Annotated in this window: 41 protein-coding genes and 1 pseudogene; 28 read left to right on the top strand and 14 right to left on the bottom strand. The window is 43.2% G+C overall.

Annotation, left to right across the window (positions count from 1 at the left end; genetic code table 11):
- From EO92_RS06970 to EO92_RS06960, 4 genes are all read left to right on the top strand, one after another.
- On the top strand, positions 1 to 537 hold a 537-nt coding region (locus tag EO92_RS06970), incomplete at its 5' end, for an RNA-guided endonuclease TnpB family protein (RefSeq protein WP_048170347.1).
- Between the two features lie 494 nt (positions 538 to 1031).
- Positions 1032 to 1193 (top strand): hypothetical protein, encoded by a 162-nt coding sequence (locus EO92_RS17610; protein ID WP_156165752.1) that lies wholly within the window; start codon positions 1032 to 1034, stop codon positions 1191 to 1193.
- 91 nt (positions 1194 to 1284) lie between these two features.
- The gene (locus EO92_RS06965; RefSeq protein ID WP_048170332.1) at positions 1285 to 1920 is read left to right on the top strand and encodes a DUF2284 domain-containing protein; all 636 of its coding nucleotides are present in this window, start codon (positions 1285 to 1287) and stop codon (positions 1918 to 1920) included.
- 59 nt (positions 1921 to 1979) lie between these two features.
- Positions 1980 to 2312 carry a hypothetical protein gene (locus tag EO92_RS06960; protein ID WP_048170330.1) on the top strand — a complete coding sequence of 111 codons (333 nt, stop codon included), beginning with the start codon at positions 1980 to 1982 and terminating at the stop codon, positions 2310 to 2312.
- A gap of 100 nt (positions 2313 to 2412) precedes the next feature.
- Here the strand turns inward: EO92_RS06960 and EO92_RS06955 are convergent, their stop codons facing one another.
- The 3 genes from EO92_RS06955 to EO92_RS06945 all read right to left on the bottom strand — a co-directional run bounded on the left by EO92_RS06955 (position 2413) and on the right by EO92_RS06945 (position 6463).
- Entirely contained in the window at positions 2413 to 3384 is a 972-nt protein-coding gene (locus EO92_RS06955; RefSeq protein WP_048170328.1) for an MBL fold metallo-hydrolase, read from the bottom strand.
- A 278-nt stretch (positions 3385 to 3662) separates the two neighbouring features.
- Entirely contained in the window at positions 3663 to 4961 is a 1299-nt protein-coding gene (locus EO92_RS06950; protein ID WP_048170326.1) for a TIGR00341 family protein, read from the bottom strand.
- Between the two features lie 365 nt (positions 4962 to 5326).
- Entirely contained in the window at positions 5327 to 6463 is a 1137-nt protein-coding gene (locus EO92_RS06945) for a TIGR00341 family protein (protein WP_235283229.1), read from the bottom strand.
- Between EO92_RS06945 and EO92_RS18790 the strand changes: the two genes are divergently transcribed.
- From EO92_RS18790 to EO92_RS06935, 3 genes are all read left to right on the top strand, one after another.
- Positions 6420 to 6548 carry a hypothetical protein gene (locus tag EO92_RS18790; RefSeq protein ID WP_255350333.1) on the top strand — a complete coding sequence of 43 codons (129 nt, stop codon included), beginning with the start codon at positions 6420 to 6422 and terminating at the stop codon, positions 6546 to 6548. The two genes, EO92_RS06945 and EO92_RS18790, sit on opposite strands and share 44 nt — an antisense overlap.
- 342 nt (positions 6549 to 6890) lie before the next feature.
- On the top strand, positions 6891 to 7709 hold the full coding sequence (locus tag EO92_RS06940) for a hypothetical protein (RefSeq protein ID WP_048170322.1): 819 nt from the start codon (positions 6891 to 6893) through the stop codon (positions 7707 to 7709).
- A gap of 181 nt (positions 7710 to 7890) precedes the next feature.
- Positions 7891 to 8259 carry a metal-dependent hydrolase gene (locus EO92_RS06935; RefSeq protein WP_052734293.1) on the top strand — a complete coding sequence of 123 codons (369 nt, stop codon included), beginning with the start codon at positions 7891 to 7893 and terminating at the stop codon, positions 8257 to 8259.
- A gap of 752 nt (positions 8260 to 9011) precedes the next feature.
- Here the strand turns inward: EO92_RS06935 and EO92_RS06930 are convergent.
- The 5 genes from EO92_RS06930 to EO92_RS06910 all read right to left on the bottom strand — a co-directional run bounded on the left by EO92_RS06930 (position 9012) and on the right by EO92_RS06910 (position 15239).
- Positions 9012 to 9470 carry a pyridoxamine 5'-phosphate oxidase family protein gene (locus tag EO92_RS06930; protein ID WP_048170320.1) on the bottom strand — a complete coding sequence of 153 codons (459 nt, stop codon included), beginning with the start codon at positions 9468 to 9470 and terminating at the stop codon, positions 9012 to 9014.
- 360 nt (positions 9471 to 9830) lie between these two features.
- Positions 9831 to 11192 carry a phage tail sheath subtilisin-like domain-containing protein gene (locus tag EO92_RS06925; protein WP_048170318.1) on the bottom strand — a complete coding sequence of 454 codons (1362 nt, stop codon included), beginning with the start codon at positions 11190 to 11192 and terminating at the stop codon, positions 9831 to 9833.
- Positions 11193 to 11218: 26 nt separating this feature from the next.
- Positions 11219 to 11839: a phage baseplate assembly protein V gene (locus EO92_RS06920; protein WP_200896748.1), complete on the bottom strand. Its 621-nt coding sequence runs from the start codon at positions 11837 to 11839 to the stop codon at positions 11219 to 11221.
- Between the two features lie 161 nt (positions 11840 to 12000).
- On the bottom strand, positions 12001 to 13632 hold the full coding sequence (locus EO92_RS06915; protein WP_048170315.1) for a VWA domain-containing protein: 1632 nt from the start codon (positions 13630 to 13632) through the stop codon (positions 12001 to 12003).
- 38 nt (positions 13633 to 13670) lie between these two features.
- A complete protein-coding gene (locus tag EO92_RS06910) occupies positions 13671 to 15239 on the bottom strand; it encodes an AAA family ATPase (RefSeq protein WP_369793128.1) in 1569 nt (522 codons plus the stop codon).
- Positions 15240 to 15522: 283 nt separating this feature from the next.
- Between EO92_RS06910 and EO92_RS06905 the strand changes: the two genes are divergently transcribed.
- The 16 genes from EO92_RS06905 to EO92_RS06835 all read left to right on the top strand — a co-directional run bounded on the left by EO92_RS06905 (position 15523) and on the right by EO92_RS06835 (position 31776).
- The gene (locus EO92_RS06905) at positions 15523 to 17022 is read left to right on the top strand and encodes a TrkH family potassium uptake protein (RefSeq protein WP_048170311.1); all 1500 of its coding nucleotides are present in this window, start codon (positions 15523 to 15525) and stop codon (positions 17020 to 17022) included.
- A gap of 146 nt (positions 17023 to 17168) precedes the next feature.
- Entirely contained in the window at positions 17169 to 17819 is a 651-nt protein-coding gene (locus EO92_RS06900; protein WP_048170308.1) for a TrkA family potassium uptake protein, read from the top strand.
- 502 nt (positions 17820 to 18321) lie between these two features.
- A complete protein-coding gene (locus tag EO92_RS06895; RefSeq protein ID WP_048170306.1) occupies positions 18322 to 18789 on the top strand; it encodes a MarR family winged helix-turn-helix transcriptional regulator in 468 nt (155 codons plus the stop codon).
- Positions 18790 to 18928: 139 nt separating this feature from the next.
- Positions 18929 to 19288, top strand: coding sequence for a TrmB family transcriptional regulator (locus EO92_RS06890; protein ID WP_048170304.1), 360 nt, complete (start codon positions 18929 to 18931; stop codon positions 19286 to 19288).
- A 187-nt stretch (positions 19289 to 19475) separates the two neighbouring features.
- Positions 19476 to 20528: an AI-2E family transporter gene (locus EO92_RS06885; protein ID WP_048170302.1), complete on the top strand. Its 1053-nt coding sequence runs from the start codon at positions 19476 to 19478 to the stop codon at positions 20526 to 20528.
- 237 nt (positions 20529 to 20765) lie between these two features.
- Complete coding sequence (locus tag EO92_RS06880) at positions 20766 to 21530, top strand: ABC transporter ATP-binding protein (RefSeq protein ID WP_048170300.1); 765 nt, start codon at positions 20766 to 20768, stop codon at positions 21528 to 21530.
- Between the two features lie 273 nt (positions 21531 to 21803).
- Entirely contained in the window at positions 21804 to 23219 is a 1416-nt protein-coding gene (locus EO92_RS06875) for a hypothetical protein (protein WP_048170299.1), read from the top strand.
- Positions 23220 to 23504: 285 nt separating this feature from the next.
- Entirely contained in the window at positions 23505 to 23867 is a 363-nt protein-coding gene (locus EO92_RS06870) for a potassium channel family protein (protein ID WP_048170296.1), read from the top strand.
- 292 nt (positions 23868 to 24159) lie between these two features.
- Positions 24160 to 24918 carry a hypothetical protein gene (locus tag EO92_RS06865; RefSeq protein WP_162197453.1) on the top strand — a complete coding sequence of 253 codons (759 nt, stop codon included), beginning with the start codon at positions 24160 to 24162 and terminating at the stop codon, positions 24916 to 24918.
- Between the two features lie 474 nt (positions 24919 to 25392).
- Positions 25393 to 25530, top strand: a complete 138-nt coding sequence (locus tag EO92_RS17605) for a hypothetical protein (protein WP_156161208.1) — start codon at positions 25393 to 25395, stop codon at positions 25528 to 25530.
- A 377-nt stretch (positions 25531 to 25907) separates the two neighbouring features.
- Positions 25908 to 26033, top strand: coding sequence for a hypothetical protein (locus EO92_RS18785; protein ID WP_255350332.1), 126 nt, complete (start codon positions 25908 to 25910; stop codon positions 26031 to 26033).
- Between the two features lie 319 nt (positions 26034 to 26352).
- Positions 26353 to 26490, top strand: coding sequence for a hypothetical protein (locus EO92_RS17600; RefSeq protein ID WP_156165750.1), 138 nt, complete (start codon positions 26353 to 26355; stop codon positions 26488 to 26490).
- Positions 26491 to 27040: 550 nt separating this feature from the next.
- Positions 27041 to 27631, top strand: coding sequence for a GNAT family N-acetyltransferase (locus EO92_RS06860; RefSeq protein ID WP_048170294.1), 591 nt, complete (start codon positions 27041 to 27043; stop codon positions 27629 to 27631).
- Positions 27632 to 27968: 337 nt separating this feature from the next.
- The gene (locus EO92_RS06855; protein WP_235283227.1) at positions 27969 to 29414 is read left to right on the top strand and encodes a S9 family peptidase; all 1446 of its coding nucleotides are present in this window, start codon (positions 27969 to 27971) and stop codon (positions 29412 to 29414) included.
- 837 nt (positions 29415 to 30251) lie between these two features.
- On the top strand, positions 30252 to 30728 hold the full coding sequence (locus tag EO92_RS06840; protein ID WP_156165749.1) for a hypothetical protein: 477 nt from the start codon (positions 30252 to 30254) through the stop codon (positions 30726 to 30728).
- A gap of 286 nt (positions 30729 to 31014) precedes the next feature.
- Positions 31015 to 31776 carry a hypothetical protein gene (locus EO92_RS06835; RefSeq protein ID WP_048170282.1) on the top strand — a complete coding sequence of 254 codons (762 nt, stop codon included), beginning with the start codon at positions 31015 to 31017 and terminating at the stop codon, positions 31774 to 31776.
- A 32-nt stretch (positions 31777 to 31808) separates the two neighbouring features.
- Here EO92_RS06835 and EO92_RS06830 read toward each other — a convergent pair whose 3' ends face one another.
- Positions 31809 to 33392 carry a serine hydrolase gene (locus EO92_RS06830; protein ID WP_048170280.1) on the bottom strand — a complete coding sequence of 528 codons (1584 nt, stop codon included), beginning with the start codon at positions 33390 to 33392 and terminating at the stop codon, positions 31809 to 31811.
- Between the two features lie 188 nt (positions 33393 to 33580).
- On the opposite strand from EO92_RS06830, the gene EO92_RS06825 reads away from it, so the two are divergent.
- Both EO92_RS06825 and EO92_RS06820 read left to right on the top strand, forming a co-directional pair.
- Positions 33581 to 34435: a MerR family transcriptional regulator gene (locus EO92_RS06825; protein ID WP_048170278.1), complete on the top strand. Its 855-nt coding sequence runs from the start codon at positions 33581 to 33583 to the stop codon at positions 34433 to 34435.
- Between the two features lie 747 nt (positions 34436 to 35182).
- A complete protein-coding gene (locus tag EO92_RS06820) occupies positions 35183 to 36733 on the top strand; it encodes a PKD domain-containing protein (protein ID WP_235283226.1) in 1551 nt (516 codons plus the stop codon).
- 145 nt (positions 36734 to 36878) lie between these two features.
- Here EO92_RS06820 and EO92_RS17595 read toward each other — a convergent pair whose 3' ends face one another.
- Complete coding sequence (locus tag EO92_RS17595) at positions 36879 to 37028, bottom strand: hypothetical protein (RefSeq protein ID WP_156165748.1); 150 nt, start codon at positions 37026 to 37028, stop codon at positions 36879 to 36881.
- A 78-nt stretch (positions 37029 to 37106) separates the two neighbouring features.
- Between EO92_RS17595 and EO92_RS06815 the strand changes: the two genes are divergently transcribed.
- Both EO92_RS06815 and EO92_RS17040 read left to right on the top strand, forming a co-directional pair.
- A complete protein-coding gene (locus EO92_RS06815; RefSeq protein WP_048170276.1) occupies positions 37107 to 38057 on the top strand; it encodes a cache domain-containing protein in 951 nt (316 codons plus the stop codon).
- 85 nt (positions 38058 to 38142) lie between these two features.
- Positions 38143 to 38379, top strand: a pseudogene (locus tag EO92_RS17040) (nucleoside deaminase); the annotation flags it as partial.
- 125 nt (positions 38380 to 38504) lie between these two features.
- On the opposite strand, the gene EO92_RS06810 reads toward EO92_RS17040, so the two are convergent.
- The 4 genes from EO92_RS06810 to EO92_RS06795 all read right to left on the bottom strand — a co-directional run bounded on the left by EO92_RS06810 (position 38505) and on the right by EO92_RS06795 (position 40750).
- On the bottom strand, positions 38505 to 38804 hold the full coding sequence (locus EO92_RS06810) for an ArsR family transcriptional regulator (RefSeq protein ID WP_048170337.1): 300 nt from the start codon (positions 38802 to 38804) through the stop codon (positions 38505 to 38507).
- A 75-nt stretch (positions 38805 to 38879) separates the two neighbouring features.
- The gene (locus EO92_RS06805) at positions 38880 to 39095 is read right to left on the bottom strand and encodes a hypothetical protein (protein WP_048135583.1); all 216 of its coding nucleotides are present in this window, start codon (positions 39093 to 39095) and stop codon (positions 38880 to 38882) included.
- Positions 39096 to 39380: 285 nt separating this feature from the next.
- On the bottom strand, positions 39381 to 39857 hold the full coding sequence (locus tag EO92_RS06800) for a PepSY domain-containing protein (protein ID WP_048170335.1): 477 nt from the start codon (positions 39855 to 39857) through the stop codon (positions 39381 to 39383).
- 140 nt (positions 39858 to 39997) lie between these two features.
- Positions 39998 to 40750: a hypothetical protein gene (locus EO92_RS06795; RefSeq protein WP_235283225.1), complete on the bottom strand. Its 753-nt coding sequence runs from the start codon at positions 40748 to 40750 to the stop codon at positions 39998 to 40000.
- Positions 40751 to 40971: 221 nt separating this feature from the next.
- On the opposite strand from EO92_RS06795, the gene EO92_RS06790 reads away from it, so the two are divergent.
- Positions 40972 to 41787 (top strand): alkaline phosphatase family protein, encoded by an 816-nt coding sequence (locus EO92_RS06790; protein WP_048170274.1) that lies wholly within the window; start codon positions 40972 to 40974, stop codon positions 41785 to 41787.
- Positions 41788 to 41868 lie beyond the last annotated feature (81 nt).

Here is a 41868-nt window from a genome sequence, read left to right as displayed (position 1 = left end):
AGGAGAAATGTCTACAAAAACATGAGAGCAAGATTACAATCTAAGGGAACTTTGTCAGCTAAACGTGTACTGGAACGGTTAGCAGGGAAAGAGAAACGTCTAATGACAGATGTTAATCATTGCATCTCTAAAGCAATTGTAAAATTTGCAGTTGAAAATAGTGTTTCTGTTATCGGTTTAGAGGACTTGGCCGGAATAAGAAGTCGTACTAATAACAAGCTGAGAAAGAAACAAAAATATCTCCATAACAGTTGGGCTTTCTATCAGTTGCAGCAGTTTATTGAATATAAAGCCAAAAACGCTGGAATAATAACAGAGTACATAAACCCTGAATATACTTCTCAGACTTGTTGCCGATGTAATCACATCTCTAAAAACAATAGAAACGGGTTAAAGTTTCGGTGTAAAGCTTGTGGTTTTGAGCTTAACGCTGATCTAAATGGTGCTCGAAACATCGAACACAGAACACGAGACTATAGGTATATCTTAGAGTCTCAGGGGTGTCTGTCAACCACCCACACGAATAATATGATCTGAGAAATCAGAGATATCCATGCTTGCCACTTCAGTGGCGAGTAGTTGACTCATTAACTTGTTATCAAGACCCCGTTTTTTTGGCTGAAACACCTGATTTGTTCGTCATTTTGTATTTTTGACGAAGCATGCTAAATCGAAGTAATATTTCTATATCCTTAACTAGAGACTATTGATTCTTCCTGGAAATTTGAAAACCGAAAATACAGAAAAAAACTCTGCTGCCGGAATGCTTTTCTATATTATTGTTCCCTTAGTTTTGCACCCTTGACCCCTACCAGTTTATTCTCAGGCAGGGGCAAAAAAGGAGTTTCAGGTGCTTTCGACGATTTAGGAGGCAATTTCAGATTTGCGTCTGTCGGGTAGAGACACTTATCTATACGACTAACTAATATTTAATACTTTTGTTTACTTTGTTGCTACTTGATATTAATTATATATACTATTGTTATACGGGTATTGAAACATGAATTTTCGGGAAAGTTTGCGGATACAGGTTGAGAAAAAAATTAGAAGTAAGTCCATTAATAAAAAATCGCATAACATCTGAAAAATTAAAAATAGGGAAAACAGAGCAGATCTTCGGTGAATCAAAAATCAGTGAATCAAAAATCAGTGAATCAAAAATCAGTGAATCAAAAATATTTGAAAAAAGTTAAGTAGTATCCAATCTTCGGGTAAAATGGCGAAGAGATGAATAACTCATATGTCTGCCTTTGAGTGAAAAATAGGTTTTGAGAAGGGAAAGTAATGCCGTTTCGAGATATAAACCCCGAAGAACTTGAGTTCCTTGTGAAAAAAGCCCTTGAACTGGAGGCTGTTGACGCAAAGATAATTCCCACCTATCAGGTCTTTGTAGAGAAAAGAGTGGTCTTAAAATGCAGAGGGTGTATAGGGTACGGGAAAAAACTGACCTGCCCACCACACGTCCCTACTGTTGACGAGTTTCGGGAGATACTTAAGGAGTACAGGTATGCCCTGCTTGTCAAGTTCCGGTCTCCTGCAGTTGCAGATGAAGAAATAGCAAAAGCCCCTTATAAGACCTGGCTTGACCCTGCCGAAACTGACGAAACAAGGGAAAAAGCAGGAAAATTCTGGTCCGATTATTTCGACTACAGCAAAAAAATGCTACTCTCAATGCTTGAGCTTGAAAAAGCAGCTTTTAACGAAGGTTTTACCTTTGCAGTTGCCTTTGTTAACGGTTCGTGCAGGCTCTGTGAGAAGTGCAACGTGGAAAAGGGAACCTGCCTCCACTCAAATATGGCAAGGATCCCGGAACACGCTGTTGGAATCAATATGAAAAAGACGGCGGCAGAAGCAGAAATGCCCATAGTGTTTCCTATCAAAGGGCAGCCTGAACCGATGTCCATCCTCCTGATCGACTGAAACCGGGAAAGAAACAGTTTTAAACTCAGGTCCTTATATTAAATTAGGGTGTTGCACAGTTGACAGGTCCGAAAACTCAGAACCAATACCGCAGCAGTAGCTCTAAATTTATTTCTGTGAAAAAGAAAACAGTCATCAGAATTTATATCACCATAGGCTGGTTGATGATTGCATTAACCATGATGACTGCAACTGAGGTGGTATCTTATGATGAGATCAAGTACTTCTTCTGGGTAGTGCCAGTCTCAACAGCTGTGCTCTACCTAATATATGTGAATGGAAAGCCTTACCGGATGCCAAAAGAAGAAGAGATAAAGTCAATCCTTGCTCTCGTCTTTACTTTCTTATGTCTGATAATGGCATTTTTTGCGGCTATTTTATTGGGACACTGAAGGTCGTTAAAGAGCCGGAGCTTTTTTCCTTCGCCGGCTTCTCAACTTAAAATTCGGTATCAACTTAAAATTCGGTATCAACTTAAAATTCGGAATCAACTTAAAGATCTCCGCCAAATAAATAGGTAGTGCCGACCGTATTGAGCAGAAATTTCCCCGGCATCTCTTCGGCAAATCGGTTTATTGCTTTCCAGCCTGTGCAGTGCATGGGCACGACGTAATCGGGGTTGATGCGTTTCATTTCGTCAATGGTGGGCTGGATGATGGGGTCAAAGAGCTGCCCTGTCAGGTGAAAACCTCCCAGGACTGCATGGACCTTATCTGTGCCTGTTATTTTTTTTGCATGTTCTACGGTATTGATAATCCCTGCATGGGCACAGCCGCTGATGACAACAAGCCCTTTTCCCTTCAATTTTATCACAAGTCCCTGGTCATCCCGGAAGGGATCAGTTATCCAGTTTCCGTCAACCTTTGCCTCAGCCCAGGGGAATCCTTTTTCGAATGGGATTTTGCGCTCAATCTCTCCGGTTGTGTGGATTAGGCCATTAGCAATCGAAAAAGCTTTTTCGGACTTTACGGGAACAGCTCCGGCTTCTTTCATAACATCTTCATTGAGTACAGGTATTGGAACCGGGCGTCCGATTGCAGGAATATTCAGGCGGCGTTCAAGAAAGGCATCGGGATGAAGAATCAGCGGAATTCCAGGTGTGGCTCCTTTATCCCTTTTCTCATTTATTAGCTTCAAGAACCCGGCAAGCCCGAGAAAATGGTCAGGGTGCCCGTGGCTCAGGACAACGGATTCGATGCTGCCAGGGTCAGCCTTCAAAAGTTCTATATTATTTAAAAGGCAGGCAGGAGTTACGGCTGCATCCATCAGCACGGTATGTCCCTCAGCCCCTGCATAAACTTTGATTAAACAGGAAAGCCCGTGTTCGGCGAGAAGGATTTGCGGGAAAGGTATCTGCGGTCGTTTGTATACGCCTGTGCTTTCTACTAACAGCATATCCGTATAATTGTCCATAAAAACTGTTATTTCCAGCCGGTCGGCTTCCCGAATATTCAGTTCATTCATATATACACCCAGCAGTTTAGTCTTTCTGGCCGTTTTTAGTCAATTATATCCAGGTTTATACAGGGCTGAAGGGCGTGAATCGTTATAAGTTTTTCAAAATTATTTGTATTGGTATCGGCAATATTTTAACCGCCTGAGCAGGATTCCCCTTCCTCACGCAGCTGTTTTCAGGAGATTTTCATTTTTTCGGCAGGTAAGGTGTTCCGGTTTTCGGATACAGGAGATATAGAGGGCAGGCAAAAAAAGGAAACTTCCGGGGAGAGGGTGCCCCGTAAAGCTTAGGTGGCAGTCTGCTGAGCTACGACGAAGCCGATAGTGACTTCAACGTCTTTGCCGGTGGCCTCTTTCAATCTTTCGCTAGCTACTGTGGCGATATCCGGAGGAATTTCTCCCCCGGCTTGATACCCCACTAAAAAACCTACTTTTACCGGTTCATCCAGCAGGAGGTCTGAGGGTGTATATTTGACGTTTATAACCTCACTCCGTCCAATCCCAGCTTCTACATACTCAGGTTCTTCGAACATATCCCACAGCTCCTGGTCAACCTGCTGTTTAACCAGAGAGGCCTGGAAGGAGGTGTAAGTGACAAGGGCGAGAACTACGGAGAGGAGGGCGATTAAAATTACGAGGACTGCTGCGCGTGAGATCACCGCGGAGCGGGCACTACCAACCGCCTTTTCCTCAGCAGGACGAAAGCCGGAAAGCCAGAACAGGATGAGGGCAGATACGTTGATGGTCAGCAGGTTCACGAGCACCAGTACAGCCGCTGTTATCGCCACGCCGTAGAATCCCCAGGCAAGCCCGAGCCCCGATGTTGCGGCCGGGGGGACGAGGGCCACGGCAATTGCCACTCCCACAAGGGTAGACCCGGAGCCCCGCATAATGCTTATGGCACCGGCAAGTCCTGAGCCCAGTGCAAGGAAGAGGGACAGGAAGTTCGGGCTGGTACGTTCGGCAATCTGGCCTATTTCACGGATATCGAGTGCCGGCGGCAAAAGCAGCGTTCCCTTCATGATTGCACCTATCACGGCAGCAACTGCGATTGCAAGCAGAAGCCCTCCCACCTGTAGTTTTACCCCACGGGAGGCAAGTTCCCGCTCATTGATGACTGTCCCGACGCTGGCGGAGATTGCCGGTCCCATGAGCGGAGCAACTACCATTGCCCCTATGATTGTTGCAGCAGAGTCAAGCAGCAGCCCTCCAGTAGCGATAATAGTGCTTAGAACAAGGAAAGCAAGAAATGTAGAAGTGGCAGGTGCGAGATCTTCCGCACGTGCTATGAGTTCTTCCCGAGAAATGCGAAGTCCGGAATAACGTTTCTTTAACGCTTCCAAACGTGAGGAAACAACCGTCTCGGGTGACAGGACGATTGTGTACGCATTCTCACTGATTCCCGCTTCACGCAGCCTGGCCATCACCGGTTCGACACCGATCGGCGGTATGGGGAACTGGACCAGGGCTTCGAACTCCCCTCTCCCTGTTTCGTCCCAGACCGCATAGTCGATCTGCTCGTCATCAAGTACAGCCAGAACTGGCTCCCGCTTCCCTTCCGGAATGAGTACCTGTACAATACGCATAATATAATTATGTTATTATAATATATATAGGTATTTTTATTTAATCGGGTTTGAAATTTAGTGGACAGTAAATATTTTATAAAGACGGACTTCCCCTAATATATTTAACATTGGAGGAGAAATCCTCTGCTGCTGCAAAAGCTACGGAAAAAGCCGAACCTGAATGCAAAAGAGGAGCGTTTAGGATACGATATTCATGACTAAGGACAGAATTTGCAGTAATAATTAGTAAAGGGTTATGGCAAGGTTTCACAGAAGATTTTTTTTAAAGAAGATGATTTTTCAGCCTGGATAGCTCTACAAAGCGGGAAACTACCATAAGGCAGGTCGGAGTCAGGATATTCAAGATCGACTGCCTCAGTAGCTTAATCGGTGATCTGCTGAGCTACAACGAAGCCGACAGTGATCTTAACGTCTTTGCCGGTGGCTTCTTTCAGCCGATCGTCAGCTACCCTGCCAATATCCGGAGGAATTTCTACCCCGGCTCGATACCCCACTAAAAAAGTCACCTCTACCGGCTTACCTAACAGGAAATCTGAAGGCCCATAACTGACTTCTATGCTCTCTCCCAGTATAAACTCTGCTTCTGCATACTCAGGTTCCTTGAACATTTCCTCCAGTTCCTGTTTAATCTCCTGCTCAACCAGAGCGGTCTGGAAGGAGGTATAAGTGACAAGAGCGAGAACTATGGAGAGAAAAGCAATTGCAACGGCGAGGACTGCTGCGCGTGAGATCACCGCGGTGCGGGCACGACTAACGGCCTTTTCCTCAGCAGGGCGAAAGCCAGAAAGCCAGAACAGGATGAGGGCCGATACGTTGATAGCAAGCAGGTTTACAAGCACCAGCACGGCAGCTTCTATCGCCACGTCGTAGAGTCCCCAGGCAAGCCCGAGCCCCGATGTTGCGGCCGGGGGAACGAGGGCCACTGCAATTGCCACACCCACGAGGGTAGACCCGGAGCCCCGCATAATGCTTATGCCGCCGGCAAGCCCCGAGCCCAGCGCAAGGAAGAGGGACAGGAAGTTCGGGGTGGTACGCTCGGCAATCTGGCCTACTTCGCGGATATCGAGTCCCGGCGGTAAAAGCAGCGTTCCTTTCATGATTGTACCTATCACGGTAGCAACTGCGATTGCCAACAGGAGTCCCAGCACCTGCAGTCTAACCCCACGGGAGGCGAGTTCCCGTTCATTGACTACTGTCCCGACGCTGGCGGAGATTGCCGGTCCCATGAGCGGGGCAACGACCATTGCTCCTATGATTGTTGCAGCAGAGTCAAGCAGCAGCCCGGCCGTAGCAATAACAGTGCTTAGAATAAGAAAAGCAAGAAAAGTAGAAGTCGCAGGTGCAAGATCTTCCGCACGTGCTATGAGTTCTTCCCTGGAAATGCGGAGTCCTGAATAACGTTTCTTCAACGCTCCCAAACGTGCAGAAACAACCGTCTCGGGTGACAGGACGATTGTGTATGTATTCTCGCTGATTCCCGCTTCACGCAGCCTGGCCATCACCGGTTCGACGCCGATCGGCGGTATGGGGAACTGGACCAGGGCTTCGAATTCCCCTCTCCCTGTTTCATCCCAGACTGCATAATCGATCTGCTCGTCGTCAAGCACAGCCAGTACTGGCTCCCGCTTCCCTTCCGGAATGAGTACCTGAACAATACGCATAATATAATTATAGAATTATAATATATAATATATATTGACAGATTTGAAATAGAATAGAAAGTAATCTCATGTCTACAGCCCGACTACTCTAAATATATAGAGGGAAAAGAAAAATTGAATTTATTATGATGTATACTGTACACAACAAGGAAAAAAATAGCGGATTTCAGGAAATAAAAATTGAAATGGGATATTACCCAATTATAGAATTTGAGATTATTTTGAAACAGATTGAAGGCCTGAATTTTGTGTTTTAGAGGTAAAAATGGAAAATATACTTCTCACTATTTTGCAATTGAGCCTGTTCGAAACCCTCTGCGTCACAGGCTCTCTGATCCTTATCGGCTTCATCCTGGGGTTTATTGAGAATAGAGCCAACTTCTATATCCAGAGCGTTTTTGGTCTGAAAGGAATTATGATTACAGCCTGGATAGGCACCCCAATCCACGAACTTGGCCACCTGCTGATGTGCTATCTTTTCAAGCATAAGGTAAATAAATTCAAGCTCTTTAACCTGAAACCCCGGGACGGAATCCTTGGATACGTCAATCACAGCTGGAACCAGAAAAGCCTCTACCAGAACATAGGAAACTTTTTCATAGGCATGGGTCCTATATTCAGCGGAACCTTTACCCTGATCCTCGGGATGTACCTTTTCCTGCCTGATTCTTTTGCCACTTTTGCAAACTATCTGACCCTTGGCTCCGGTCAGTTTGACTCCCGGACGTTAGCAAGTATTTTCGCACTGACAGCCCGGCTTTTTAAAAGCATTTTTTCGACAGAAAACTTAACCTCAGCCAGTTTCTGGATCTATTTTGCCCTTGCAATTGCGATCTCTTCCCACATAGCCCTGAGCAAAGAAGACCTTAAAGGAGCAGGAAGAGGTCTGGTCACAATATTTTCTTTCATTTTGCTGGTAAATGTGATTGCCCTGCTCCTAAATATTGATTTATCCGGTTTTTTCACGGGTATCCTGGCTCTCAATGTTTACCTGGTGGCATTTTCAATGGTTTCGGTTGTGTTTTCTTCGATCAGGCTGGTTCTAAGTGCTTTTGCTTATATTCTGGTGTCCAGAATCATCTGATGTGCAGCAATTTCCTGCTCACAGTCAGGCGTAAAATTCTGGCTAAATGAACAATTATAGTCTGAATGCACCAGAAAATCGAAATTAGAGGGGAAATAAAAAGGAAAGTGAGGATAGATAGAAATTTGAAACGAAAAGAAAAGACAAAGAAAACAAAAGGGGAAAGAAATGAGGGGATACTGTGACAGACAGAAAAATACACATGACTGCAGGAGTATTAATTTCCTTTATCCTTATCTGGTATTTGATTTCAAAAGGGCTCGTTCTCAGCTCAGCATTTCTTCCGATAGCTTTAGTGTCCTCTGTCCTTGGAGCCGTGCTGCCTGACCTGATCGAGCCTCCCAGAAACCGACGCCATAGAAAGTTTTTCCATTCGCTGCTTTGCCTGGCTCTTTTGCTACTGTATCTTAACCGGACATATTTGAATCTTCTAACTGGAGGTCCGGTAGATGAAGTTACTATCGGGATCTTTTTTGCAGGGGCCGGGTATGCTTCCCATCTGGTGCTCGATGCGCTTACGCCTGCGGGGTTACCGGTCGTGGGGTTGTAAGTGGTTTTGAATTAATTTTGACCCTAACAACCATATTCGCCATCCTGGGTCGCTTTTGTCACGCTCGACGAAGGAGAGCGGCTTTCAAAGGAAAAAGAAAAGAAAGAAGCACAGCAAGAAGGTGAATAAGCAAAACCAAAAAGTGAATAAGTCAAATACCCTGTCAGGATACGAATGGAATTAAAACTCTCTGAAAAAAACTTATTTTCAAGTCTCTTCTTTAGTCCCAGTTTTTGTTCTTTATTTATTTATTTATTTATTTATTTATTTATTTATTTATTTATTTATTTATTTATTTCATTCGTTATTTCGTTCGTTATTTCGTTCGTTATTTCGTTCTTCTACTTTTTTATTTTTTTGCAGGGCCGCCAGACAAGCTGGCGGAGGCGCTTATATTTACCCGTGACTCGAAAAAAGGTTTTCGGGTTTAAGGAAAGTGTTCTCTAAGCCCGTGGACGTTTCTTTAGCTGATTGACTCTCTTTGTTGCGGTGTCGTTTTGTCGGTTGTTTTTTATCTGGGTGGAAGGCCGGCTCGGGCCCAGCCCGGTGCAGGGAGAGAAAACTGAAATATTCCGACATCAGGTACCGAAGAGTTGTGCCAATAATCAGGGATTGACTATCACTGAGGAATTGAAAAATCCCGATAATTGCCTCTAATAAGGCAACAAAAGGTTTACTGTTAAATTTCCACGTTTACAGTACTTTACAGTAAACTCCTCATTGAAGGCTTTAACAATTAAGAGGAAAGCAGATTAAAATCCACTCTCTTTCCCGGTCATCTTTTCAATCTCAATCTTAATCACACACAGCCTGTTAACCTTCCATGCTTCAAACTCAAACGGCCCCTTTTTTCCGTAATGTTCAGAAAGCGCAGTAAGTCCCTCGACTTTTTCATTGTAATCTTCCAGGAACTTTGCCTGCCCATGCCCGATTACGCTCCTGTAACGGACATTGTACTTGCAGGGGTCCTCAGCAGTAATAACTTCGGTTTCGACGGCTGCTTCAAAACAGACCCTGGGGTTCCTTTTTAAAACATCAATTTTCCTGCCTTCCCGGGAGCTATGGAGGTAGATAGCATTTTCCTTATAGCCGAAAGACATGGGGACGATATATGGGGTTTCGGCATCGTAAAGGGCTAGGCGGAGGAATTTGGCGGTTGAAAGGACGGCTTCGATTTGCTGCGGGTCCTGGATTAGTTTCTGGCTTCCCATTGTTTTCACCTTGAAGAGATTATTTGCTGAGAAATGCTCTAAACTGATAAAGAGCATTTTAAACAGGGTATTTTAATTGATAAGAAGGCTATAAATTGATAGTTTTTCATTTTTATTCAAATAATCACATACAAAATGATCTGAGATTGAATGAAACGGTTTTTATAGTTAACAGCTCTTAAATCTAAATTGGAGCAGTAAAATGAACGCAAAACAACTTATCTATGCAATTATATCCATTGTTATCGTTTTATTGATCGCAATCGGCATGTTTCTGTATTTGCCCAACCCCTTCATGTGAGCTGCTTTTTGAGGAAGGAAAAGCTTTCTCAACTCACATTTACTCTTCTCGGTTCATTTTCATTTCGAATCTTTTCTAGTTTGCTGCCGAATCCTGAGAATTATGAATTCAGAGGGTTTCACCGGTGCAAAACCTACAAAAATATTGACAAATCCCTGATTGAGATCATTTTGAGTGGTTGTTTCCCTGTCGCATTTTACAAAATAGGCTTCCCGGGGAGTTTCTCCGGCAAATGCACCCTGTGTGAACAGGTTGTGCATGAATTCCGCGATGTTCAGGCGCAGTTGTGCCCACAGAGGCTCAGAGTTTGATTCTAAGGCAGCCCACTTTGTGCCCCTTAAGAGACTCTCTTCAAGGTATAATGCGAGGCGGCGGACCGGAATATATTTCCACTCGCTGGCATTGGTATCTGCTCCATCAAGGGTGCGGGCTCCCCAGATCACACTACCTCTGGCAGGAAATGTCCGCAGGCAATTTATCCCATACCTGTTAAGCTCTCCATTTTCAGCATCTGTAAGGGTGCAGCTTAATCCGCGGATTCCCATGAGGACCGCATCCGTGCCTGCAGGAGCCTTCCAGACACCCCGTTCTTTATCAGTACGGGCAAAAATTCCCGCAGCGGCACCGGAGGGTGCGAATTCTTCGACCTGGTTATTTTTTAAGGGATTTGCCATTTTTATGCGCGGGAAAAAAAGGGCTGCATTCTTTTTACCGGACGCCTGGGCTGAGACCTGCATTGACATCTGCAGTTTGTCCCGTAAAAAAGCCGTTATTGATCCGGTATCTCTGGCTTCCGCAGGAGGATCTATCAACATCATAGCCCTGCGTTTTTCACAATAACTGGCTGCCTTCGCAAGTGTGTCCGGGGCCAGGTCTCTGCCGAAATCCAGAGGAGGTAGACAAAGAAGGTTGAAAAGATCGGCTTTTTCAAGCGCATAGATCCCTTTCCCGGTTTCCGGGCTGGCTGGCACGAGATCTTCGTCACGAATATCGCAGTCGCTACTACTGTAGCTAATATTATCAGAGCCGCTGCTCCCTGGAATCTCAGATCCGGAGCCAGTTTTGGAGGTCCTGTCCAAGTAAAGTTTGGAGGTCCTGCCCGAGTGAAGTTTGGAGGTTCTGTCCAGGTAAAGGATAGAAGTCTTCTCAGGCGAAGTTCCCTTAACACGCACTATAACAGCGTCTCCGCCGCCATTGAGGAAATACTGATGTACGGCAAAACTCATGGTGCTCTTATCCCAGAGTCCCCCGAAAATCAGGTCAAATTCTCCGGAGTTATGCACCGGAACAGGCTCATCTACCGGTCCTTTCAGGGCTCTTCCCACAAAAGCAGTAATTGAGGTGCTTATTCCCTTTATCGGACGGGCACACTCGGGAACCTCTTCAACATATACCCCTGGCTGCTTGATCGCAAATGGCATTATATATCTCCTGTTAAATATCGAAATCAAACTAAATTAAGCACCCTACCGTTAACGGAAACATTCTTTCCGTCCAGCGAGATGCTTCCGCCCTGCCCGTTGCTGAGTTCTATTCCGTCGGAACCGATCACTATTCTTACACCATCCGAAGTTTCCAGAACAATTTCCCCTTTTTCCGGAGTATCATTCAGCGTAATTGCAGCCCTGGATGTCTTGAAGACCTTCTTCTCAGGCTGGAGTTCCGGAATTTCCCCTTTTTCCCAGAAACAGCCGCTCCAGATAGGATGGTAAGAATTTCCTTCCTCAAACTCAACCCAGACGTTTGAGCCTGTGGGCGGAAGGGCAAATAGCCCGACATCCATTCCTGCATAAGGCACAGAGGGCATTGCCCAGCCAGTACCGACTCCCGCCAGTGCAGGAACTAAAACCTTGAGTCTGCCCATCCCCAGCGGATCAGTATTTTCCACAACTTTACCCCGGTATTTCCCGAAATAACTTCCGGATGCAGGGGACGTTGTACTGGTTGTAACTGCAGGATTTCCTGCTACAACGCCGTCCTTCAGTTCAGGCACGTCCGATGAAAAAGGTTTTTGTGCTTTTTTTCCGGCTGCTGCAGGAAATACCTTAGAAACAATAAAAGCAATCATAACTACTTCTTGTATTTCTAAGTTTAACAACGTTTTCAAAGTGTATACTGTTTGATTTTACCTCTTCAGTCCTGTATAGTTATCCAGCCCCATGATTTTGTCGATTTTAATCTACTCTTCAATTTTAATCTACTCTTCAATTTTAATCTGCACTACATTTTTTACTCAGCTTCCCGACTCTCACATTTAATCAGTTTCACTCTGCCGCCCGTACCCTCCGAATCCTGTTCCATCTCCACAATATATGTGTAATCCGAGATTTCCGAAAGCCCTCCTGCCCCGCTGCCTCCAATAATCAGTGTGTAGACCTTTGCGTTATACTTCTTCTTTGCCTCTTCCCAGCGAGCCAGAACCAGCTCGTCAGAGATTTCGGACTTTCCGTCGGTGATAAAAAGCAGGTCTGCACACTGAAAGTATTTTTCCTTAAGGGATTTAAGGCCTGAAGCAAGCGCGGTATTGAAATCCGTCCCGCCGCCAAATGTGTACAGCAGGAAGTTCAGGAATTTCTCGGACATCCTTTTCTTGCTGCTGAGCTCGATTTCCAGGTGCTGGCTAGTGGACGCAAAAAGAATCACCTTCATATCCCGCTGCTGGGAGAGCATCAGCTTTGCCATGGCAAGCACTGCAGACTTGGCAAGGGTCTGTGGGGTCCCGTGCATGGAACCGGAGGTATCGACGAGCACAATCATAGGCCCTCTGGGCTTTATGCGGGGAGGACCTGTATAGTGTTTGCCAAGCAGCTGGTAGCTCAGGAGTTTTCCTTCAAGCATATCCGCATAGAACTTCCGCTTCAGAGCCGGGTTAAGGAGCTTTGCGGCTTCCATGGGCAGGAGGTTATTTATCGAGTCTGAAAACCGCACAGTCTGGATCCTGTTTTTTCCAAAAGGAGAGTAGCGTATGCGGTCAGCGGGGGGGTCAAATTCCCGCCTGCCTATAAAATTCACGATTCTTCTGAGGTCAGGGTTTTTTTCAAAAAAAGCCGAATAATTTTTCAGCATCTTAAGCTGGACATAAAAAGGCTCTTTTTTAAGCTCTTTTACGGAATAACTCCAGTTCCTGCCAGGGAAGAGAAGGACAAGGGTATCAAAAAGGTCCAGGTTTTCTTCCATTTCAGAGATAAATTCCTGCATCCTGCAGTACAGCCCTTCCAGCATCCCGTCAAGAACACCCTGGCAGCAGTCTTTCTGCATGAAACTGAGGACAGCTTCATAAATGTCGGATTTTCCGGAAACCGGGGAAGGGAGCTGAGAATTCCGGACTGACAAATCCTCGGAATTCCTGCTTTCCCAGAGAAGGAGGGTTTGTTTAAGGATTTTTTCAAACTCCCTGAGAATGGCTTCTGTTTCGGCATCAAACCCCTTAAATAAGCCTGTTTTCGAACCTCCGTCCCGGGCTGCTGAAAAGCGTTCCATAAGGTCGTAGATTAAAGGGAGAAGAAGCTTCAGGCAGGCAATTCCTGCTCCTCTGCTCCTTTTTGCGATCTTTTGAAGCCCGGGCCACGGCTTTGAGTTTCTCAGAGTAAGAAAAATAGGGTAAAATGCCCCGAAAAGCCCTATGAACCTTTCAACATCTTTTATCTCATACGGCTGCTCGAAGAGGATTTCAAGGGCAATCACTTCGGCTATTTTCTCGCGCAGAGGACGGGGAATCATGCGGGGGTAAGCAACAGTGCTTCTCAACTCCCCTTCAAGCAGGGAAGCTGTCTGTTTCCGGACGGAAAGAGCCTCGTGCCAGAGCCGGTTTCTGGAAAAAAACGAGTAAGATTCGGGAGAGGCTTTATCCAGATTACTCAAAAAACCGGCTGAATCTTCCGTATCAACACCTCATTTGCTCATCTGAGCTTGAATCTGGACCCGAGCCCTTTCATAAAACCGCTGGCATTGCTGCCTGAATCAGGGACCTGGACTTTTGCTTCCAATTTTGCGACATGGGAGTTGGAATATCCTGATTTTGCAGACCTGAACTCTCCTGACCTGAATTCTCCAGATCTGAACTCTCCGGACCTGAATTCTTTATTCTGCAAACCCAGCAGCTCTGCGATTTCGCTTATCAGGACTTCAGTTCCGGATAGCTGTGCACTTCCGGTGTCATGCAGGAGCAGGGCTTCGTTTCTATCCGACATTGAAAGCCAGATATTTGCATCCATCAGGTTTCTGAGCAGCTCCTTTTCTTCTTCAAGCCGTTGTTTTACTCTGTTTACTCTGGCAGCCAGGGTTTCGAATTCCTTTTCAAAAACCTCTCTCTGAATTTGAGACAGGGTGTTTTTCTTTCCCGCACTCTCATGGAGAGAATCAATTTCCCTTACCAGGTTATCATAAGGATAAATCCTCGAATTTCCTTCCTGCCTTAGAGTATAGCTGTGGTTCGGGCAGGCTGTATGGTGGACCTCCAGGTTCTCCCTAAGCTGAAATTCTTCCCCGCAGCTGTCGCAGATAACTCCAACGGGAAGTTCGTTTTTCAGGGCAATATTAAGGGCTGTTTTCAGGTCTTCAGCATCCAGGCGAAGTTTTTCCGTATTTGTTCCGCCGGAAACAACGAGTTTAAAGACCGTTTTCCTGATGGTTTCTCGCTCTTCGGGCAGGTTCCAGAGCATGTGCTGGAGCAAAAGTGCCATTGTCCTGTCAACAGCCGGACACCCGCTGCTGCAGGCTGCAACTTTCAAGACCTGGACAATTCTTTTCCAGCGCCGGTCCGAAATTTCAATTTCCTGCAGCCGGAGATTCCTCCTGAGTTCTGTGATTATTACTTCAACATCAGGGTCAACAGGCAGGAAGTTTGCACTTTTGCGGAGCTTCTCGATTTCTGAAACCGAAATGCTTGCAGTGGATCTGAAATCCTCAGGTTCTCTGAAAAGAAGGCTTTTGAAGTTTTCATCATCCTGGATATATGAGAGCCTGTACCTGAACAGGAAACGGTCATAAAGAGCTTCCAGGCTTTCATCCTCTTCCGGAAGTTCGTTTGAAGCCCCGAAGACCGAGAGGAGCGGTACATCCACAATTTCTCTTCCGTTATGGTATTTTCTTTCGTTCAGAATTGTCAGGAGGCTGTTGAGGATAGCGCTGCTTGCCTTGAAAATTTCATCCAGCAAAGCAATATGGGCTGTCGGGAGGCAGCCTTCGATATTTCTCCTGAACTCATCTTCTTCAAGGGCTTTTAAGGAAAGCGGCCCGAAGAGCTCTTCAGGGGTTGAAAAGCTTGTTAAAAGGTAATTATAGAAGTTTCCGCCTTCAATTATCTGGCAGATGCTCCTGGCAAGCTGGGTCTTGGCTGTACCGGGGGGTCCCAGAAAGAGCAGGTTTTCGCCTGAAAGGACGGCGAGAAGAGAGCCGTTGATCTCAGCTTCGCGTTCTTTAAAATAGTCTGTAAATTCGGATTTTATCTCTAGAAGAGTTTCTTTCAGGTTCAAGCCTCCCGGTTTTGTAATAGTTATGAGATAGTTCCGGGATAAAAGAGTTTTCGAGAGCTGTTTTCAGTCTGTTTTCTAGTTTTTAGCTTGATTCTATTTTAAATCTTGCAATTCTGTTAAAAGAAAAAGAACTGAAGAATCTGCCTTTCGCAGATTACCAGTGAAAAAAACAATAAAAATATGAGTCCGTTTCAAAAAATAAGCATTTTCACAGAATTACTATGTTGGATTTTCAGAGTGAAACAGGCTTAAATAAAAAAAATGTAATTAGGTCCTTATGTATGAGCTTGTCTCTCCGGTAAACCCCCTTGCTGTCCTGAGGTACACGGGACATCTTCTGCTGGTCTTTTCAGCAGTCCTGCTTGTCCCTATGCTTGCAGCATTTGTTCTCGGGGAAACAGCTGCAGCTGTTATTTATGGAACCAGTGCCCTTATAACTGCGGGAACTGGTGTTATACTCCAGAAAGTGCTTCCGGATTTTGAACTTGAAATAAAAGAAGCCTTGATCCTTGCAGCTATTACTTTTCCACTTTGCTCTTTAGTTAGTGCAGTGCCAATGGCGCTTTTCACCGGAATGCCTTTTTTGGATGCTTTTTTCGAGTGTGTATCGGGTCTGACAACAACAGGTCTGAGCCTTGCCCCTCCTTCTCCTACAAGGCTCTTTTTCTTTACCCGCTCCTGGCTACAGTGGATAGGAGGAATAGGCATAATCGTGCTTGTGCTTGGAATCCTTATCCGCCCGGGAACTACGGCATTCAGGCTTTATAGAGTGAACTTCGGGGAAAGCCGGATCCGCCCCAGTGTAATTGCAACTGCCAGGACCCTTGGCACGGTTTATTTTGTCCTGACCCTGCTCTCACTGACACTCCTGCTCCTCAGCGGACTGCCTTTTTATGAAGCTGTCTGCCATGCTTTGAGCGCGATTTCTACAGGCGGATTTTCAACGCAGACTGCAAGCATCGGAGCATATGAGGGTTTTTTGATCCCGTTTCTGATAACAATTTCCTGTATAATGGGTGCAATCAGCTTCTCGCTCTATCCGGAAGTCCTGAAGGACCCTAGGGCGCTTATAAGGGACCCACAGGTAAGGTACCTGCTCGGGCTTTCAGTGCTGGGGACAGCCCTTTTTGCTTTAACACTCTCAGGAGGAACAGGCGGGATTGAACTGCTGTATACGTTGCCTGATGCTGCTTTTCAGGTAGTCTCAGCCCTTACCGGAACCGGTTTTTCCACTATAGACATGGCTCCCCTTTCAGATGCTTCAAAAGGTTTTCTCAGTGCAATTATGTGTATAGGAGGCAGCATAGGCTCAACCACAGGTGGGATCAAGCTTTTCCGGTTAATTGTAATCGTGCAGCTCATAAGACTGGTTTTCTACCGCTTTTTTCTCCCCAGGGAAGCAATTACCCCTCTCAAGGTAAAGTCACAGGTAGTCGATTCCAACGAAGTCTACCACATCATGACCTATGTGCTGCTTTATTCAGCTGTACTTGTGTTCTCAGCTTTCATTTTCATGCTTTACGGCATAAACTCAGCAGATGCTATTTTCGAGACTTCAAGTGCTCTGGCTACGGCAGGGCTTTCAACAGGCGTGACAGCTCCCGGCATGCCGTCCCTCCTGAAGCTTGTGCTTTGTGCTGATATGCTGCTTGGGAGAGTAGAGATAATTCCGCTCTTCATCCTGCTCCTGCCCAGGACATGGCTTGAGAGAAGGAGTAAAACCGAAGAAAGCAGAGTAAAAACCGGAGAAAAAAGAGTCCAAGAAGATACAGCCTGAAAGAAATTTATAAGAGGGAGAGTGTAGAAGAGTGTAGAAGAGAGCAGTAGAGAGTAGTAGAGGGAATAAAAGTTAAAAGATTAAGAATAATCACAAAGGCTACGAAAAAAAGAAAAAGGTCATAATAAAGGAAAGGAAAGAAAAAAATGAGAGTAATCATTATTGGAGCGAGTTCCCTGGGGATGCACCTGACCCGCACGATGATCCAGCAGGGAAATGAAGTTGTCCTTATAGAAAAGGACGAGGAAATTGCCAGGGAGCTTGCTGAAGAACTTGACTGCACCGTAATCAATGCAGAGGGCACCCACCCGGACATCCTTGAAAAAGCAGGAATGGATTCAACGGATGCAATTGTGGCCTGCACCAACCATGACCAGGACAATATTCTGATAGGTCTGATTGCACAGGAAGCAGGAGTTAAAAGGGTCATTGTCAAGACCGACGATACAAAGTTTATGGAAATTGCAAAAAAGCTGGGGATTAGCTCTGCGATTAATCCGCCTCATATCTCCTCAACCATTATTTCTGATACCCTGCGCGGAATTGATACAATCGAGCTTAGCAACCTTATCCGGGCTGACGTCCGCGTAATCAGCTTCGTTACAGGGGAACAGCATGCCGGCAAAAAGATTTCTGAAATCCAGTTTTCAGAAAATACCGACTGTATCGGGCTTTACAGGAAAACTGACTTTATCCTTGCACGAGAAAACCCGAAGCTTGAAGAAGGGGACGAGCTTCTCATAATCACACGTTCGGGGAATATAGACAGTATTTACGAGAAACTTCGAGAAACATAAGCCTGCAAATAAGCTTGCAAATAAACCTTCAATTACTTCTTTTCTGGATTTTCCACCCGTCGGAGTTATCTGATCGCTTTCTTGATTTCGGGCAGAAAGGGAAACAAATGAAAAAATGACCTGAAAATGACAATAAGACCTGAAGACAATTAAGAATTTTTTTGTATCTAAAAGCATATTGAATTTTTAATTAACTTTGTCCCTTTTTCTTTTTTCTTTTTATTTCCATTGATTGATAAAACAATTCAGGTATGTTCGGTTTTGTAAAAATCCCAAAATTAAGTCATGTCTGAGTTTATTGCCTGCAGTTCGAAAAAGTGTCGGAATGTTTATATAGTACAAGATATTAGTTGATATATCAACTATTGAGATATCAATTATAAGATTTTGTATAATTGAAAATTCAACATGTTTCATGATAATTCATTACAATTCTAAAAATTATAGGCCAGTTTTTCGGGTCAGGGTCCGGCAGATTCCGGTAAAAAGGGACGATAAAAAAATGGACGAGACTAGATTGAGTAAGATCATTCTCCTGTCAATGGAAAGAGAGGCTCTTGATAACCTGATTTTTGAGCAGACTTTTCAGAAAAAAATTGCAGGTAAGTTCAGGGAACTGAGCAAGAACCAGCCAATGGTGATTAAAATCATAGGAATAGAAGGAGAAATTATGCCTTCTACGCTTGGAAAATACACAGGGATGGAGAAGAGCAGCCTGACGAGGATGGTTGATGACCTGGAAAAGAAAGGGATTGTGTACAGGAAAACCGATCCAGATGACAGGAGAAAGGTGCTTGTTTCCCTTACTGAAAAGGGGCTTGATTATTATAATTGCTTAAAACAGATTACCAGCGAAATGGCTGATGAAATCCTTCAGTTTGTTGACGATAAGGACGTTGAGGATTATTTGCACAGCCTTGAAACTATGGTAAAACTCCTGCGGAAAATAGATGCAAATAGGACTGCCTGAATAAGGTGGCTGCAATTTGGTTATGGAGAATTTTAGTTATATGAAATTCTTGAGGGACTGAACGAGGAAATGGAACCGTTAGATAATGAAAACTTAAGATAGATCATATCTCAGCGCGTGAAAGATGGAGGAAACCTGAATGCCTCTTAAGCTTATTGAGAACCTTCAGAAACTGGGTTTTACCGGCAACGAAGCCAAGGTTTATGCATCCCTTGTCTGCCTGAAGCAGGCAAAAGCTAGGGATATTGCCGAAAATGCGGGAGTCCCGAGGCCTAAAATCTATGGAACCCTCAGAGGGATGGAGAAAAAAGGCTACGTCAGGATAATTGAAGGCGAACCAACCCTTTTTTGCTGCGTCCAGCCAGAAGAGCTCATTTTAAGGATGAGAGCAGATTTTATGCTTTCTTTAAGTGAAACCGCCAGTGAACTGAATTCCCTGACTCCCGGAAGCAATATCTTTGCTTCAGAAAGGTTCTATGAAAAAAGGATCAGGGTCTGAAGAAAAAGGAGAAAATTTTTTGGTTCTCAATCAACGCAGAAATACTTTTCAATTTTTTATAGTTATCAATTTCTTATTTTTGACTTCAACAGACTGAAAGGAACTATTATTTATACTTATAGGGAACTATCTGGACAAAAACTTTATATTGATAATACCCAGATAAGATTTTCAAAGGTAGAAGTGCATGCCCCTCAGTACTAACCGTAACATCTGGCAGTTTCTGGCATTAACAACCATACTTTTCATATTGTTTTTTGCGATACTCTTCTATTTTGAGGACATTTTCATAGTCCTTATTGCAGGTGCAATCCTGATCTTGATTGCAGAAAAAGTGATTAAGGTATTCAACAGGTGCATGGACAGGTTTCCGAACTGCAATCGAAAAGCGGTGGGTTTAGTCCTTCTCACCGGTGCAGGGCTTGCTGTCCTCTTCCTTGTGGGTAGCCAGTTACAGGGCCTTGGAGTCCTTATAGGGGATTTCAGTAACATACAGCAGGACTACGCAAGCGGAGCTTCTGCCCTTTTTACCGAACATGAGTCCGAACTTTCAAAGCTTGCGGATTCCGGCGTTATTAAACCCCAGGACCTTCAAAAAATAGGAAACACCATCTTTTCCGGAATTGCGGATACGGTCTCGAAGATATCTTATTATTTTTTTACCGGAGTATTGATAATCCCCCTAATGTTTGGTGTATATTTCAAGCACCATAACAAAATAGGAAATTACATTCAGGCTTACGCTCCTCCGGAACATGCAGACGGGATCATCAGGGCCTTAAAAAGTATAGGCCATGAACTTGAGGATTTCTTCAGTGCGAAAATGATTGAGTCTGCTATTGTAGGTCTTATTTGCTGTATAGGGTTTTATCTGGCAGGCCTTGAAGGGTGGCTTTTCCTTGGCATTCTGGCAGGCTTTCTAAACATCATTCCTTATATCGGCCCTCTTCTAGGGGCAATCCCTCCAGTTATTGTAGGTTACATTGATAGTCCGATGACAGCTCTCTTTGCAGTTATAACGGTTATTATTGCCCAGCTTATTGACAACCTTTACCTCATTCCATTCATGATCTCGGAAAAAGTGAATATTAACCCGCTATTAAGTGTGGTTCTAACTCTTGCCGCTTCCAAGCTGTTAGGCCCTCTCGGCATGGTACTCGCAATCCCTATATACATCATCTACAAAATAATTATCAAAGAGTCTTATAGGGAACTGGTCAATATATGTCACAAAGATTAATGCTCTTATATCATGAAGATTAATGCTTTTTTATGACTCCAGGGATCAACAGCCCTTATGAAATAAGGGCTTGTTGAATACATAATCAGATATACAGAGATATTTCATATATTTTCTTGAACAGCGAAAGGCTTAAAAATATATTAAGAGTATCTTAAAAGAGTTATTTGACTGTTGGAGCATTAACTGTTGGAGCATTAACTGTTGGAGCATTACAGCTTTGAAGGAGCCTGAAATATGATTGAGGTAAAGGGTCTTTCTAAATCTTACGGACAGACAAAAGCAGTAGATGGCGTGGATCTTTCTATAAAGAAAGGTGAACTTTTTGGTCTCCTGGGCCCAAACGGCTCCGGAAAAACAACTATAATCAAAATGCTTACAGGGCAGATAAAGCCAACCTCCGGTACTCTTAAGGTACACGGGATAAATGTGCTCGAAGATCCCCTGCGGGTCAGGGAACTTGTAGGCATTATTCCGGAACAGGAGACTCCCCCAAGTTTCCTGACTGCGGAAGAGTACCTGCACTTCGTTGCAAAGGTAAGAAAAATGGAACACTATGAGAAAGTCTGCGATAAATGGTTTGAGTTCTTCGATTTTGAGGACCAGAAAACCTCACTATGCAAAGACCTTTCAAGAGGTACAAGGCAGAAACTCATGTTTGCCCAGGCTTTTCTGCATGAACCTGAACTTGCCATTATCGATGAGCCACTTATTAATCTTGATCCTGTGATGCAGAGGAAAGTCAAGGATTTCTTACGGGGTTACGTAGAGGATGGAGGAACAATTTTCATTTCCACGCACATCCTTGAAATCGCAAAAGAGATCTGCACAAATATCGGAATTATTTACAGAGGAAAACTGATCCATACAGGCCGCTTTGACGACCCTGAGCTTCAAGGCAAAAACTTTGAAGATTTCTTCCTGGAACTTGTCAGCAGGTGGAAAGGCGTTTCAAAAGAGATTTTGAAAGAACCTCCGAAAGGGGTTTCGGCACTGGCCTGAGGGTACCTTGCAAACTATTTGGAGGTCCTTCTCACACCATTTTTGAGGTCCTACTCACTCCATACTACTCACTCCATACTACTCACTCCATACTAAGGTCTTTCATGTGCATATCTGCAATTGCTCTGGATATGTGAAAGCAGGATGTGTGAGAGGACAGTCTTTTCTGTGCGCAAAAAAAGGTGTGGAAAAAGCAAGCATAAAAAAGTAAGTGTGAAAAATAGCACGCATGAAGAATAGTGAGTACCAAAAACAACAAGGTGCAGGGATTTTATGTTTGACATCTTCAAAGGTATGATTAAAGAAGAGTGGCGGATACACTCAAGTCTCTTCGGACACAGCGGTTTTGCCCTCTTTCCAGTCTTTATTTTTCTGTTTACATTTTTTGTAAGCCTTGTCCTGCCTGTGTTCAGGGATATCGTTACCGATGCCCAGATAGCCCTTGGGATGCATTACTTATTCCTGCTTGTGGGAGGTATGGCAGGTGCTTTCGGGCTTATGGGCCGCGAATTAATGAACCGCCGCTTCGGGCAGGCAAGCCTGATTGCATATTCTTCGAGAGTGCTTCCTGTTTCTGAAAGGTTTATCTTTGCCAATTTCCTGGGAAAAGATATCGTATACTATTTTATCTTTTACATCCTGCCCTTCGTCACAGGCTTTGCCCTTGCTGCAGAATTTGTCCCTGCGGGCAATTTTGGTGCTCCTTCAACCCTTATGACTCTTCTTCTGACCCTTTCCCTTTCCTTTATGATCGGGATTTCTGCAATATTCTTCCTGTCTACTGTTTATGCACACTCAGGAAAGATCTCGCTTTTCTGCCTGTTTGCTGCTTCTGTTCTCCTGCTCCATATCTCCGGAAACCTTAACCAGGGTACCCTTTATGGCCTGCCAAGCCTTTCCTTTTTCCTTGTTCAGTCCGAAAACCAGCTTCTGCTTTCCGGTGTTCTGATCCTTGTTCCTTCAGTTCTGTCGCTTATTTTCCTGAAAATCGACTTTCCACAGGCTCAAAAGAGCTTTTCCAATTCCTTTTCAAAGCTCTGCAGGTATCTGGGTTCATACAGATATGCAGCCTTTGTTGCAAAAGATTCCATTGACCTTAAAAGAAGTGAAGGAGGGCTCGGAAAAATAATATTCTCTTTCGTGCTGCCTCTTCTGCTTGTCTGGACACTGCTGTCAGCTCTCGGAAAGGTTATACCGGCTTTGAGCACACTTACGCTTTTTGCCCTGGTGCTCGGCGTGCTATCATCTTCAATGTACAACTGGCTTACCGAGTACGATATTTTTGCTTCCTATGCCTTTCTCCCCCTGAAAGCCTCTGACATGATAAAGAGCAAACTGAACAGCTACCTTATCCTTAACCTGGTCCCACTCGTAATTCTTACAATGCTCGCCCTTAAAAGAGAACCTTCTTCCCTGGTCCCGTCCCTATTGCTCTTCCTTACGATCTCATTTTATATGGTTTCTGTACTCATTTACCTGACAGGGCTTTCTCCCTCTATTAACCTCTACAACGGAAAGACCTTTGCCATTTATATGCTTTCAGTCATGCCACTCCTGATGCTTAATATAATCCTGTCCATGTTTGGTCCGTACTATGCGCTTGTGGACCTGTTGCTGGTTCCTGTTGCACTGTACCTTCTCGGGAAAGGGTTCAGGAAATGGGATCGCAACGAATGCCGGTGTTTTTAAGGACCAGCAGTTTCTGATAACCTGTGTTACCTGTGTTTATTCTCTCAAAAGGAATAAATCACGGGCTTACTCCCTCATAGATGTCTTTTTAAGCCATGATTGGAAATATATAGTTTGGGAGAGGTTACGAACCAATTTTTTACCATTAGAGTTCCAACTCTGAAGAGCTCAGGGTTTTGCTCGCTCAGGTGGATCTGGAATTGGATAATATAATTTGTTGGGGGAGAAAAGACTACGATTCCGTTTCTCTTAACTTTACTGGCATTTTTAAGAGTGATAAGAAGGATGCTTGAGGACGAGAAGTTCCGATCCCTCCTGTATATCGCGGTGCTGACGCTTGCAATAGGTACTTTTTTCTACCATTCTGTTGAGGGCTGGAGCTGGCTTGATTCGCTCTATTTTTCGGTTATCACCCTGACAACTGTGGGGTATGGAGATTTTACCCCCGAAACCAACTACGGGAAGATTTTTACAATTATTTATATTTTTATAGGGTTGGGGATACTGATTGGTTTTGTCACTCCTATTGGAGAATACATAGTGGATAGAAGACTGGAAAGGGTACAAAAGAGAGAGCAGGAAAAAGAAATATCTGAAAAAGAGCTTGATTTCTCCGGCGTAGTTGGAAAGTTGAGGGGAAAAAGATAAGGTTGATTCTTCTCCAAACTTCTTACATCATATTAATAAAATATGTTATTTATAATATATATTACTGTATCATTTGATGGCTGTATAATTTGATGAATGTATCATTTGAAGGCTGTATAATTTGATGAATGTATCATTGCATAGCTGGGTCGAGTATATATCAATAATTTTTTAAAATTAAATAACTGGGGTGAGGAGAATTAAAAGATTCAGTTTTTTTGTAACTGTAGTGCTTATTGCAACGATGTTATTTGCTTCCGGCTGTTCTCAAAATGTACCTGAAGAAGATACAATGAATGAAACAGAAGGCGAAGTGACCGAAGGGGTAACTGAAGGAACCGACGAAGGAGTAACTGAAGGGACAACTGAAGGAGTAACTGAAGGAGTAACTGAAGAGGGAGTGGAAACTGAAGGGGAAAGTGGATATAACCCTGTCATTAATCCTGATGATTTTGTCGAGATTATAGACAATCCTTATTTTCCGTTGACTCCGGGCACAACTTTTGTCTATGAAGGTGAGTCTGAAGACGAAACGATAAGAGATGAGGTTTTTGTAACCAATGAAAACAGGCTGGTAATGGGAGTAAATACAATTGTTGTCCGGGACCGGGTATTTGAAGATGGGGAGTTGACCGAAGAGACTTTTGACTGGTACGCTCAGGATAGGGATGGGAATGTCTGGTACTTCGGGGAGGATTCCAGAGAATATGAAGACGGAAAACTCATAAGTACCGAAGGTTCCTGGGAAGCTGGCGTTGACGGAGCTCAACCCGGAATTCTAATGGAAGGGAACCCTCAGGTCGGCGATACTTATCGGCAGGAGTACCTGGCCGGTGAAGCAGAAGATATGGCTGAAGTTATCGCTCTGAACGAATCGGTTTCCGTTGCTTACGGTTCTTTTAAGGATTGCCTGAAAACAAAAGAATGGACCCCTCTTGAGCCTGGCATTGAGGAAAACAAATATTATGCTGCCGGAACAGGTCCGGTTCTGGAGATGACAGTAAAAGGCGGATCGGAAAAGTTGGAACTTGTAGACATTATCACTGAATGAACGGGATAACGGAAGTTCTGAACGGGTTTGCAGAAATCAAGTCAGGATGAGCAATAATTCAAGAAATCTGATAAGATTCATTACAAAACCCGTTCGGACTCCTTATAAAACCGTTTTTATAGTTTCGGACTTAAATAATTATACTTAAGTATTTACACATTATTCATTCGAGACTCCGTGACCACCGACATTACGAAATAATGGATTAATACAGTCGCATTTATTCCTTGTTCCCCGTGCCTTTTAGTGTTTCATCTATTCTTTTCAACAGCCTGTTTTTTGGAATTAAATTGTCTGAGGGTATAGTATCACCAGCCTGGATTTATCAGATATTGATAAGTTCAATCATAGTTTGATATGTTCATTCTATATGAGTTTTTTTAATAAGTGAATGTTTGGGTAAGAAACTAATATATATATTTAAGAGAGTATAATTGGTACTTATATAAAAAATTATATCAGAGGTGATTAGTTATGGCAAAGACAATTGGTGATTCTCAGAAGGCAGGAGCAGCCAGTGGAAAAACCCAGGCAAAAGCCCCAGCACCGGCAAAATCCTCAAAGAAGGACGCAAAAGCTGACAGCAAACCGTCCAAAGGTTCAAAGAAATAAGAACAAATTAATCTCTACCTGAAAGCCAACCCTCTCAGCAACAGCTTATCAAGATTCAAAACTTCCTAAAACTGGAAATTCAGTAAATTTGTAACATTGAGAGCCTCTATCATAACTAAAAAACGGAATAATAATTAAAAAAGGATAAGCTGCTGCTCTTAAATCCATCATAGATTAATCAGGAGTTATTGATTGGCAAATTAGAGTATAATTTAGTAAGTTCAATTATAGTTTGGTAAGTTAGTATTATAAGAGTTTCTTGAATAAGTGAATATTTAGTTGGGTACTAATAAATATCCAATAAATAAACTGATTAATATGATTCAGCAAATATAATTAAGCACTTATATGAAATATAGATATAAAGGTGTTTATTTATGACAAAAACAATTGGCGATACTCAGAAAACAGGAGCTACTTGTGGAAAAGCTCCAGCACCGACAAAAGCTGTAAAGAAGGACGCAAAAGCTGACAGCAAACCGTCCAAAGGTGCAAAGAAATAAAACTAAATCAATCTCTACCTGAAAGCCAATCCTCTCAGCAGTAGCTTATCAATATTCAAGACTTCCTCAAACCGGAAATATAGCAAATCTGAACATTAAGAGCTCATTCGTGTCTGAAAAATGGAATAAAACATAAAAACGGATAAGCTACTGCTCTGAAATTCATTGTAGATCAATCATAGATTGATAAGTTCAATAATAGTTTAATAAATTGATTTTATAAAAGTCTCTTGAATAAGTGAACATTCTGGTTGGAATCTATAATTAAGACAGATTAACTAAGCACTTATATAAAATATAACTATAGAGGTGTTTATTTATGACAAAGACCATCGGTGATACCCAGAAGGCAGGAGCAGCATATGGGAAACCCACGGCAAACGCTCCAGCACCAGCAATATATGCAAAGAAGGACGCAAAATATGAACGCAAACCTTCCAAAGGTGCAAGGCAGTAAAAACAAAACATCGCCATCTAAAAGCCAACCCTCTCAACAGCAGCTTATCAAGATTAAAGACTTCCTCAAACAGAGAACACAGTAAATTTGTAACATAAAAAGCTCTATCGTGACCAAAAAACGAATAAGAAATTAAAAATGGAATAAGAAATTAAAAATGATAAGCTTCTGCTTTTAAATACAATCTCCGGACCCGGGCTGCCAGAAATAAGCAGTCCGGAAAACCCGATAAGATTAATCAGAAATGGATTTCTTTATCTGTTTTGCCCTTTCAATAAGATTCTTTTCTTTTCTTTTCTATGCTTTTCCCGCCAAAAACTCCAAAAGAATGGGAGCTCAGAAAATTTATTAAGGTAAAAATTTACCGTTCCATGTTTGTGCCGTAAAATTATATAATAAGTATATAATTATATATTTTAGTTAATGGTGTTACACTTACTTTTATCACTGGATTTTGGAACTGAGTCGGGTAAAGTACCTGCTCCGATAAGGGCCCTAAAAAACTGATAAGTTTGGGGCACAAATATTTATTATGCGATCAGGGATCACAATGAAAACAAAGTGGATCAAGGATGACATATCTTTTAGCTATTGTGTGGAGGCAGACCTAAAGGACATAGCATCAATGCTTTCAAAAGAAAGTGTATGCAAATACATGTTTTTTGGGCCAAATAAAGAAGAAGATACAGTGACTTACTTTTCTCCGCTGGTCACTTCAATAGAGGACTCTTTAAAGGAAGATAAAATACCGGATTGTCATATATTCTCCATCAGGAAAAATAGTACCGGCGAATCTATAGGGCAGTGTGCATTGCTTCCAATAGAATTCACTAATGGGAATTATCTGATCGGGTATCAGATAGATGATACTCAGTGGAAAAAAGGATATGGTACTACTGCCTGTAATTTCTTAGTACATTACGCTTTCAATGTTATAGATGCATTCAGGCTTACAGGCGATTGTGCCCGGGACAATTCAGGATCAGAGAAGGTGATGATAAGATCAGGTTTTCAGTCTGAATGCATACAAAGAAAATACTGGCTTGTGGGGGAAAAATATTTTGATAGAATGCTTTTCTCACTCCTGAAAGAAGACTTTCCTGAAAGCAGGTTAAAAGAATTAAATGATATTTATAGGTGAAGTCAGGGTAACTGTTCCGTCTTCCAAAATAAGTCGATTGCTATTTATTTAGATATTGATTTTGGCGAAACAGAGACTTCTAACGACACAATTCCATGATCCAGTGATTTTTCTTTTTTCTTTCGAGATTATGACTTTTTTAAATAAGCCATAGAAGATATCGGATCTACCCACTATTTCGATAATCTAAAAAATGAACAATGTTAAATGGAAAAGTCGCTTAGTACCATAAATAGATAAAAACCATACTCAATAATAAATTTTATAGACAATTGTTCAAAGGGAGTCTTTTATGAATCGTAAAATCTTAATTTGCCTTTTTTTGTTGATTGTTATTGTGACTGTAACAGGTTCAGGATGCATCTCTGAAAGCGATAACATGTCTGAAGAGAAAATTGGAAACATCGAAGACATCGAAGACATCGAAGGCCTCTGGATGGGAAGTCTGGAGATCCAGGGTGGACAGGAATTGAGAATTCTATTTAACATCTCTACCGGACCTGGGGATTTACCGACTGCCACTATGGACAGCCCTGACCAGGGAGTAAGCGGCATACCTGTAGAGACAGTTACCTATAAGGATGGGGACCTGCGCCTTGAAGTGAAATCTGTCAGGGGAGTTTTTGAAGGGACACTTAAAGAAGACGGAAAAACCATAGAAGGAGAGTGGAAACAGGCAGGATCAGCCCTTCCACTTGTGCTTTCCCGTATTGATGAAAAACCTGAAATTCGCAGGGAACAGGACCCTGTAAAACCCTATCCATATGATGAAGAAGAAGTAGTTTATGAAAATACAGAAGCAGGAGTAAAGCTTGCAGGTACGTTAACCCTTCCCCGCTCGGAAGGGCCATTTCCGGTCGTAGTACTCATAACCGGTTCCGGTCCGCAAAATCGGGATGAAGGGGTTTTTGGCCACCGCCCGTTCCTTGTACTCTCGGATTATCTGACACGTCAGGGTATCGCCGTGCTCCGGGTCGATGACCGGGGCATCGGAGGATCGACCGGAAACTTTTCGCAGGCCACTACTGAAGATTTCGCAGGGGATGTGCTCGCTGGAATTGAATACCTGAAGAGCCGCGAAGAGATAGACTCGACCAAGATCGGGCTGATAGGGCATAGTGAAGGCGGTTTGATTGCCCCGATTGTAGCAGTGCAGTCACCTGATGTTGCATTCATCGTGATGATGGCAGGCCCTGGAATTACCGGGGAAGAAATTATCCTGTTGCAGAGCGACCTGATTGCCAGGGCAGACGGAGCAAGCAATGAGGCTATCGAGCAGAATGATGCTCTTATGAAGAGTATGTTCTCTGTGGTAAAAGAAGAAGAAAATAATACAATTGCCGCGGAAAAACTTCGCAAGCTTATAATGGATGAAATGGCAAACATGAGCGAAGAAGAAAAACAGAATGCCAGCTACTCTGAAGCTGACCTTGACGTTCAGGTTAACGCTCAGGTCCAGACTATGATATCGCCGTGGGTGCGCTTTTTCCTGACATACGACCCCAGACCGACATTGATGCAGGTGAAATGCCCGGTCCTTGCGATAAACGGCGAAAAAGACCTCCAGGTTCCACCTGAAGAGAACCTTCGTGCTATCGAAGAAGCTCTCAAAGCAGGAGGCAATAAGGACTATACCGTAAAAGAGCTGCCAGGGCTCAATCATTTATTCCAGACCGCTCAAACCGGGTCTCCCTCTGAGTACGCAACGATTGAAGAGACAATCTCTCCGATTGCTTTAGAAACGATAGGAGACTGGGTTTCGGAGCACACACAGGAAAAGTGAATAGTGAGTGAATAGTGAGTGTTCAGAAGGAGAGGAAGGCACTGTATTGTTATGAAAAGCTATTTCCTCCTTCATTTTTTCTGGTACCTGCCTGAAGGAGCTTCGCAAACACTGAGGATGTTATCTTAAATTGGGAAGCATACAAATTGTCAAATTATGATGTTGTTTCTAATGTTCGCCACTCCAAAAAACGAACAAAAAAGTAACTGTCAGAAGTAACCCTGTCAGAAATAACCCAGTCAGAAGTAACCCTGCCAGAAGTAACCCAGTCAGAAGTAATCCTGTTAGGCACATTGACAAGGAGGATAATGTCGGTGCGGTCGCAGGGTGCTCGAAAAAACTGGGTAACAAAAATGGCGTCTGTTTTTTGTACCATAATCCTATTTAACTGAGTATTTTTCATAAGAAAAATGAATTTTAGTCTCCTGAACGTGGGAAAGACTGCCCACGAGAAAAAATGAGACTTGAACAGCTCAGGTCTGTAGAAAAAAGCCCACCGAAAAGAGACGGAGATGCCCTGGCATAAAGGACTGTACTAAGGAACAGGGAATACAACCTCTCCGAAATCCTTATTTTTGAATGTTTTTCAGTGTAAAGATATAGTTACACACGATGTACATTAATTTTTAATTTAGGATGATATAATCCTTTATAAAATAAAATAAAGTATTATAAAGCTTCGAATGTATTTTTATTGCTTTATTTCTGCTTATTTATAATAAGAATCTTTATATTATTGTATTCCCAGTTCGTTTTTGATTACCGGTATTCTCGTATAAAAAATAAGCAAATAAGGTGAAAAAAATGAGTTTCAATAGAAAGTCAATTTTGAAGGTTATGGCATCAGTTTCTGTTGTATTAATGTTGTTAACTTTGCTTCCTGCAGGAGCCTCTGCAGTTCCAATAACAAAAGACTTCCACAATGAGAAATCCCTTGGTGACCAGGACCAGGACCGCCTTAGAGATGGATCATGCACATTATCCAGCAGGTCTTCTAACTCCAATGGTGACTGTGACCGCCTTAGAGATGGATCATGCACATTATCCAGCAGGTCTTCTAACTCCAATGGTGACTGTGACCGCCTTAGAGACGGATCATGCACATTATCCAGCAGATCTTCTAACTCCAATGGTGACTGTGACCGCCTTAGAGACGGATCATGCACATTATCCAGCAGGTCTTCTAACTGCAACGGTGACAGAGACCGCCTTAGAGATGGATCATGCACATTATCCAGCAGGTCTTCTAACTGCAACGGTGACAGAGACCGCCTTAGAGACGGATCCTGTATCTTACCTGCTACTTCACTCTAACTGTAACGGTGCATCTTTAGGATAAGAGACCGGGACTAAACCGGTCTCAATAAAGCTTAATGAAAATAGAATTGAAGATTTCGAAAACCCATAGATCCAGCCATGTAAATGGCAGGTAATCGATAAATAAAAATCAGGGGTTTTTCGGAATCTTCTTTAATTCCATTCTTTTATCCTGATATTGATTAAATGAAATTCTAAACTAAAGCCGAATCTTCATAGTTCTTTTAAGAGTAAACATCCTTATGAAGTAACCGATACATTGTATACTGAACAGAGGGATGACTTGAGAGACGAGCAAAGATCGAATGACCCCAGGAAGATTGAAGTTCTTGCTGCTGAAAATAAAAAATGGTCGGGAAGTTTAACAGAAGCTATAAAAGTGCTGGCAGCGTTGGTGTTCGCACTTGCAATGGCAACCGTTATCCTGCTTATATTGGTGCCGGAAGTCGGCCTTCTGATGGGGAATGTTTTTGTTACGGTTTTTCCTGCAATGATAATGGCTATCAGTGTGCTGGCACTCATTTTTCTTGTAATATATCTTTATGAGTCCAGGCTGAAGGTCAGGTATGAGGGGAAACTCAGGGAAATTAACTCCAGCCTCCAACAACTCTCATCGCCCCTCAGGGTTGCGATCATCACGGGCATGAACCTCATATTTTTAGCTGTGATAAACTTATTCTGGACGAGTGTGCGTGTGGTTGTAAACATCACAGGAGACCAGCCCCCGGAGATCGTGCCGTTGTTTTCACAGGAATTTGCGGGAATTATTCCATACCTGAACCTGCTCATCATTTTGACAATTATCGCGAACCTGCTCTATCTTGTAATTAAGATCAAATGGATACCCCTGGCCATGGAAACAGCACTCAGTATTGCTTCAGCTGCCCTGTTATATGCTGTTCTAACGGTTTTTCCTTTCAATCCCGCCTTAAATTCAGGTGCACTACTGGCCATCAAATTAGGCCTGACATTTGTCCTTGTGATGACGCTGATCGGGGCGGCAAAGAATCTCCTGAAAACTATAACTATGGTAATGAGGAAGTAAAAAATAGAAATCTAAAACATAGAGGAAGAAATTTAATTTTCTCCTTCCTCAAGCCTCCCGCCAAATTCTACATCTCCATACCATGTCGGATCCTGTAACAGTATGGTCAGCTGATCATCCTGAAAAGTATGAGTTACTTTATAGTGATTTACATTTGCGACCTCATCGACGTAAGCAACAAAAACATTGTCTGACTCCCACGATCCTTTCCCTGCCGCAGGGAGACCATAGTCTCCGGGAGAGAATCTAGAGACATTATCCAGCCCCAGAAGAAACTCTAACGTCTGATTTTCCGGCAGTCCCACTCTGAGTAAAGCTTCCCCCTTTTCCTCATCAAAAGTTAAAACAAGAGTCTGAAGGTCCAGAGGATTGGAATCGAGAACATATGTTTTGCCTTCGATTTTTTTCGCCATCTCGGGCAGAGGCTTAACAGGTTCAGGTTCTGGAGGCTCGGCAACGGCATCTATTTTTTCCTGAAGCCTTTCATAGGCGGCGGGATTTTCAGGGAGAGGCTGATCTGATTTCAGAGCTGCAACAAGGAAAGGAGCAATCTCATCCATATCAAAACCGCCACCAGTGGTTACTACTATGAGATTTTTTTCAGGTACGACAGTTATTAGTTGAGTCCCACGCCCTCTTGCCTCATAACGTGCAGGAAGATCGTCGATTGGAATCCACCACTGGTAACCATATCCATCACCCTTACCATCCTCCGAAATAGCCTGTGTTTGTGTAGACTTTGCCACCCATTCTGTCGGAACTATCTGTTTTCCATCCCAGGTCCCGTTATTAAGATAGAGGTACCCGAATTTGGCCATATCATGAGGGGTCAAATGCAGATCTCCCCATCCGTGGTTATTCTCCTGTGGATCAGAAGGCCAGATGACATTGGAGATGCCAAGGGGCTCAAAGAGACTTTTATTGGCATAATCCAGCTCGTTCATGCCGGTGGTCTCGCTGATGATCCCTGAGAGAAGGTGGGAATTGGGGCTGCAGTAGACGAAGCGGGTTCCCGGTTCTTCTGCCATTGGCATGTCAAGCGTAAACTGGATCCAGTCAGGACTATCTCCCATCTGCTCCAGAGTAACTTCGTAAGGCTCATTAACGCATTCAAAACCCGATCTCATGGTAAGGAGGTCTTCCAGAGTCATTGCCTTTTTATTTGCATCAACATTCGCAACAGTACTATTCGGGAAAAACTCCAGGACCGGCTGATCGACGCCGGCAATGTACCCTTCGGAAATTGCGATACCTATCAGGGTTCCTGTAAAACTTTTGGTAACGGAAGCGACATCGTGTACTGAACCATTAGCAAAAGGATAAAAGTAGACATCAGTCACGACGTATCCATTCCGTATAATCAACAGGCTGTGGATGTTAATGTCCTTTTCCTGGACGTAATCCAGCGCCTCAGCCAGTTTTTCCGAGTCCAACCCCTGCTGCTCAGGTGTTGAAGTTCTCCAGCCATCAGTGGGCCAGTATGTAGCTGACTCTATAACTGATTCAGTACCCGATTCAGTGCCTGACTCAGGAGTCTCAACGCAACCAGAGGCTGCGAGCATGACCACTAAAACCACCGGTAATCCGATAAATATCAAATTTCTTGTACCCCTCATTACTTCTACCCCCAGATAACCCTATATTTGCCCATTTCTACCTAAAAATAGTGACAATATACCTTGAATTACAAATAATATATTCCTTACAATATATAATAAACACTTTACTCATAAAAATCAAACCTTTCCCCGGGGAAAAGTAAGGCAGTTTATCTAATTTCAGGGTAATTAAGAGGTTGAGCAAGATGTCCATAGATCAGATCCCAATTGGTAAATTTTCCCTTATGACCCGCCTCTCCCAGAAAGCTCTCAGGCTCTATGACAGGAAAGGGCTGCTCGTTCCGGAAGAAAAAGATTCCTTTACTGGTTACCGTTACTATACGGTTCCCCAGATCGAGCAGGGAATGAAGATCAAAACCTTTACTTTCCTGGGATTTTCCCTTGAGGAAATTTCCATGCTTCTGGACGCAGAAAGCGCAGGAAATTATGAGTTCATTGAGACCTGCTTCAGGAAGAGACTCGATGAGGTCCGGCTGGAGGTTGGGAAGTTGCAGAAAATCGAGGGCATTTTGCAGGGCGCCTGCAAACATAGTGGAAAAGTTATGGAGATATTCAAAATGTCAGTTACAGAACCTGTTATAAAAGAAATTCCCGAACTGCGGGTAATAAGCAAGCGGGAAAAAGGGAACTTTGTAGAAACTATAGGAAGGCTAATTAGTGAAATCTGTGCATGCGTCAGCAGCCCTGAAAACCAGCGGAACCACGTAAAAACTACAGGCCCTATTATGTTCCTCTGCCACGACGAGGAATACAAAGAAACAGGAGCGGATATCGAGATTGCACTGCCGGTTACAGGAAGGGTCTCGGTGGAAGATCCTAAAATGGAAATAAAGACACTGCCGGCTATAAGGGTTGTTTCCGTTGTCTATCGGGGTCCATACCACGGAGTTGAAGCAGGCTATAACAAAATCTTCTCCTGTACGGAAGAAAATAACCTGGAGACCGTTATGCCGAGCAGGGAACTATACTTTAATGACCCTGCTGAAGTCCCGGAAGAAGAGCTGATTACAGAGGTTCAAATTCAGGTCCGAGAAAAATAATTTATCTGCAGTATAATTCATCTGCAGCATAATTCTTGTGCAGCTCCAGACTTCTGGAGCAGTTCTCTTTTTCCCGGAAGAGGGGCTGCGATATATTTTCTTAGCTTTGTTACTTTTAAATGTTTATTCTAAAATATAATTGGTAAAGCAAAATTCAGGTGGTAGCCGCAAATTATTGATCAAAATGAAAAGCACTTTCACTTTTTTTGTCTAACTAAAAAAATGTATTATAAGTATCAAAGTTAAGAATAAGAGAATATTCGGGGGGACATAAAGACCACTCCCCTGACAATGTATACAGTTAGATTATCCATATTAGTATTTATCGAATAAAAATTATTCATGACGATGAGGGCGTTAAATATCTCTTTTGATTGAATTAAGGTATAATATTTTTGCTTATTTTTGTTTACAGTTGAACGTGGTGTGAAAAATAAATTTGTTCTAGACATTTTTATAGAAACTTAACGATATAATACAAGGCTTTTATTATTATAAAATCCGTATTTATATTTCTATAATTATTATATTTATTTAAATAATAGTATCTCTCTGATACAATTTGAAATAACTTTCACTGGCCATACAAAATAAGTATAAAATTTTGCCAATAATATCTTTTTTCAGAAATTAATTTGGATAATTGATTGGTAAAATAATATTTACCCAGCAAATCTGTCGAAGGGAATGGCTCAAAGAACCAGTTCAAAATTGTATCAAATTGAGCAAGAGTCCGGGGGGTATACAATGGGAAAACAAACATCGGGCAGAACACAAAAGATACTTTGTGTTTTCACATTAATATTTGCAATATCAGCGATATCCATGGCAGTAAGCGCAGCGAACGGAGAAACACCAGAAGATAACATAACAGTACCAGAAGATAACGTAACCATACCAGAAGATAACGTAACCATACCAGAAGATAACGTAACCATACCAGAAGATAACATAACAATACCAGAAGACAACATAACAATACCAGAAGATAACATAACAATACCAGAAGACAACATAACAATACCAGAAGACAACATAACAATACCAGAAGACAACATAACAATACCAGAAGATAATGTAACCATACCAGAGGATAACGTAACCATACCGGAAATTAACGTAACAGTACCAGAAGTTAACATAACCGTACCAGAAACTAATGAAACTATACCAGTTTCCATAATTCCACCAACAATCGGAACCAGCAACGAGATATCTATAATTAACGAAACAACAAACACTACATCCAGGGTGGATGTAGGACCCAATACTGGTGGAATTGTAGTCAACCCGAATGGAACAAACGTATATGTGACTGACATAGTCAACAACACTGTCTCTGTAATTAACACGATAAACAACACTGTTGCAGCCACAGTTAATGTTGGACAGTATCCTACTGGCGTTGCGGTCAGCCCGGATGGAACAAAAGTATATGTTACGAACTCTAACAGCAATACTGTCTCTGTAATTAACACGATAAACAACACTGTTGAAGCCACAGTTAATGTTGGACAGTATCCTGCCGGAATTGCAGTTAACCCGAATGGAACAAATGTATATGTGACTAACTTCATCAACAACACTGTCTCTGTAATTAACACGATAAACAACACTGTTACAGCCACAGTTAACGTTGGACAATATCCTACCGGAGTTGAAGTCAGCCCGGATGGAACAAAAGTATATGTTACGAACGCTAACAGCAATACTGTCTCTGTAATTAACACGATAAACAACACTGTTACAGCCACAGTTAACGTTGGACAGTATCCTGCCGGAATTGCAGTTAGTAAGGATGGAACATACATCTATGTGACGAATGTTATCAGCAATACTGTCACTATAATTAACACAATAAACAACACCGTTATAGCCACAATAAATGTTGGACAGTATCCTGCTGGAATTGCATGCGTGGGAACATACGTCTATGTGACGAATGTCATCAGCAATACTGTCACTATAATTAACACGATAAACAACACCGTTATAGCCACGGTGACTGCAGGAAGCACTCCTGTTCCCACTGGAAAATGTGTGTGTCCTCTCCCGGTATTAAAACCACGTCCTGTTGCAAACTTCAGCAGCCAGGTCATCTACACGGTGCAGTTCACAGACCGCTCGAAATATGCAACTAAATGGTACTGGGACTTTGGAGACGGAACGAATTCAACAAAGCAGAATCCTCTACACATATACAAAACCGCAGGAAACTATACAGTTAAACTAACAGCAACCAATAAATACGGTACAAATTCAAAAATTACTACAGTCAATGTATGTACTGGAAAGTAATGGGCAATGGAACAACACCATTTAACGTAGCCAGAGAACCAGTATAAGGTAAAGCGACCGGGACACACATATTTTTTAGTGTTATTACCTGGGAGTGCGGAGGGTCACGAGTATCCCGACTTTACAGAGGGGATGAAGTGAACCCTCACCTTTTTTGTTTTTCTTTAACCTCTAAATCATCGCTTCTTTGTAAAATGAGTTTGTTTTTTGGCACCACGGTCATAATCCTCTCCCACGACAAGGAATACAAAGAAAACGATGTGACTATAGAAATTGCACTTTTGGTTTCAGGCATTTGAAAAACCTCACTTTACGTTTATATATCAAAAAAGTTAAAGAGTTAATGATTTCGTTTTATTAAAAAGGTGCACCCATGAATCCGTTTAAAAAAACAATCTGTGTTCTTATTTTACTTGCCTGTGTACTGATGTCTACAGGATGCGTTTCAGAGAAACCTGTAGCAGATGAAGAGAACAGCTCACTGGCTGAGGAGGTAACCGGGACAGCCGCCGAAAAACAGGCAGGAAATCTCCGGGACGCCCCCAGTGAAGTTCTGCTCCAGAAAGAGTATATTGCTTCGAAGGTCAGGGATGCTGTTGTCCTTATCGAAGAAAAAGGAGAAGAATCATTCCCCGAATTCAGGCAGCCCGAGAGTGAGTGGTTCAGGGATGACTTTTACATTTTTGTCTGGAAAACTGACGGCATGCGCCTCGTATACCCTCCCAATCTTAGCGGGGAAGGAGAAAACATGAGCGAGCTTCAGGACTCCATGGGAAAACCTATTGGTAAGCTCTTCATTGAAACAGCTCTCAGCGATGAGGGAGAGGGCTGGGTTTCATACTACTGGCCGAAACCCGGAGAAGTCGAACCGTCCCTTAAATACGCCTTCATCAAGGGAGTTTCGTTTGACGGAGAGGACTGTCTTGTGGGCTCAGGGTTCTATGCCGACGACTACATCCTGACGAAAAACCTTGACGAATGTGAGCACTTCAGCCGGGAAGGAAACATTTTCATAAGCAATCTATTTCACCCGGACCTTTATGAACGGGACGTGTACCTCAATTACAGCATCGCCCATGCCATCATCAGGCCCGGAGAGGCTCTCGCCCCCCATAGGATGAAAAACCCCGAGATCCACTACATCCTGGAAGGAGAAGGGGTGATCTACATTGAAGACCTGCCTGTCGACCTGAGGCCCGGGCAGATGGTATACATCTCTGCAAATGCAACTCAGTCAACCATCAATACCGGAAGCATGAACCTGACCTTCCTTGCAATAAACGAGCCGGCCTGGAGAGCGGAAAACGAGGAAATTCTCGAGTGATCCGTTTGAATTTGAAGGACCCATTTGAAGAGCAGAAAAGCTTCAAACCTCTACGCTCTTCTTTCGGATCCGCTTCTACGCAAAAATGAAAAAGATAAAGAGGAGTAGCAATGGAAATATTCATGAAGCTGCAATAGAAGAAGCCAGAACCGGTTTGCTGGACGATGGAATCCCCATCGGCTCCGTCCTTGTCAGGAACTGGGAGATTATAGGTAGAGGGCACAACAGGCGTGTCCAGGACGGCGACCCTCTTGCCCATGCCGAAATAGCCTGTTTGAGAAATGCCGGTCGAATTATAAGGTACCACGATACTGTGTTATATTCCACTCTTATGCCCTGCTACCTTTGCGCAGGGGCTGCCGTGCAGTTTGGAATTAAAACACAAAAAATTCGGGGAAAACGAGCAGGTCCATTGGCCGATTTTTGGCCCCGCTCATCTCACTTTTATCATCTTTTTTCAAAAATCTTTTTCAGGTCTTCCATAGAGAGAGAGACCTCAAACTCTTTCAACTTGAAAAATTTCTTGGCCCGCATATCGTCATCTTCGAGCCTGAGGTCACTCTCAACAAATCCGGCTTTTTCCAGGCGCTTCAAATGCAGGTTTACGACCTGCCTTGAGAGGTCCAGGTCCTTGGCGAGTTCGTATACATACCTCTCTCTCTCAGCCAGCAGGTAGAGTAGTTTTAGCCTTACGGGATGGGAGAGGGCTTCGCCAATTTCAACTATTTGCTGAAGTGATTTTTCCACCTGGTGCACCCTCACAGATTAATACAATTTCCTGATTGGAAATATTTTCGGAATTCGTTTCAAGCATATTAAGCTTCAGATTTCTTCCAGTTTGGATTTTATATCTTCAACTGTTTTTTTGATTTCTTGAATGTCTTTTTCCATTTTAACGAGCCGCTCGTTATCTCTGGAAGCCGTGTAGCCGGACCTATTAAGCATCACCATAACTACGCCTACAATGAGAAGGATAATAAGAATGTTCAGGAAAAAGCCCCAGAAAGAGCCATACATGCCGTACCCCATACCGTTCAAAATGTTCACCTCGAGAAAACCAGATTTATTTGTTTAATCCGTTTAGTTATCGTTTTGTAATCCGTTTAGTTATCGTTTTGTAATCCGTTTAGTTATCGTTTTGTAATCCGTTTAGTTATCGTTTTGTAATCCGTTTTTCCTTATTCTATTTATTCTTCCTCATATACTGATCAACCATAAATATAAAAAATACCCGGTAGAGGGGGTCTAATATAAAACTAAAAACCTGAATAATTAACCTGAGGGGTTAAAACAAATAAAAAAAGGATGGTTTATGGTCGGAATTTAGTTGCCATATCCCATACAGTATCCGGATCCACGAGCGTATCCGGATCCACGGGCAAACCTGCCGCCTGTCTGACACCCTGCAGGAACGTCGTATCCGGTAAACACATCACCGGTGACCGCGTCGATTCTTGCCTGCGTGTAGACTCCGTCTTCGTCCTCATAGGAGACAATCCACCAGCGGTTCATCTGATATATGTCGTCTTTGGAGACACCGTCATCAATCTCAGCCTTTGCGATTTCAAAAGCCTCATCTATGGTTTCAACTTCAAGTTCTACAGTTTCATCTGCATTGTAGTAAGGGCAAGAAGCGAAGTTGCCTGCACCAGATCCTGTATATCTGGCAGCCCCTCTATGCATGAACCCGGAGCCGTAGTTTGCTCTTGTATCATCGGAAGCAACTGCACTGACAACTGCTGCTCCGAATGTACCTATAAGCAGTGCGGCCAGGAGAATTGCTATTATACTTTTCTTCATTTTTTTCACCTTCAATTTTTGCTTTTTGTTTATATGTGCTTTAAGAATAATTTCCTTCACCATATGTAGTGGTTATACTACATATGTATCCGTAAAATAATATATAGGTTTTGGTCACTACTGCTGGTTTTTCCCGAAATTCAGCGGTACTTCTCATTTAGCCACCCAACAAGCGGCGGGATCCAGCAGAGATTTGCAGCAATGGTCTCAAGGGCGGTATAGGTCTGTGTTGTCGGGCTGAATCCCAGAACCCTTATCCCAAAAAGCCCAACGGGCACAAGCGTGATCACAAAAAGGCTTGCCAGCATAACCGGATGGCGGACATATCTGGAAAACCCGGCCTTCCACGAACCTTCGGCCCGCCGGAGGAAAAGCATGCCTGAGATATTGGCCCCGATCTGATCACTGAGGGCATAGAAGTAGGGGATGTAAAAACCCTCGATACCGTAAACATCGACTCCAGCCAGCCGGCTCCCGAGGTCAATTATCCAGGGGACGGCGATCCCGAAAAACTTACCCCAGCCGTAGGCTTCTGCCATGCTCCCTTCAGCCTTTCGGAGACGCTGGCGGATGGAAAAGATCCCTTCAAAGATACTCTCTCCTTCTCCGGCAAGGGTCCTGACAAGCCACTGCCCTATGGGACTCCTCTGGTAGCCCTGAGAATCAAGGAAAACCCCTGCAAGAAGCCCTAAAACATAGCCTGGAACTGTATATTTTATCAGCTCGGAAAATTCTTCCCCCTGTTCAGCAAGTTCTTCTTCAGCAAGTTCTTCTTCAGCAAGTTCTTCTTCAGCAAGTTCTTCTTCAGCAAGTTCTTCTTCAGCAAGTTCTTCTTCAGCAAGTTCTTCTTCAGCAAGTTCTTCTTCAGCGGGTTCTTCATTTTCTTTGCCCATTCTTCCCCGTCCTGAAACTTATATGTCCCCTATTCAGAATAATTTATTCCTGCATCGTTTAAAAAAAGATGTCAAAAAACGGGAGTTGTGACAACTGAAGAAAAACCTCAGAAGCTACGGGACAGAAGTTAAAGAAGAAATTGGTCTAAAATAGGCAGTGATACAGGTAGTGCTGGAAACACATATAAACTGCCTTGCCAGATAGTTAGACTGGAGAATATATGATAGTTCTTGAGTGCAGGACCATTGACATTGCCCCTACGATTTCGAGGTTGTTGAAAGTTCCTATGGTTCCGCCTTCGGGAAGGTCAATCCCTGAGGTCGAGAATTATGCAAAGGAAAGAAGCTGCGAAAAAGCAGTAATTATAGTTGTTGACAGCCTTGGATACTCCCTTTACAGGCACCTTTCTCCAACAATGAGGAACTTGCATGAGCTTGCCGAAAAAGGGCTCCTGTTTAAGTGCAGGTCTCCGGCAACCATCACATCCCCTGCAATTGCTTCAATCTTTACAGGCTACCTGCCCGAGGAGCATAATATTTACTCAACAGCGGACATCTATTCCGAAAGGTCAAAAGACCCGGAGAACCCCAGATTAAAAAGTATCATGGAATGGGCTTACAGGGCAGGGATGAAAACCTCAGCTGTAATCGAATTGGAAGGCGCCGAGAGTTTCAGGGGGAGAATAAAGGACTTTTACGGGGTTCCGAACTCAGAAGATATACTTGATTATGACCGCCGAATAACAGAGTATGCTTTACAATCTCTCAGGGAAAAGCCCGACATCCTGGCCGTACATCTTAGAGCCCTTGACCGTTACTCTCACAGGGTAGAGACCTGGGACGAAATGAAAAAAGCCGCAAAAACCATCGATAAAAACCTTGAAGAGATCTTTCGGAATGCAGAAAAAGATACTATTTTCTTCATCTGCGGGGATCATGCTGTTCACGGTGGAAAAAAGTGGTTAAAAAATGCCACGCACGAAGAAATCAAAAACCATGAAGAGAACTATGTTGCCCTGATCGTGGGCTGCTACTGATAATGCTATTCCCTTTATCAGAAAATGCTATTCCCTTTATCAGAAAATGCTATTCCCTTTATCAGAAAATGCTATTCCCTT

Source organism: Methanosarcina sp. 2.H.A.1B.4, from assembly GCF_000979385.1.
GTDB lineage: Archaea > Halobacteriota > Methanosarcinia > Methanosarcinales > Methanosarcinaceae > Methanosarcina.
Note: the sequence above shows the minus strand (reverse complement) of the source record. Positions and strands in the feature narration are given on the sequence as shown.

Coding starts and splice junctions, on each gene's coding strand:
- EO92_RS06965 (WP_048170332.1), top strand. CDS start 1,285: ATGCCGTTTCGAGATATAAACCCCGAAGAACTTGAGTTCCTTGTGAAA.
- EO92_RS06955 (WP_048170328.1), bottom strand. CDS start 3,384: ATGAATGAACTGAATATTCGGGAAGCCGACCGGCTGGAAATAACAGTT.
- EO92_RS06950 (WP_048170326.1), bottom strand. CDS start 4,961: ATGCGTATTGTACAGGTACTCATTCCGGAAGGGAAGCGGGAGCCAGTT.
- EO92_RS06945 (WP_235283229.1), bottom strand. CDS start 6,463: ATGGCCAGGCTGCGTGAAGCGGGAATCAGCGAGAATACATACACAATC.
- EO92_RS06940 (WP_048170322.1), top strand. CDS start 6,891: ATGGAAAATATACTTCTCACTATTTTGCAATTGAGCCTGTTCGAAACC.
- EO92_RS06930 (WP_048170320.1), bottom strand. CDS start 9,470: ATGGGAAGCCAGAAACTAATCCAGGACCCGCAGCAAATCGAAGCCGTC.
- EO92_RS06925 (WP_048170318.1), bottom strand. CDS start 11,192: ATGCCATTTGCGATCAAGCAGCCAGGGGTATATGTTGAAGAGGTTCCC.
- EO92_RS06920 (WP_200896748.1), bottom strand. CDS start 11,839: ATGATTGCTTTTATTGTTTCTAAGGTATTTCCTGCAGCAGCCGGAAAA.
- EO92_RS06905 (WP_048170311.1), top strand. CDS start 15,523: ATGTATGAGCTTGTCTCTCCGGTAAACCCCCTTGCTGTCCTGAGGTAC.
- EO92_RS06900 (WP_048170308.1), top strand. CDS start 17,169: ATGAGAGTAATCATTATTGGAGCGAGTTCCCTGGGGATGCACCTGACC.
- EO92_RS06895 (WP_048170306.1), top strand. CDS start 18,322: ATGGACGAGACTAGATTGAGTAAGATCATTCTCCTGTCAATGGAAAGA.
- EO92_RS06890 (WP_048170304.1), top strand. CDS start 18,929: ATGCCTCTTAAGCTTATTGAGAACCTTCAGAAACTGGGTTTTACCGGC.
- EO92_RS06885 (WP_048170302.1), top strand. CDS start 19,476: ATGCCCCTCAGTACTAACCGTAACATCTGGCAGTTTCTGGCATTAACA.
- EO92_RS06880 (WP_048170300.1), top strand. CDS start 20,766: ATGATTGAGGTAAAGGGTCTTTCTAAATCTTACGGACAGACAAAAGCA.
- EO92_RS06875 (WP_048170299.1), top strand. CDS start 21,804: ATGTTTGACATCTTCAAAGGTATGATTAAAGAAGAGTGGCGGATACAC.
- EO92_RS06870 (WP_048170296.1), top strand. CDS start 23,505: ATGCTTGAGGACGAGAAGTTCCGATCCCTCCTGTATATCGCGGTGCTG.
- EO92_RS06865 (WP_162197453.1), top strand. CDS start 24,160: ATGAATGAAACAGAAGGCGAAGTGACCGAAGGGGTAACTGAAGGAACC.
- EO92_RS17605 (WP_156161208.1), top strand. CDS start 25,393: ATGGCAAAGACAATTGGTGATTCTCAGAAGGCAGGAGCAGCCAGTGGA.
- EO92_RS18785 (WP_255350332.1), top strand. CDS start 25,908: ATGACAAAAACAATTGGCGATACTCAGAAAACAGGAGCTACTTGTGGA.
- EO92_RS17600 (WP_156165750.1), top strand. CDS start 26,353: ATGACAAAGACCATCGGTGATACCCAGAAGGCAGGAGCAGCATATGGG.
- EO92_RS06860 (WP_048170294.1), top strand. CDS start 27,041: ATGAAAACAAAGTGGATCAAGGATGACATATCTTTTAGCTATTGTGTG.
- EO92_RS06840 (WP_156165749.1), top strand. CDS start 30,252: ATGGCATCAGTTTCTGTTGTATTAATGTTGTTAACTTTGCTTCCTGCA.
- EO92_RS06830 (WP_048170280.1), bottom strand. CDS start 33,392: ATGAGGGGTACAAGAAATTTGATATTTATCGGATTACCGGTGGTTTTA.
- EO92_RS06825 (WP_048170278.1), top strand. CDS start 33,581: ATGTCCATAGATCAGATCCCAATTGGTAAATTTTCCCTTATGACCCGC.
- EO92_RS06820 (WP_235283226.1), top strand. CDS start 35,183: ATGGGAAAACAAACATCGGGCAGAACACAAAAGATACTTTGTGTTTTC.
- EO92_RS17595 (WP_156165748.1), bottom strand. CDS start 37,028: ATGCCTGAAACCAAAAGTGCAATTTCTATAGTCACATCGTTTTCTTTG.
- EO92_RS06815 (WP_048170276.1), top strand. CDS start 37,107: ATGAATCCGTTTAAAAAAACAATCTGTGTTCTTATTTTACTTGCCTGT.
- EO92_RS06800 (WP_048170335.1), bottom strand. CDS start 39,857: ATGAAGAAAAGTATAATAGCAATTCTCCTGGCCGCACTGCTTATAGGT.
- EO92_RS06795 (WP_235283225.1), bottom strand. CDS start 40,750: ATGGGCAAAGAAAATGAAGAACCCGCTGAAGAAGAACTTGCTGAAGAA.
- EO92_RS06790 (WP_048170274.1), top strand. CDS start 40,972: ATGATAGTTCTTGAGTGCAGGACCATTGACATTGCCCCTACGATTTCG.